Here is a 57671-nt window from a genome sequence, read left to right on the forward strand (position 1 = left end):
CTGCTGCGCTTTGTCATCCAACACGTGGGAGGCGGCGAAGGGCAGAATGTCGAGCGTACGCCCGCCGGAGTGCAGGTCCAGGACCACGTCACTCATGGGGACCAGCACGCGGGTAAAGTAGTCGGCAATTTGCGCGGTCACACTACCGTCCGGGTTGCCGGGAAAGCTTCGGTTCAGGTTGCCCTTGTCCATCGGCGAGGTGCGGGTGCCCGCCATCACCGCCGGGGTATTCATGCAGGGCACGATGATGACCCGGCCAGTTACGTCTTGCGCTTTCAGCGCGCTGGAAAGCTTGAGCAGCGAGGTAATGCCTTCGTATTCGTCGCCGTGGTTACCGCCGGTCAAAAGCGCGGTGGGGCCATCCCCGTTTTTCACCACGGTCACCGGGATCATCACCGCCCCCCAGGCCGAGACGTCCGTCGAGATCGGCAGCTTCAAGAAACCGTGCTGAACGCCGTCAGCCTCGAAATCGACGGTGGCGGAAACCGGGCTTGGCCGTTGCGTGTTCGTCTCAGAGCTCATCACTGTATCCTTGGTCGATTCGTTCATCGGCGGCATTACTTGACGAACAGCTGGCGCGGAAAGTTCGCCAGTGTCTCGCAGCCGGTTTCGGTAATCAGAATGCTTTCGGTGATCTCCAGGCCCCACTCGTCGACCCAGAGACCGGGCATGAAGTGGAACACCATGCCGGGCTTTAGAATCGTTTCATCCGACGGTCGCAGGCTCATGGTGCGCTCGCCCCAGTCCGGCGGGTAGGAGAGCCCGATCGAGTAGCCGCAGCGTGCACCGCCGCGGTCAAAGCCGTACTTGTCCATCGCCGCGCCCAGGGCCATGGCGATATCCGCGGTGCGGTTGCCGGGTTTGGCCACCGCCAGGCCGTTTTCGATTCCCTCCAAAAGCGCGGATTCGGCGCGGATGAAATCCGTCGGCGGCGTGCCTAGAAACACGGTGCGCGACATCGGCGCGTGGTAGCGCTTGAACACCCCGGCGATCTCGAAAAAGGTGCCCTCGCCTTTACGAAACGGCGTGTCGTCCCAGGTCAGGTGCGGGGCGGCGGCGTCCTTGCCGGTGGGCAGCATCGGCACGATGGCCGGGTAGTCGCCGCCGAAGACCTTGCCGGTTTCGTCCACAAACCCCTCGATACCTACCCGGTAGATTTCGGAGACCAGCTTGCTTTTGGGAAGCCCGGGCTCGACGACCTCGATGATCCGTGAATGCATGCCCTCGACGATTTTCCCCGCCACGCGCAGGTAGGCGATTTCCTGGGGGGACTTGATGGCCCGGCACCAATTGACCAGCGCGTTGGCGTCCATGAAACGCGCGTGAGGCAGCTCGCGCAAAAGGCTCTGGTACGCCTTGGCGGAGAAGTAGTAGTTGTCCATCTCCATACCCACCACGCCGGTGTGCCAGCCGCGCCCGGGCATCACCGACTGGGCCAGATACTCCATCGGGTGCATGTCCGGGTTTTGCACGTAGTAGTCGGGGTAATAGGTGATGTTGTCCGGGTCGATCCAGCAGGTGCGAAGCGCTCCGTTGGCGTCCATACGGCGGCCGAACCAGACCGGCTCCCCTTCCAGACCCACCAGCACACACTGATGCACGTAGAACGACCAGCCGTCATAGCCGGTTAGCCAGGCCATGTTGGAGGGGTCGCTGACGATCAGCACGTCGATGCCGCGGCCGGCCATTTCTGCGCGCACCTTCCAAAGGCGATTGGCATACTCTTCGCGAGTGAAAGGCAGGGAAACCTCATTCATCGAGTAACTCGCCCTTAAAAATCACTAAAAACCAGCTTGCTGGGCCAATGCAGCGACAGCTTTGGCGTGAGCGCCGCCAAAATGTCGTCTTCAACCGATACTAGCACCCACCCTTGGCTACCGGTCAAAGCCTTTATCAAAAACCCCTTTGGGGCGTGAATCGATGCCCACCAGGGGGTTAGAGAAGACGTCCACCGCTTGGCGCTACTTTTTACGCGCAAGGCGGCTCTTCAAAAGCTGGAGGACGGCGCGCTCGTCCGGGCCGGTCAGGTCGTCGTGTTCGAGCTCGACGTCGACCAGCTGACGAAAGTTTTCCAGCGTCTGGCCATCCAGGTAGCTCTCCACGATCCGCGGGTCGATATAGCTTGCCTTGGCGATACTCGGCGTATTGCCCAGCGACTTGGCGACCTTTTCGACCGCCTGGCGCACGTTCTTTTCGCTGATTTTTTCATCGTCGTCGATGCCCACCTCTTCAAGCGCCAGGGCGGCGATCGAGGTGCCCGCCCAGGTGCGAAAATCCTTGGCACTGAAGGCTTCGCCCATTACCTCGTGGATATAGTCGTTGAGATCGCTGCTATCCACGCGCACTTTGTTGCCGTCTTCGTCGAAGTATTTGAAGATTTCATAGCCTGGCGTGTCGTCGAGCTCGGCCACCACGCTTGCCAGGCGCGCGTCCTCGACCACCCGGTGCTGGTCCTGACCACTTTTACCCCGGTAGTCGAAGATCAGCTCGTCGCCGTCGATGGTCAAGTGCTTGGAGCGCATGGTGGTCAGCCCATAAGAGTCGTTTTGCTGGCGGTAACGCTCGCTCCCCGGACGAAAATAAGCGCTGTCGATCAGGCGCACCATGCAGGCCAACACTTTCTCCCGGGGAAGGCCCTCCTGGAGCAGGTGCTGACCGGTCACCCGGCGCATCGGCGTAAGCTTTTGGGCGAAGGCGATCATCCGATCGAACTTCTTCGCCTCGCGCTTCTCACGCCACTTGGGGTTGTAAACGTACTGCTTGCGCCCGGCGTCGTCGCGCCCGGTGGCGTAAATGTGATGGCGCTTGTCGAGCGTGATCTCGACGTCCCGCCAGGCCGGCGGAATGGCAAGCGATTTGATCCACTCGCGCCACTGGGTGTCCTTGAGCGTTTCACCGTCTTCGGTGCGGTAGGTAAAGCCCTTGCCACTGCGTTGGCGGGTGACTACCTGGGCGCTGGTCGTCATGCTGGATCTCCTTTCCCGATGGCGAAAGCGCGCCTTTGAGCGCGCGCCGGGGCACGGCCGCCTCCTTGCAGCCCTTACCCCACTTAACCCATGATAGCTGGTAACCCGCAACATGCGATTTCGAGGAGCGCTTCATGAAAATAGTGGTACATACCGACCAGGCCCAGGAGTGGCAAGCCGCCCTTTTAGAGGCGTTCCCGAAGGACACCGTGCTCACAAGCGACGCCCCCAAAGCGGATCGCCTCGGCGCCGACTATCTGGCGGTCTGGAAAGCACCGGGCTATTTACTGGCCGAGCAAACGGCGCTCAAGGGCATCATCAACCTGGGCGCCGGCGTGGATCATCTTTTGAACACCCCCGAGCGCCCCGCCAACGTGCCGATCGTCAAACTGCGCGATGCCGGCATGGGCGAGCTGATGGCCGACTACGTGCTTTATGGGGTGCTGCACTTTTACCGCAGCATGGACCGCTACGCGGCCCAGCAGCCCAGCGCGCAGTGGCAAACCCAGGAAGTCGTGGAGAAATCCCAGTGGCCGGTCGGCGTTTTGGGCCTGGGGGCGATCGGCCGTTCGGTGGCGGCGGCGCTTTATCAGTCGGGCTTTCCGGTGCTTGGCTGGAGCCGCTCGCCAAAAGAATTGAAAAACGTTCGCTGCCTGCACGGCGAGGCGGGCCTCGATGAGCTTTTAAGCCAGGTACGCAGCGTGGTGACCATTTTGCCGGACACCCCGGCGACCCGGCATATTTTAAACGCCGAGCGTCTTCATCGACTGCCAAAAGGCGCCAGCGTGATCAACCCGGGCCGGGGCAGCTTGATCGACGAAAATGCGCTGATCGAGGCGCTGGGCGATGGCCAGGCGCCGGGGCATCTACGCGGGGCGCTACTGGATGTGTTCGAGCAGGAGCCGCTGCCCGCCGAGCATGCCCTGTGGCAGCATCCGCGTGTTATTATTACGCCGCATATGGCGGCCCCCACGCCGCTTGTGGATGCCATCGACCAGGTCATCTCCTACCTTCACGCCTTCGAGGATGGAGAGTCACTCGCCACGGTCAACCCGGATGACGGCTACTAGCGCACGCCAGATGCCCATAATGAAAGGCCTGGGGTGAACGAAGTGCCTGGTTCGAGGCTCTTAAGGACGATTTGCACACAAAGGAGTGGAACCTGTGCCCCGTATTTTGAAAGCGATGTCCAACCCCCGGCGAATCGGCGCGTTGCTGCTCGCTGCCTTGGGTATGGGAAGTGCCCATACCGCCGTCTCCAGCGAAGAGACGGGCTTCAACGATCCGCGCCCTTTTGAAGCGCGCTACCGCCTCGAGGTTCGCAACTGGCCCAGCGCCACGGTGCGCCATACGCTAAGCCAGGAAGGAGGCCACTGGTTGAGCAGCATGCGCTTTTCCGTCGCCGTTGCCAAAGGCGAGGAGCGAAGCCGCTTTACCGCTGACGATGACACCACCCGTTCGCTTTTGTACTCGAGCAGCTACTCGCTGTTCGGCGTGGGCGACAGCTACCAACTGGGTGAAAGTGAACTCACGGCACTCGACCGCCAGGCCGCGCTGTTCGACCTTTCCCGCCGCGCCGGCTCTGAAGAGTGCACACAACGGGCGCCCTGCGAACTCGAGTTTCTCGATCATCGCGGCCGCGACGAACATTTTCAGTACTATACCAACGATACCGCCACCGTTGACCTGCCCGCCGGCAAGTTCGATACCCAGAGCGTGACGCTTACGGATGTCGAGAAACCCGACCGCCATATGGAAATCAGCTTCGCCCCCGAGTGGCCCGGGCTGATTCTCTCGGTGGAATATGTCAAGGACGGCCGCCGGGATACCACCATCACGTTGACCGAGTTCACCCCAAGCGATGGCGCCGCCCCCTAAATGCTCACGGGTTTATTGATCGTTCTACTGCCCCTGATCGGGGGCTACCTGGTGCGCGTTCGCTCACCCTACCTCCAGCATCTGATCAACCGGGGCGTTAGCGCTTCGGTGTATCTCATTTTGCTACTGATGGGCATAAGCCTGGCCGGGCTCGAAAACCTGACCGGCGAGCTTTCGCGCCTGGGCGCAAGTGCCCTGACACTTTTCAGCCTTACCACCGTGTTCAACCTGGCAGCCCTTGGGTGGCTGTCGCGCCGGATGGCACTCAAGGCTGGCACCTCCCCGGTGGTCAAGGATGCGCCGGCCAGCAAGCTTGCCGCCATTCAAGGGTCGCTGTTGCTGCTGGTCACGGTGGTGGCCGGGGTGGCCGCCGGGCTTTTGCTCGCCCCGGTTCTGGGCCGCGGCGTGTTCGCCACGGCGGATACGCTGGCCGAGTGGGCGCTTTACGCGCTGCTTGCGCTGATTGGCTGCCAACTGCGCAACTCCGGCATGGCGCTCAAACAAATTCTGCTCAACCGGCTGGGGCTTGCCATCGCGGTGACGCTGGCCGCAAGCTCGCTGCTGGCCGGGGTTGTCGCCGCGCCGCTTCTCTCGCTAAGCGTGAGCGAAGGCCTGGCCATGGCCTCGGGGTTTGGCTGGTATTCGCTGTCCGCCATTTTGATCGGCGACCAGCTGGGGCCACTGCTGGGCGGCGTTGCATTTTTCAACGACCTGGCCCGGGAGCTTCTGGCGTTTATCTTGATCCCGCTGATCATTCACCGCCACGCCGCACTGGCGATCGGGTTTGGCGGCGCCACTTCGATGGACTTCACTTTGCCGGTCATCCAGCAGCACGGCGGCGTGGCCTGCGTGCCGGTCGCGGTGGTCAGCGGATTCATTCTGTCGCTTCTGTCCCCTCCCCTGATACTCTTTTTTCTCTCGCTATCCCCTTAGGCTCTTTGCCCCACGGTGCCCCACCGCCGTGGGGCAAAGTCCCGATATCTTTCAAGCCGAAGGTTTTGCATCGAGTGTTTTGTATCGGAATTTTTGTATCGGACTTTTCACAGCGGACCTTGCAAATCATCGCCCTGCTTTATTCTTTCACTCCCTTCCTGCCCTCGAATTATTTTGTCTTCGATTTAAAAAAACAAAAACTTCAGCCCCTATCGAATGCTAACCGGTGTTAAAAAAAGTACTTTAACGTCATGCATTAAAAGCATTTATATTAATTCAACCAAAGAGATCGCTAAGTATAAATCAATAAAACAAGCAACATATTGGTTAACCAACGTTATGGATAGCCAAAAGCTTACAGCTTTATTATTTATTTCGACTAAAGTAATAGAGAAACCCGCCACAGAGCTTGGCGCGGGCGGCCGACAGGAACGTCGCCGAGATAATGAGTTATCTAATCCAACAGTATCTACCATGATAACCGGGGAGGTTGAGCATGGACGAGGGGGTATTGGGCAATAAAAACAGTCATAAAGTCGAGTCTAAAGCGAGTTTAAAAAGAAACTATCAAACGCCAACATCTTATAAAATAAACACTTCTTTGAATACTCACTTGAAGACGAAGCGTTATAACTCAGAAAAAAATGTCATCGGACGACATCGAACAACTTCAGATAACACTTCGATTACCCGCCGCCCACCGTTTGACGATTCGCCCTCCAAATCAATACTTTTCGTTACCACCGAGATGAGCGACTTCGTCAAGGTGGGTGGGCTGGGGGACGTTTCGTCGGCCCTGCCTCGGGCCCTATCGGCACACCACGATGTCCGAGTACTGATTCCGGGTTACCGCGATATCCTTACCGCCGATGTCGTGATCACGCCGGTCGGCGAGCTTGCCGCCTTCGCCGACTTGCCGGCGTGCAAGATCGGCCAGATCACCTGCCGCGACGGTCTGATCGTCTACGTCCTGCTCTGCCCGGAACTCTTCGATCGCGAAGGCACGCCCTACGGGCGCGGCTCCAGCGGCTACGGCGATGGCCAGGACACCGGCTGGGCGGATAACGACATCCGCTTCGCCCGGCTCTCCAAGGCGGCGGCGGATATCGCCCTGGGCCTGGCGGGGCTCGATTGGCAGCCCAAACTGTTGCACCTGAACGACTGGGCCTGCGGCCTCGCCCCGGCTTATCTGCATTGGCAGAACGCGCCGGTGCCTTGCATCTTTACGATTCACAACCTGGCCTATCAAGGGCTTTTCGATGGCTCCCGGCGGGCGGCGCTGGGCATTCCAGAGCACGCCTTCAATATCGATGGCGTCGAGTATTACGGCGATCTCTCCTTCATGAAAGCCGGTATCAACTATGCCTCCCGCGTCACCACGGTGAGCGCCACCTACGCCCAGGAGATCACCACGCCCCAATTCGGCTGCGGGCTGGACGGCCTTCTTCGCTGCAAGGCCGATCAGGGGCGCTTGAGCGGTATCCCCAACGGTATCGACGACTCCTGGGACCCGCGCACCGACAGCCATCTGATTCAGGCGTTCTCCTCCAACGATTGGCGTGGGAAACGCGCCAACGCCGATTACGTACGCCTGCGCTACGGGCTATTACCGGGTGCCGGGCCGCTGTTCGTGGTGATCTCGCGTTTGGTTCATCAAAAGGGGCTGGATCTTACCATCGAGGCCACCAAGGCCATCGTCGAGGCCGGGGGGCAGATCGTTTTCATGGGCTGCGGTGAGCATGACGTGGAGCAGGCGCTTCGCGCGCTGGCGCGGCGCTATCAAGGTGCTGTGGCCGCCTATATCGGCTTCGACGAGTACCAGGCGCGCTGTTTATTCGCTGGCAGCGATTTTCTGCTCATGCCCTCGCGCTTCGAACCCTGCGGGTTGAGCCAGATGTACGCCCAGCGCTTTGGCTCGCTGCCCATCGCCCACCGCACCGGTGGGCTTGCCGATACCATCGAGGACGGTGTGACCGGTTTTCTGTTCGACGACATGCAGTTCGGCAGCTACATGCGCGCCATCCAGCGCGCCTTCGCCGTACATAAATGCACGGACCTTTTTAACGCCATGCGCGGCGCCGCCATGACCGGACGCTATCACTGGCGCCAGTCCATCATTCCCTACACCAGGCTCTATCAGCAGGCCATCGAGGCCGAACGCATCACGACGCAGCGTCTTTGAAGGAGTCGAAGCGATGCATGAACGCAGTCAGCGCCCCGCCCTGGGGGCCAACGTGCTCGACGACGGTCGAACGCGATTCGTTCTGTGGGCACCGGATGCCGAACAGGTCGAACTCGAGGTACAAGGATTCGAGCGTGTCACCATGGCAAAAGAGGCCAATGGTTGCGTCAGCGCCGAGCTTGCCTGTGGCCACGGCGCGCGCTATGGCTACCGGGTCGTCACGCCGGCAGGCACGCTGAACGTACCCGACCCCGCCGCCCGCGCCCAAGCGGGGGATATTCATGGGCCGAGCGTGGTGATCGACCCGGCCCACTACGTCTGGCGCCACGCACAATGGCGGGGCCGGCCCTGGCGAGAAACCGTGCTTTACGAGCTTCATGCGGGCGCACTCGGTGGGTTCGACGGCGTGCGCGCGCACTTGAGCCACCTGCAGACGTTGGGCGTCACCGCCATCGAGCTGATGCCGGTGGCCGCTTACCCCGGCACGCGCAACTGGGGGTATGACGGCGTGCTGCCCTACGCGGTTCAGGGAAGCTACGGCACACCCGACGAGTTGAAAGCGCTGATCGACGAGGCCCACGGCCTGGGGCTCTCGGTCTTTCTCGACGTGGTGTACAACCACTTCGGCCCGGACGGCAACTACCTGGCCCACTACGCCGCCGGTTTCTTTCGCGACGACGTCGACACGCCCTGGGGCCCCGCCATCGACTTTCGCGAGCCCATGGTGCGCCGCTTTTTCATCGACAACGCCCTGATGTGGCTCACGGAGTACCGCCTGGACGGGCTGCGCTTCGACGCCGTGCACGCCATCGGCGAGCAGAACTTTCTGGTGGAACTCGCCGAGACGATTCGCCGCGTGATCCCCATTGACCGCCACGTGCACCTGGTGCTCGAAAACGAGGCCAACAGCGCCTCGCTGCTCGAAGCGCCGCTATTCACCGCGCAGTGGAACGACGACTGGCACAACGTGATGCACGTTCTGCTAACCGGCGAAAGCGAGGGCTATTACGGCGACTTCACCGAGGCGCCCACTCAGCGCCTTGCGCGTTGTCTTAACGAGGGGTTCATCTACCAGGGCGCGGCCTCGCGTCATGGGCGGCCCCGGGGCGAGCCCAGCGCTCACCTTGCCCCCACCGCGTTCGTGGCGTTTTTGCAAAACCACGACCAGACCGGCAACCGGGCGCTGGGCGAGCGCCTTAGCGTACTCGCCGACCCGGATGCGCTGGCCGCGGCCACCCTCTTGCTGCTGCTGTCGCCCATGGTGCCGCTTTTGTTCATGGGCGAAGAGTGGGGCTCGAAGCGCCCATTTCTATTTTTCACCGATCACAACGAAACCCTGGCCGAGGCGGTGCGCGAAGGGCGCCGGGCGGAGTTCGCCGACTTCGCCGCATTCAAGGAATCAAAGGCTCGCGAGCACATCCCCGACCCCAACGCCCCCGATACCTTCGATGCCTCGCTGCCGGATTTCCAGGCGCGAACGCTACCGCCCCACCACGCCATCCTCGAGCGCTACCGCACGCTTTTATCCCTGCGCCATCTCCAGATCGTGCCGCGCCTGGAAGGGGCAAGATCGCTGGGGGCCGATGTTCTGGGCGACAAAGCCGTACTCGCCCGCTGGCGTCTGGGCGACGGCGCACAGCTGGTGATCGCGATCAACCTGGGTGAGACCGACGTGGAGAGCACAATGCTTGAAAGCCAAGCGCTTTGCCTGGAAACGCATTTATGCGAAAGCCGCGACGGCGTGGCAAGCACCGCCGAGACGGGCCGGCTGCCACCGCGCTCGGCGGCGGCGTGGCTGATGACCGGCGAACACGGAGACACGCCATGAATACGCCCCTTCAGGATCTTGCTCAGGCGGCGGGGCTGCTGCTCGAGTGGGAGGACAGCGATGGCGCCGCCTGCCGACTCTCCCAGGATGCCCAGCACCGCCTGCTCGATAGTCTTGGCTTTGCCACCGACTCCGCCGCCGCGATCGCCGAAAGCCACCGGCGCCTGAATCAACTAAGCGCTGGGCAAAGCCCGAATGACTGGCCGCCACTGATTACCGCGGATGTCGACGCCCCCACCCCGCTCCCTTCGTCGCTTGCCCCGGGCACCCCATTCGCCCTCGTTCTGGAAAGTGGGGAGCGCCGTGAGGGGACACTCGATGAAACCTCTCGCGTGCCCGCCATCGACGCGCCGGGCTACCACCGGCTGACGATCGAGCGCGCCACGCTCACCCTGGCCGTAGCGCCGCCGCGCTGCTTCACCCCGGCGGATGCAGCCCAAAGCGCTGCGCCACGGCTTTGGGGCGCAGCGGTTCAGCTCTACGCACTGCGTCGGCCCGGCGACGGTGGTATCGGGGATCTCGAGACGCTCGTCCAAAGTGCTGCCCAGCTTAGGGAGCTGGGGGCGGACGCCCTGGCGATCAGCCCCACCCACGCCATGTTCAGCGCCAATGTGCATCACTACAGCCCCTACTCCCCCTCCAGCCGGCTACTGTACAACGTGCTTCACTGCGCCCCGGAGACGCTGCTGGGCGAGACCGCGGTCGCACGCGCCAAGGCGCATGGTCACACGCAGCAGAAACTTGCCGCCCTCGAAGCCGAGGCGTTCGTTAACTGGCCGGAGGCGGCCCGGGCCAAGCTTGGCTGGCTGCGCTTTCTGTACGATGACGTCATCAACGGCGATGACCCGCAAGCGCGGCAATGGCGCGACCAGTTGCAGGCGTTTCGCCAGGCCGGCGACGAGGCGCTCGAACACCACTGCCGCTTCGAGGCCCTTCAACAGATCAACGGCCCCGGCGACTGGCACGCCTGGACAGAGGCCTTACGCGATCCGCAAAGCGAAGCGGTCACGGCCTTCGCCCAACGCCATACCCTCGAGATCGGCTTTCACGCCTTTCTCCAGTGGCTCACCGCCGAAGGGCTCGAGCGCGCGCATCGAAGCGCCCGGCAAGCGGGTATGAGGGTCGGGCTGATCGCCGATCTGGCGGTCGGCGTCGACCCGGCGGGCAGCCAGACCTGGAGCCGCCCGGGGGAAATGCTCGACGGCCTTTCGATCGGCGCGCCGCCGGATCTGTTCAACGCCGACGGGCAGGACTGGGGCCTTGCGGCCTTCTCGCCCTGGGGGCTCGTGCACTCGGGCTTTCAAAGCTTCATCGACATGCTGCGCTGCGGTTTCGCCCACGCCGGCGGGCTTAGAATCGATCACGTTTTGGGCCTGCAGCGCCTGTGGCTAGTGCCCGCGGGCGCTTCACCAGGCGCCGGTGGCTATCTGCGCTACCCGCTAAAGGATCTGCTGCGCCTGGTCGCGCTGGAGTCCTTTCGCCACCAGGCGATCGTCATCGGCGAGGATTTGGGCACCGTGGCACCGGACTTTCGCGAGGCCCTCGCCGCCCGGGGCATTCTCGGCATGCAGGTGCTTTGGTTCGAGCAAGACGACCAGCAGCGCTTTTTGAGCGCTGACCGGTGGTCCGACGCCGCGCTTGCCACCACCACGACCCACGACCTGCCGACGGTAGCGGGCTGGTGGGCGGGCCGCGACATCCAGTGGCGAAGCAAGCTTGGGCTCTTGAAGCCCGACCAAAGCAGCGCAAGCGAAGAGGCTGCCCGCAAGTTCGAGCGAGGGCGCTTGGCGAGTACTATCGGGCTTCTCAGCGCCTCGTCCGCCCCTGACGCGCTTGCCGCCGCCGACATCCCCGCCACGCGGGTGATCGATGCCTGCCTTGACCACCTGGCCGCCACCTCGGCACCGCTGGTGCTGATTCCCGTCGAGGACATTCTGGGTCTGGAGGAGCAGCCGAACCTTCCCAACAGCGGCGAGCAGCACCCCAACTGGCGCCGCCGCCTGGCCGCCGACAGCCCGTCGCTTTTCTCAGGTCCGGAAACACGCCAGCGTCTCGAGCGTTTTGCCCGGGCCAGGCACCAGCACCCCATCGAATCGCTTTCGTCCGAAGCCGAGCCTAAAACCGCGCCCAACAAGGGGCCTTTCCATGAATGAGATTCGCGCAACGCTTCGGCTCCAGTTTCACAAGGGCTTCACGCTTTGGGAGGCCGAGCGTTTGGTGGCGCACTTCGCCGCGCTCGGGGTGAGCCACCTCTATGCCTCGCCGCTTCAGGCCTCGCGGGCGGGCTCGCCACACGGCTACGACGGCGTCGACCCCACGCGTATCGACGACGAAATCGGTGGTGAAGCCGCGCTCATAGCGCTGGTCGAGACGCTTCGCGCCCACCAGATGGGGCTGGTATTGGATATCGTGCCCAATCATCTCGCCGTGGGCGGCTCGGAAAACCCCTGGTGGCAGGACGTGCTGACCTGGGGTGAGCAGAGCGCCTATGCCGGGTTTTTCGATATCGACTGGGATTCCCCCGACCCGCTGTTGAAAGGCAAGCTGCTGGCGCCGTTTCTGGGCGCGCCCTACCAACAGACGCTGGCCGCCGGCGAGCTTTGCCTGCGCTTTGACCAGGGCGGCTTTCACGTTGCCTACCACGAGCACCGCTTTCCCATCGACCCGCGCCATTACGGCGATATCCTGCGCTTTGCCGAGCACAGCGCGCTTCATGAGCAGGCCGCGTTTTTCGACTCCCTGGCCCATAAAGCGCCCGCGGCCCTGCAGGCGGGCCAGGCCTATGCCCAGTTGAACCACGTGCTCGACGCGCCGGACGCCCGCGCCTGTCTCGAGGGCGTACTGGGGTTATTCAAGGCAAGCGGCCCGCATGGCATCACCCGGCTGCACGCGCTGCTTTCGCGCCAGCACTACCGGCTGGCCTACTGGCGCACCGCTAGTGACGAGATCAACTGGCGGCGCTTTTTCGATGTCACCGAGCTTGGCGGGCTACGCATCGAAAACCCCGGGGTCTTCGACGCCGTGCACGCCTTGCCGCTTCGCTTGGTAAAAGAAGGCTGGGTGGATGGCCTGCGCATCGACCACGTCGACGGGCTGGCCGACCCGCGGGGCTACTGCCTGCGCCTGCGCAGCCGCCTGGACGCGCTGGAGGCGAGCCGACCCACCGAGGCGCCGCGGCGGGTGGCGCTGTATGTCGAGAAAATTCTCGGCGACGCTGAAACGCTGCACACGGATTGGGGCGTGGACGGCACCAGCGGCTATGAGTTCATGAACGAGGTGTCAGGGCTCATGCACGACCCGGCGGGGGAGCAGCCCTTTCGCGCACTGTGGCGCGACGTGAGCGGCCGCGCGCTTACGTTCATGGAGGAAGTACGCCGCGCCCGGGGCGAAATCCTCACCTCGTTGCTGGCAAGCGAATACGCCGCCTGCGCCCGGGCGCTTCACGCTGTGGCCCGCGCCGGTCTTTCGCATCGCGACATTACGCTGGGTTCTATTCGCCGGGCGCTGTACGCCCTGGTGGTGCACTTTCCCATCTACCGCAGCTACGCCGACGACAGCGGCCGCCCCCCGGCGGACGAGGCGTTTTTTCAAGAGGCGATGGCCGGGGCCAGACGCGCGCTGAGCCTGCCGGATCGCGACACCCTCGAGGCGCTGACGCGCTGGCTGGGGGGCGAAGCACCCCGGGACTGCGCCGACAAGGCCGAGCGCGCGCTCAGAAACCGCGCCATCGTGCGCTTTCAACAGCTCACCTCGCCGGTGGCCGCCAAGGCGGTGGAGGATACGGCGGGGTATCGCAGCGCCGCGCTGCTATCGCGAAACGACGTGGGTTTCGACGGCGAACACTTCCACCATACGCCGGCGCGCTTTCACGCCGCCAACGCCCTGCGTGCCCAGGCGTTTCCATCTGCCATGGTGACCACCGCCACCCACGACCACAAGCGCGGCGAGGACGTTCGCGCCCGGCTTGCCGCATTGAGCGAACACGCCCCGCGCTTCACGCGTCTTGTGGGCGAATGGCGCGCCCTGGCCGCGCCCTTGCGCCAGACGTTAGAGGACGGTGTGGCGCCTTCGCCTGGCGATGAACTGCTGCTTTACCAGATCATTGTCGCCGCCTGGCCGCCCACCCTCGCCCCCCGGGATACCCAAGCCATGGCAACGTTTATCCAGCGGCTGGGCGAGTGGCAACAAAAGGCGCTGCGCGAGGCAAAGCTTAAAAGCCACTGGCTTTGGCCCAACGATGCTTACGAGCAGGTGTGCCGGCGCTTTCTAGAGGGGCTTCTCACCACGTCTGCACTACGCGACGGCCTTCACCACGCGGCGCGAATGCTCGATCTGCCCGGCGCGGTCAACGGCCTGGCACAAACGACGCTGCGCCTGAGCGTACCCGGCGTCGCCGACCTTTATCAGGGCAACGATTTCTGGGATTACAGCCTGGTCGACCCGGACAACCGCCGCCCGGTGGACTACGCCGCGCGACAGGCCGCGCTTTCAAGCGCCCCGGCTCTAGAGCAGGCGCTAAAAAGCTGGCCGGACGGGCACATCAAGCAATTGGTGACGGCCAGGCTCTTGGCCCTTCGAGGCCGCTATCCGGCGCTTTTTTTAAAGGGCAGCTATCAGCCCCTTTTGGCCAGCGGCGAACACGCCGAGCGCGTGGTGGCATTTCTTCGCCGCTATAACGGGCAAACGCTGCTGGTGGTGGTCCCGCGCCTGAGCGCGGCGCTGCTGGATTCAAGCGAACAGCCCCTGCCGCACTGGGGCGACACGCGCCTTGAGGGCGTGCCGGGGCGCTGGCGTAGCGTACTGACCCAATCGAGTGTGGCATCCCAGGGCGAGAAGATCGCGCTTGGCGAGCTGCTGTCCACGCTGCCGGTGGGGGTATTTCTAAATGAAGATAGTTCGGCGGGTGACGGCGACGCGAACGCTTTCACCCCCGATGAGCAATGACAGCGCGCGAGGCGCAGGGAGAGTTGAAATGATCGATGAAGAACGTGTCCGGCAACTGGCCTACAGCATCTGGGAAGCCGAAGGGCGCCCGGAGGGCCAGCAACAACAGCACTGGGAGCGGGCGCGAAAGATCGTCGCCGCCGAACAACACGCCGAAAGCGATGCCCAGGACGAGCTGCTCGCCCCCCTGGACGAGCCCCCGATCATGGAAGAGGACCTGCCCCTGGAGGAAGACGAGCGCGGCATCGAAGAAAGTCGTTTGCCCCTCGATGAGCCGGAAGACGACCTCGATGCAAGCCCCTCCCAGGACGAGGCCCGCTTAACGGAGGTCACCGACGACCTGCCGGTTCAGGATCGTGGTCACGCCCCGGGCGTCGAGCCAGTGCCCGCCCCGGAACGCGCGCGCGTGAGTGCCGGGGCCCAAAAGAGTGACCAGGCCAGAGCGACACCGCCGGCCAAAAAGGCGGCGCCGCGTAAGCGCTCGCACAAAACTGAAAAATAGCCACTTTCCCCCGTGTTGGGCCGGGGTGGCCTATACCGCCCCCTGCGAGCCACCAGGGCTCAAGGAATGAAGACGATGACGATAAGCCAGACGCCGCGGGATGGCGACAGCACCGTAGCCGCCGATGAATCGCCTAGCGTGATGCGCCGCTCCCGCGTGCACGAAGGGTGGTCTTTTCCGTTGGGTGCGACTTGGGATGGGCTAGGGGTGAATTTCGCGCTTTTCTCCGCCCATGCCACCCGGGTAGAGCTTTGTCTGTTCGACGCCACCGGCGAGCACGAGATCGAGCGCATCGAGCTTCCCGAGTACACCGACGAGGTATGGCACGGCTATCTACCGGACGCGCGCCCGGGTCTGCTTTACGGCTATCGGGTGTATGGCCCCTACGCGCCGCAACAGGGCCACCGCTTCAACCATCACAAGCTCTTGCTCGACCCCTACGCCAAGCAGATCGTTGGCGAAATCCAGTGGGACGACGCGCTATTTGGCTACACCATCGGCCACGAAGACGCGGATCTGAGCTTCGACGAGCGCGACAGCGCCCCGTTCATGCCCCGCTGTAAGGTGGTCGACCCGGCCTTCACCTGGGGGCGCTCGCGCGAGGTACAGCTGCCTTGGGATCACACCATCGTCTATGAGACCCACGTGCGGGGCTACACCATGCGCCACCCCGCCGTGCCCGAGGCCCTGCGCGGTACCTTCGCCGGGTTGATGGTCAATGACGTGGTGGGCTACATCCGCTCACTAGGCGTCTCATCGATCGAGCTTTTGCCCATTCACGCCTTCGTCGACGACCAGCGCCTGCAGGAGCAGGGGCTGCACAACTTCTGGGGTTACAACACCCTGGGGTTCTTCGCCCCCCACTCGCGCTATCTCTCCGGCGAGAGTGTCAACGAGTTCAAGGAGATGGTGGCCCGTTTCCACGCCGCGGACATGGAAGTGATCCTCGATGTGGTCTACAACCACACCGCCGAAGGCAACCAGCTCGGCCCGACGCTCTCGCTCAAGGGGATCGATAACGCCTCTTATTACCGGCTGGTGCCGGAAGAGCCGCGCTACTACATCGACGACACCGGCACCGGCAACACTCTGAATCTGAGCCATCAGCGCGTGCTGCAAATGGTCACCGACTCGCTGCGCTACTGGGCCACCGAAATGCGCGTGGACGGTTTTCGCTTCGACCTTGCAACGATTTTGGGCCGCGAGCCCCATGGCTTCGACGAAGGCGGCGGCTTTCTCGACGCCTGCCGCCAGGACCCGGTGCTCGGCCGGGTGAAGCTGATCGCCGAGCCCTGGGACTGCGGCCCCGGCGGCTATCAGGTAGGCGGCTTCCCCCCGGGCTGGGCGGAGTGGAACGACCGTTACCGGGACTGCGTGCGCGCCTTCTGGCGCGGCGACGAAGGCCAGCTTCAAGAGCTTGCCGCCCGGCTGATGGGCTCGGCGGATATCTTCAAGCGCCGGGGGCGGCGCCCGTTCGCCTCGGTGAATTTCGTTACCGCTCACGATGGCTACACCCTGTATGACCTGGTGGCCTACAACGACAAGCACAACGACGCCAACGGCGAAAACAATCAGGATGGCCACGGCCACAACATCTCCTTCAACCACGGCGAGGAAGGCCCCACCGAGGATAGCGAGATCAAGGCGCTGCGCCTGCGCCAAATCCGCAACCTGATCGCCACGACGCTGTTTTCCCAGGGCACGCCGATGCTGCTGGCCGGCGACGAACTGCTGCGCACCCAGCAGGGCAACAATAACGCCTACTGTCAGGACAATGAGATCAGCTGGCTCGACTGGAACCTCGAAGGCGACGCCCACGCCATGATCGAGTACGTCCGTCGGGTGAGTGCCCTTCGCCTTCGCTACCCGATTCTGCGCCGCGGCCGCTTTCTCAGCGGCGAGTACAACGAGGAGCTGGGCCTCAAGGAAGTGACCTGGCTTGCCGCGGACGGTGAAGAGATGAGCGTGGAGCGCTGGGAAGACCCGAGCCTGCACGTGCTGGGGCTGTTGCTCGACGGCCGCGCCCAGCCAAGCGGTATCCGCCGGGCCGGGGCCGATGACACTCTTTTGCTGCTGTTCAACGCCGGCGATGAGGACGTGCGTTTCACCCTGCCCGAGCCAGCCCAGGGCCGCTGGCACTGCCGCCTGGACAACGCCCGACCGGATGATCTGGAACTCGACGCCCCCGGCGAGGCGTTTGCCCTGGCCAGCCATTCGCTGGCGCTTCTGGAACTCGTCAGTGCCGCCGGTCCCCGCGCGCCTGGCCGTTAGGTTCATTCGACATGCCTTTGAGCAAGGAGAGCTACGCTATGGCTTCGATACATCATGACGTCCCCCGCGAAAGCGATGCGCTGTCCCGGGCCGTTCAAGCACCGCGCATCGCCATCGAGGCCGTCGCCCCGGCCCTGGAGGATGGGCGCTTCGCCGCCAAGGCCACCGTCGATGAGCCGGTGCGCGTCTCGGCGACCATTTTCGCCGACGGCCACGACGTGCTGGCCGCCGAAATCGGCTGGGTCGACGATCAGGGCCAGGAGCAGCGTGCCCCGATGCAGCTCGCCAAGCCCCTGGGGCTCGACCGCTGGGAGGGCCACTTCACCCCCACTCGGGTAGGCCGCCACGTCTTTTATATCGAAGCCTGGTGGGACGTTTTCGCCACCTACCGCTACGAGCTTTCCAAAAAGCACGCTGCCGGCGTGCCCATCGCCCTGGAGCTTGCGGAGGGCCGCCTGCTGCTCGAGCGCGCCGCCGCCCGGGCAAGCGCCCCGCTACGCCAAGCCCTAGAGGAGCGCCTGGACGCCCAGGCCCAGGCGGCGGACGAAGGCGCCCAGGTGGCGCTGCTGCTCGAACGCGATACCGCGCGGCTGATGAGCGATGCCGACCCACGCCCCCACCTGACCCGCACCCATGCCGACTACCCTCTGGAGGTGGAGCGCCTGCAGGCGAGCTTTGCCAGCTGGTACGAGCTTTTTCCACGCTCGGAGACCCAGGACGCCAGCCGCCACGGCACGTTCAGGGACGTGCACCGGCGCTTGCCGCTGATCCGCGACATGGGCTTCGATGTGCTCTACTTCCCGCCCATCCATCCTATCGGGCGAAAGCACCGCAAAGGGCCCAACAACAGCCTCGAGGCCGGCCCAACGGATCCGGGCAGCCCCTACGCAATCGGAAGCGACGAGGGCGGCCACGAGGCCATTCATCCGGAGCTTGGCAGCCGTGAGGATTTTCGCGACCTGGTACGCACCGCCTTCGATCACGGCCTCGAGCTTGCGCTGGATTTCGCCATTCAGTGCTCGCCGGATCACCCCTGGCTTGCCGAGCATCCGGGTTGGTTTTCCTGGCGGCCCGACGGCACGATTCGCTACGCCGAAAATCCGCCCAAGAAGTATCAGGACATCGTCAACGTCGACTTCTACGCCGAGGACGCGGTGCCCGGGCTTTGGCGCGAGCTGCGTGACGTGGTCCAGGCGTGGGTCGATGAAGGGGTGAAGATCTTTCGCGTCGATAACCCGCACACCAAACCGCTGCCCTTCTGGGAGTGGTTGATCGCCGATATCCGCGCCCGCGACCCCGCCGTGATGTTCCTGGCGGAAGCCTTTACTCGCCCGACCATGATGCTGCGCCTAGGCAAGCTTGGTTTCACTCAGAGCTATACCTACTTCACCTGGCGCCATACCAAGGCCGAACTGACCGAATACTTCACAGAGCTCAATGAAGCACCGCTGCGTGACGGTTACCGCCCCAACTTCTTCGTCAATACGCCGGACATCAACCCTTATTTTCTACAGACCAGCGGGCGCAGTGGCTTCTTGCAGCGCGCGGCGCTTGCCGCGCTAGGCTCCGGGCTCTGGGGCATGTACTCGGGGTTCGAGCTTTGCGAAAGCGCCCCGGTACCCGGCAAGGAGGAGTATCTGGATTCGGAGAAGTACGAGATTCGCCCGCGCGACTACCAGGCGCCGGGCAATATCAGCTACGAGATCGCCCAGCTCAACCGTATCCGCCGCGAAAATCCGGCGCTGCAAACGCATCTGGGCATCACCTTTCACCCAATCGACAACGACCGCCTGCTGCTCTTTTCCAAGGCCACGCCTAGCCGCGACAACGTCGTGCTGGTGGCGGTGAATCTCGACCCCTTCGACGCCCAGGAGGGCACCTTCGAGCTGCCCTTCGCGCTTTTCGACCAACCTGATGACGGGGCGCTTTTCGGTGAGGAGTTGATGAGCGGCAAGCGCGTTCACTGGCACGGGCGCTGGCAGTCGCTGCGCCTGGAGCAGGCGCTGCCCTTCACCGTCTGGCGGGTTAGCGCGGGGCTTGCAAGCCCGGACAGCGATCGAACCGGGCGCTAGCGGCGCCGAAACCATAAACGACCGGTGAATGGTTCACCGGTTGGAAAGATTCGTTTACATCGATGAATGCAGGGAGGGTACGCCCCATGATGGATGCCAGCAGCGAACGACACGCCGTCGAGACGATCGACTTTCTCGACGACCCCCTCTGGTACAAGGACGCCGTGATCTATCAGGTGCACGTCAAGTCGTTCTTTGACGCCAACGACGACGGCATCGGCGATTTTGAAGGTCTGATCCAGAAGCTCGACTATATCGTAAGCCTGGGCGTCAACACGATCTGGATACTGCCGTTCTACCCGTCGCCTCGGCGCGACGACGGCTACGATATCGCCGAATACACCGGCGTCAGCCCCGACTACGGCACGCTCGACGATGCCAAGCGCTTCATCGAACAGGCGCACCAGCGCGGGCTGCGCGTGATTACCGAGCTGGTCATCAACCATACTTCCGACCAGCACGAGTGGTTCCAGCGTGCGCGTCAAGCCCCTGCCGGCTCGCCAGAGCGCGACTTCTACGTCTGGTCGGACACGGATCAAGCCTACCAAGGCACGCGCATCATCTTTCTGGACACCGAATCCTCCAACTGGACCTGGGACCCGGTGGCCGGCGCCTACTTCTGGCACCGTTTCTACTCCCACCAGCCGGATCTCAACTTCGACAACCCCGTAGTACTCGACGAGATTCTCAAGGTCATGGCGTACTGGCTGGACCTGGGGGTCGACGGCCTGCGCCTCGATGCCATTCCTTATCTGGTCGAGCGTGAAGGCACCAATAACGAAAATCTCCCGGAAACCCACGTGGTGCTCAAGAAGATCCGTGCGGTGCTCGACGAGCGCTACCCGGACCGTATGCTGCTCGCCGAGGCCAATCAGTGGCCCGAGGACACCCGCCCTTACTTTGGCGATGGCGACGAGTGCCACATGGCCTTCCACTTCCCGCTGATGCCGCGCATGTACATGGCGCTGGCCCAGGAGGATCGCTTCCCGATCACCGACATCCTGCGCCAGACGCCGGACATTCCGGTCAACTGTCAGTGGGCGATTTTCTTGCGCAACCACGACGAGCTGACGCTTGAAATGGTCACCGACAAGGAGCGTGACTACCTGTGGAACCACTACGCCTCTGACCGCCGGGCGCGTATCAACCTGGGGATTCGCCGGCGTCTGGCACCGCTTTTACAACGTGACCGGCGGCGCATTGAGCTGCTCAACAGCTTGCTGCTTTCAATGCCGGGTACGCCGGTGTTGTATTACGGCGACGAGATCGGCATGGGTGACAATATCTACCTGGGCGATCGTGACGGCGTACGCACACCGATGCAGTGGTCGGTAGACCGCAACGGCGGCTTCTCCCGCGCCGACCCGGCCCAACTGGTACTTCCCCCGGTCATGGACCCGCTCTACGGCTATCAGACCGTCAATGTCGAGGCCCAGACCCGCGACGCGCACTCGCTGCTCAACAACCAGCGCCGCCTGCTGGCGGTGCGCAGCCAGCACCGGGCTTTCAGCCGCGGCACCCTGCGCCCGCTCTATCCGGCCAACCGGCATATTCTCGCCTACCTGCGCGAGATGACCTTGGATAACGGCGAGTCCGAAACCCTGCTGTGCGTGGCCAACGTGGCCAGCACTGCCCAAGCGGTCGAGCTCGATCTTTCCGCTTTTGCAGGGCAAGTGCCGGTAGAGATGGTCGGCGGCAGTGCGTTCCCGCCGGTGGGCAGCCTGCCTTATCTGCTCACACTTCCACCCTACGGTTTCTTCTGGTTCCTGCTGGCCCCGGCAACCGCCATGCCCGAGTGGCATACGCCAGTACCCGCGCCGATGCCGGATTTCGTCACCCTGATCATCAAAAAGCGTCTCGAGGAGATTTTCGAAGGCGCCTCAAGGCAGCTGCTCGAGCGCGAAACCTTGCCGCACTACCTGACCAAGCGGCGCTGGTTTGCGGCCAAGCAGGCGCGCGTCGAGGCGATTCATCTGCACTCGCTTGCAAGCCTTGAGCACAGCGGCCATGCCCTGCTGCTCAGCGAGCTTGAGATCACCCACGCCCAGGGCAGCGAGCGCTATCAGCTACCGCTGGCGTTTCTGGCCGAGGATGAGCAGAGCAGCCCTCTTGCCCAACAGCTTGCCATGGCGAGGGTACGCCGCTTCCATGAAGTAGGCCTGCTCACCGACGCGCTGACGCTGGATGCCTTTACCCTGGCCGTTCTGGATGCCCTGCGTCAGTCAGTGGTATTGCCAAGCGCGAGAGGCGCTATCCATTTTCTGCCAACGCCGGCGCTTATCGAGCTTTCGCTGCCGGAGCACCCGGAGATTGCCCAGCAGGGCGCCGAGCAGTCCAATAGCTCAGTGGTGATCAACCATCAACTAGTGCTCAAGCTGTTTCGTCGCCTGGAATCCGGCGTTCACCCGGAAGCCGAGATCGGCCGTTACCTGACCGAGCGGGGCTTTATCAACACCGCCCCGCTACTGGGGGAAGTGACCCAGGTCGATGAACAGGGCACGCCGCAGACCCTGATGATTGTGCAAGGGTTTATCGATAACCAGGGCGATGCGTGGTCATGGACCCGCTCGACCCTCGAGCGCGCGATTCGCGAGGCCCTGGCGGACGAGCAGTCCCATGAACTCGTGAAGGATAAGGCGCGTTACGGCGCGTTCGACGAGCTGGAAGCCTTTGCCGCTACCCTGGGTCAGCGCTTGGGCGAGCTGCATAGGGTGCTGGCGCTGCCTACCGATGACCCGGCGTTTGCCAGCGAAGTAGCCGGGCCCGCGCAGGTTACACACTGGAAAGAGCGCGTGACGCAGCGCGTTGAAGAAGCGCTGGCGCTGCTTCAACGGCACATGGGCGCCGCCGATGACGCCGACCAGCAGATTGCCGCAAGCGTTCTGGCAAAGCGTGACGAACTCCTCTCCTCCATCGACAACATGGCCGCGCTTGCCGAGGGAAGCCTCATCACCCGGATCCATGGCGACCTGCATCTTGGCCAGGTACTGGTGGCCCACGACGATGCCTATATCATCGATTTCGAGGGTGAGCCGGCAAGGCCGCTTGAAGAGCGCCGCGCCAAGGACAGCCCGCTGCGCGATGTGGCCGGTATGCTGCGCTCCTTCGATTACGCCTACGCCAGGATCGAAGAGGCCCAAGGGGGCCACAGTGAAGCCGACAGCGCCGGCAAGGGCCATCAGGTGGTGGAGCAGTATCTGCTTAAAGGGCGTCAGGTGTTCTTGAATGCCTACTGGCAGGCCACGCTGGATCTTCCCCACGCGTGGCAGAAAGCCAACGGCGCCGCGGCGGCCGTTGACCTGTTCGTGCTCGAAAAGACCGCCTACGAAATCGCCTACGAAGCCGCTAACCGCCCGACCTGGCTTGGCGTGCCGCTGCGCGGCCTAGCGGCCATTGTTGACCAGCTAAGCCCAGGAGAGCCCAATGAATGATGTTACGACTACCCGGCCCGTGCTGGATGACACACTGCGGCTGAGCGAAGACGATGCCACTGCCCTGGTTGAAGGCACCCACCGCGATCCCTTTTCGGTATTGGGTATGCATACCGACGAACAGGGCGAATACCTGCGGGTCTACCTGCCCGGCGCTGTCGGGGTGGATGTGCTGGACCGGGATGGCGGCGTGCGCTGCTACCTGACGGGCCTGCAGATCCCCGGCCTGTTCGCCGCGCGGCTGCCCCACGCCGCACCCTATCAGTTGCACATCCGCTGGCCCCAGGGCGAGCAGATCACCGAGGACCCGTACAGCTTCGACCTGCTCCTGGGTGAGACGGATCTTTACCTGCTGGGCGAAGGCAACCATCGCAACCTGGGGCACTGCCTGGGCGCCCAGCCCATGACGGTAGAGGACATCCAGGGCGTGCGCTTTGCCGTCTGGGCGCCGAATGCCCGGCGGGTCTCGGTGGTGGGTAACTTCAACAGCTGGGATGGCCGGCGCCACGCAATGCGCCTGCGCCACCCGGCCGGGGTGTGGGAGCTATTCATTCCACGCCTTGGCCCGGGGCAAGCGTACAAATACGAGATTCTGGAGGCCCATGGCGCGCTTGGGCTGCGCGCAGACCCGGTGGCGCTGGCCACCGAAGCACCACCCTCAACCGCCTCGGTGGTCGCCGACACCACGCCGTTTACCTGGCATGACGATGAGTGGATCGAAAAGCGGGAAAAGGCTCACGCGCCCTCTGCCCCCATGAGTATTTATGAGGTGCATGCCGCCTCCTGGCGCAAGCACGGTGGCGACAACGGCGAGCTTTACAGCTGGCGGGACCTGGCCGAGCACCTGATTCCCTATGTGCTCGAGCTGGGTTTCACTCACGTGGAGCTGCTGCCCATCATGGAGCATCCCTTCGGCGGCTCCTGGGGTTACCAGCCGCTCGGCCAGTTTGCTCCCAGCGCCCGCTTTGGCACACCCGCCGACTTCGCCTACTTCGTCGATGCGTGCCACCGTGCCGGGCTCGGTGTGATTCTTGATTGGGTGCCAGCGCACTTCCCTACCGACCCCCATGGCTTGGCACGCTTTGACGGTACCGCCCTGTATGAGTATGAACACCCCTTTGAAGGGTTTCATCAGGACTGGAACACCTACATCTACAACCTGGGTCGGCGGGAAGTGCACGGTTTCATGTTGGCCTCGGCGCTTCATTGGCTGAAGCACTTTCATATCGATGCGCTGCGCGTGGATGCAGTGGCCTCCATGCTTTACCGCAACTACTCGCGCAACGAAGGCGAGTGGATTCCCAACCGCCACGGCGGCCAGGAGAATCTCGAGACCATCGATTTCCTGCGCCATCTCAACGATGTGGTCAGCGAAGAAGCGCCCGGCACCATCGTGATCGCCGAGGAGTCCACCGCCTGGCCGGGGGTGACCCAACCGACGGCGGAAGGCGGGCTGGGGTTTGCCTACAAGTGGAACATGGGTTGGATGCACGACACCTTGACCTATATCGCCAAGGATCCGATCTATCGCTCTCACGCCCATCATGAGATGACCTTTCCCATGGTGTATGCGTTCTCCGAGCACTACGTGCTGCCGATTTCCCACGACGAAGTGGTGCACGGCAAGGGCTCGCTGATCGGCAAGATGCCCGGCGACGAGTGGCAACAGTTCGCCAACCTGCGTGCCTATCTATCACTCATGTGGTCACAGCCGGGCAAGAAACTTCTGTTCATGGGCTGCGAGTTCGGCCAGTGGCGCGAGTGGAGCCACGACCGTGAGCTGGATTGGGCACTGCTGGATGAGCCACGACACGCCGGCATCCATCGACTGGTGGGCGATCTCAACCGCCTCTACGCGACGCTCCCCGCCCTTCACGAGCAGGACAGCGAGCCGCGGGGCTTCACCTGGGTGATGAGCAACGACGAGACCCATAGCGTCTTCGCCTGGCTTCGCACCAGCGCCGGCGGCGAGCCGGTGCTGGTGGTGGCCAACATGACCCCGGTCCCGCACCACGGCTATCGTTTGGGCGTGCCGGTCGCCGGTCGCTGGGAAGAGCGGCTCAACAGCGACGCCGAGTGCTACGGCGGCTCCAACCTGGGCAACCTGGGCCATATCGTTGCCGATGATGCGCCGCTGCACGGCCAGAGCGCGAGCCTTGCGCTCACCCTGCCGCCGCTTTCGGTGCTGGTGCTGAGCCCGGCAAGGTCTGAGCGCGTGCTCACTTAAAGTATCGTATTTGGCCCGACGAAGGCCCCGTTCGGCGAATAAAGCCAGCTCGGGGCCGACTCATTACGCCGGCGCGAAGTGCGCCAGCTTGCTTTCGAGATGGCTGCGCACCGCCGGCCACTCGGCGGCGATGATCGAGTAGACCACGGTGTCGCGCAGCGAGCCATCCGGCATGATCTGGTGGGATCTCAAAATGCCGTCCTGCTTGGCACCCAGGCGCTCGATGGCCGCGCGGGAGGCGTGGTTGAAAAAGTGGGTGCGAAACTCCGCGGCCACCGCATTCGATGCCTCGAACAGGTTGGCCAGCATCAACAACTTGCATTCGGTATTCACTGGCGTGCGCCGCACGCTTTGGGCGTACCAGGTGTAGCCCAGCATCGCCCGGCGGTTGGCGGCATCGACCCCGTAGAACCGCGTGGTGCCGACGATGTCACCGCTGGCGTTATGGCGCACGGCGTAAGCGAGGTTGCCCGCCGCCGCCGCGTCCATCCCGCGCTCCACAAAGGCGGCCATATCGTCCGGGTGGGGCACACTTGCGTACCAGAGCTTCCAGGCCTCGCCGTCGTTGACCGCGCGCGCAAGCCCTTCGATATGACCGGCATTGAGTGGCTCGAGCACGATGTGCTGGCCTTCCAACTGCTGTTCCTTGATGAACACGAGCGCCTCCTTGGGGTGAACGGGAGCGTTAAACCATCTATCCTGCGCCTCGCCCAGCGGGCCAGGCGTTGCAACCGGATTACTCTACTCGCCGGCCAGGTGATCGCTCAGCGCGTGGAAGAATTCGGTGATCGGTACGATCTCCATGGCTTCCGCCTTGGGCTGGGCGCTGGTCATACTGATCACCATGTCGTTGTCCGGGTCGATGAAGATCCACTGGCCAAATATCCCCACCGCTGAAAACGCGCCCTCGCCTTCCGGCCACCAGGAGTAGCCGTACTCGATCTCTTCACCGCCGATCTCATGGGGCCTTGCCGACTCCGCGACCCAGCCTTCGGGCAGCACGTTGGGCGCGTTATATTCATCCAGCACGAACTGGCCAAAGCGAGCGTAGTCGGCAAGCGTAATCAAAAGCCCACTGCCGCCAATTTCCTGGCCGTCTTCGCTATCGAGCCACCACTTGGCATCCGTCTCCATGCCGTAATCGGCCCAGATTTTCTCGGACAGGTATTCGGAGGCGCTCGTACCCACCGCGCCGTTGATGATCGCCGAGAGCAGTTGGGTTTCGCCGGTGCTGTAATTCCACACCTCGCCCGGTGCCCCCGCCCGCTCTAAACCGCCCATGAACTCCAGCAGTGCACCGGGCTCTTGGGAGAGTTGGAGTTCGAGCATGTGACGCCGCTCCGAGTTCGGGTCGGCGTAGGTTTCATCCCAGGCCACCCCGGAAGCCATGAGCAGAATCTGCTCGACGCTGACATCGTCGTAGACACTACCGACGAGTTCGGGCACGTAGGTACTGACGGCGTCATCGAGGCTCTCGATATGGCCATCCTTGAGTGCGGCGCCGATCAGCGTCGAGGAGATCGACTTGGCGATCGACATCGACATCCAGGGTGTGCTGGCCGTGTTGCCGAGGGCGTACTGCTCGAACACCACGTCGTTGTCGTGCACCGCCATCAGCCCGCTCACCCGGTTGAGCGCCATGAAGTCATAAATATCGTAGGTGACGCCTTCATGGGTCAGCGAGAAGTTCTCTAATGAAGCGTCGCGCTGGCCGAACTGATGCGGGGAACTTGCCGCCTTCACCGTACGGGTCGGGAACAGCCGGTCGATATGGCGCGAAAGCTCCACCTGCTCGTCGGGCATCATTTGGCCGCTGTAGAGCTTGCGCACCTCGCTTTGGCTCTGCTCGGCGCTTTGGGCAAGGCTCGCGCCGGAGACGAGCGTCAGGGCGGCAGCGATTGAAGTCAGGCTCATCGGTGTCATGGCATTTCCGGTCAGTGAGTAATGGTTCAAGAGGCCCGACGCGCGCGGGCGGCGTGAAGTTTCTTGTAACTTTCGATCAGGCGCTGGTGGCGCTCGAGGCCGTCGAGCTGCAGGTTGGTCGGCGTGAGGCCATAAAAGCGTACATCGCCGGTTATCGACCCAACCACCGCCGCCATGGTCTGTTCGCCGAACATGCGGGTCAGATTGGGCAGGTAGTTGTCGCGTTCCAGCTCGTCGTCGAGCTCGATTTCCAGCACGGCGTTGAGGGCCTGATAGAAGAGTCCGCGCTCGACGGTGTTGTCGTTGTACTGCTGGAACATCTCCACGCAGTCCAGCGCCTCTTCCAGGCGGCTCAGCGCCAAAAAGATCAAAAGTTTGAGCTCTAAAATAGTGAGCTGGCCCCAGACCGTGTTCTCGTCGAACTCGATGCCGATCAGCGTGATGATATCGGCATGATCGTCCATCTGGCTCTCTTCCAGGCGCTCGACCAGATCCGTCAACTGCGCGTCATCCAGGCGGTGCAGGTTGAGGATGTCCTCGCGGTAGTCCAGCGCCTTGTTGGTGTTGTCCCAAATCAGATCTTCGATGGGGTACACCTCGGAGTAGCCCGGCACCAGAATACGACACACCGGCGCGCCCAAATCTTCGTGCACCGCCATGTAGACTTCGGCGTCGAGCTCGGCAAAGATCGAGAAGAGCGTGTCGGCCTCCTGTTGCGAGGTCCTGGTGCCGCCCTCGGAAAAGTCCCACTCGACGAAATCGAAGTTCGACTGGGCGCTGAAAAAGCGCCAGGAAACCACGCCCACGGAGTCGATGAAGTGCTCGACGAAGTTGTTGGGCTCGGCCACGGTCTGGGAGTTGAAGGTCGGCAGCGGCAGATCGTTGAGGCCTTCGAAACTACGGCCCTGCAGAAGTTCGGTGAGGCTTCGCTCCAGCGCCACCTCGAAACGCGGGTGAGCGCCGAAGGAGGCGAACACGCCGCCGGTGCGCGGGTTCATCAATGTGACGCACATCACCGGGAACTGGCCGCCCATCGAGGCGTCCTTGACCAGCACCGGGAACCCCTGGGCCTCCAGCGCCTCGATGCCCTCTTTAATGCCCGGGTACTTCGCGATCACCTCTTGCGGCACGTCCGGCAGTGCCAGTTCCTGCTCCAGAATGTCGCGCTTGACCGCTCGCTCGAAAATCTCGGAAAGACACTGCACCTGGGCTTCTGCCAGAGTGTTGCCCGCGCTCATGCCGTTGCTTAAAAACAGGTTCTCGATCAAGTTCGACGGGAAGTAGACCGTCTCGCCATCCGAGTGACGCACAAAGGGCAAGGAAACGATGCCGCGATCCACGCGTCCGGAGTTGGTGTCATAAAGGTTCGAGCCGGCAAGCTCGCCTTCCGGGTTGTAGATCGCCTGGGTATGCGCGTCGAGGATCTCCTCGGGTAGCGCGTCATCCGGGCCCGGCTGGAACCACTTTTCATTGGGGTAGTGGACGAAATCGGCGTTGGCGATCTCTTCGCCGAAAAACTGGTCGTTGTAGAAAAAGTTGCACGACAAACGCTCGATGAACTCACCAAGCGCCGAGCAGAGCGCGCTCTCTTTGGTGGCGCCCTTGCCGTTGGTGAAGCACATGGGCGCGGCGGCGTCACGAATGTGCAGCGACCAGACGTGGGGCACGATGTTGCGCCAAGAGGCGATCTCGATTTTCATGCCGAGATCACTGAGAATGCCGCTCATGCGGGCGATGGTCTGCTCCAGCGGCGCATCCTTGCCTTCGATGAACGTCTCGCTGCTTTCAGGCGCGCCCATCAGCAGGGCCTGGGCGTCCTCGTCGATGTTCTCGACCACCTCGATTTGAAACTCCGGTCCGGTCTGCACGACCTTTTTCACCGTGCAGCGGTCGATGGAGCGCAGCATGCCCTCGCGGTCTTTTTCGGAGATATCCTCGGGAAGCTCGACCTGGATCTTGAAAATCTGCTTGTAGCGGTTCTCCGGGTCGACGATGTTGTTCTGGGACAGGCGAATGTTGTCCGTGGGGATATTGCGCGCGTTGCAGTACACCTTCACGAAATACGCCGCGCACATGGCGGACGAGGCCAGAAAGTAATCGAACGGCCCCGGGGCGGAGCCGTCGCCCTTGTAGCGAATGGGCTGGTCGGAGACGACGCTGAAGTCGTCGAACTTCGCCTCGAGGCGCAGGTTATCGAGGTAGTTAACTTTGATTTCCATGGGGGGACGTCCGAATCAATGAGTGTGCCCTACTCGTTTTACGAGGCTGAGCGATGGCGCCCATTATCCAGTTTTTCGCCCGCCCCGTCTTGCCTGCGTTAAGTGAGTGTTTTGATCAGCACCTTGGATTTGCGGGCGTGGTTGTAGGCGTCGCGCTTGAGCGGCGGCAGGTCCTCGAGGCTTGCACCCTGAAAGCCGCGCTCGACGAACCAGTGGGCGGTATGCGTGGTGAGCACGAAAATCGAGGCCAGCAGACGCCGGCGCGCGCGCTGCTCGGCGGCTTCGACCAGCCGCTCGCCGCGCTCGCCGCCGCGGTAGTTTTCGTGCACCGCCACGCAGGCCAGCTCGCCAATCGCCGCATCGGCAAAGACGTGCAGCGCCGCGCAGCCGATCACCATGCCGTCGCGCTCGATCACCTGGTAGTCGTCGATCTCGTGCTCGAGGCGCTCGCGGGAGCGCGCCACCAGCATGCCGCGCCGCTCAAGCGGTTCCAAAAGCTCTAAAAGCCCCCCCACGTCGTTAAGCGTCGCCGGGCGCAGTTGCTCGTAGTGCTGTTCGGTAATCATCGTGCCCACGCCATCCCGGGTGAAGAGCTCGCCCAGCAGCGCGTCCTGGTCGTGCCAGCAGAGCAGGTGGGTGCGCGCCACGCCCTTGCGCGCCGCGCTGCACGCCGCGCTCAAATGGCGGGCCAGTTCGCTTCCCGGCGCGGCGCTCTCGAAGCGCGGCGCGGCCTCGTCCGGGCTTAACTGGCGCAAAAGGCCGCCTTGCTCGTCCTTGAGCCCTTCGGAGTCGCCCAATAAAATCAGTTTGTCGGCATTGAGCGCGACCGCGGCGTGCTGGGCGATTTCCGAGGCGTCCAGGTCGAACACCTCGCCGGTGCTGGAAAACCCCAGCGGCGGCAACAACACGAGCGACCCCTGGGCCAAAAGCTCCTCGATGGCGCCGCCGCGCACCCGGCGCACCTCACCGCTGTGATCGAAATCCACGCCTTCGCGCACGCCCAAGGGCTTGGCGGTGACCAGGTTGCCGGACACCACGCTCAGTTCCACGCCGTGCAGCGGCGAGCTTGGCAAACCAAGCGACAAGCGCGCCTCCAGCCAAAGCCGCTGGTGCGACGCCACCTGCTCCACCTGAGCCATCACCGCGCGGTCGGCGACCCAGCGCCCGCCCACGTGCACCGGCTCGATGCCGCTCTCACTCAGCGCCTTTTGCACCTGGGGGCGCACGCCGAACACCACCACCAGTCGAACGCCAAGAGTATGCAAAAGCGCCAGGTCCTGGATTAGCTGCTCGCCGCGACTGGAGGCCATGGCATCGCCTTCGACCAGGATAACGAAGGTTCGCCCTCGGTGAGCGTTGATGTAGGGCGAGGCGTTGCGGAACCAGTCGACAAAGGGGAAGCGTGTATCCAAGGGGCCGCTCTCCGGCAGCAGGTGAATGGGAAGCTTGCGTCACGACAAAGGACTTACTTTACCAGAGCCCAAAAAGCGCGGCACCGTTTTGCCAATCTTGCCGCAGGGCAAGGAGCAAAACGGTGCCGCGCTAGAGGGTGGGGCGTGGGGCGCTTTTTAGCCGAACATGCCCTTGAACATGAAGAAGAACACGATGGCCAGACACGCGCCGGCGGGCAGCGTGATCAGCCAGGACATCACGATGGTGCCGATGACCCGCAGGTTCAGTGCCGCCATACCGCGGGCCAGGCCCACGCCGAGCACCGCGCCCACCAGCGTATGGGTGGTCGAGATGGGAAGACCGGTGGCGGAGGCCAGTACCACGGTGCTCGCCGCGGCAAGTGTTGCGGCAAAGCCGCGGCTCGGGGTGAGCTCGGTAATGCCGGTACCCACGGTTGCGATCACGCGATGCCCGTAGGTCACCAGGCCAAACACGATGCCGCCGCCGCCGAGTACCAGCACCCACCAGGGCACCAGCGCGGCGCTGTCGATCACGCCTTGGCTTCTGACCACGCTGATCACCGCGGCAAGCGGGCCCACCGCGTTGGCCACGTCGTTGGAGCCGTGGGCAAAAGCCATGGCGCAGGCGGTGAAGATCATCAAGACGCCGAACACCCGCTCGACGTTGGCGTAGCCGAAGTGGTCGTTGGCACTTTGCTCGAACTTGATGCGCCGCTGCATCAAGACCCCCAGACCCATGATCAGCGCGCCGATCAGAATCGAAAGCAGCAGGCTCTGGCTAAAGCTCAAATCGAGCCCCACGTGGGAAAGCCCCTTGGTGAGCGTCACCATGGCGACGATAAAGCCAACCAAAAACACGTAGCCCGGCACGTAGCGCTTGGCCGCGGTGAAGGGGTCGCTGTTTTCAAAAATCAGGTGATGAACGGACTTGAACAGCACGTAGCCGATGGTACCGGCCAAAAGCGGCGAGACCACCCAGCTCGAGGCGATCTGGCCCACCTTGCCCCAGGCCACTGCGTCCACCCCCAGGCCCACCGCGGCGAAGCCGACGATCGCGCCGACGATCGAGTGGGTGGTGGAGACCGGCCAGCCCCGGGCCGAGGCGACCATCAGCCAGATACCCGCGGCCAAGAGCGCCGAGAGCATGCCGTAAACCAAAAACTGCGGATTCGCCTCCAAAAGGTTCGGGTCGATGATGCCGCCCCGAATGGTGGAGGTCACCTCACCACCAGCAAGCCAGGCGCCCAAAAACTCGAAAATTACGGCGATGATGATGGCCTGCTTGATGGTGATCGCCTTGGACCCCACCGAGGTTCCCATGGCATTGGCGACATCGTTGGCACCGACCCCCCAAGCCATGAAAAAGCCAAAAACACAGGCGAGAATGATAAATACATCGCCATATTGGGCAATAATCTGCATGCGGTCCCCTTAACGCGCGGTCAAAATCTGCAGTCGGCTACCCACGCGTTCTGCGCGGTCCGATACTTCGCCCACCCACTCGATGATCTTGTAGAGAAAGATCACGTCGACCGGGGGAAGCTGGCTTTCGAGCTCGAAAAGCTGGCGACGGATCGCCACCTGCTGATCGTCCGCCTGGTGTTCCAGGGTATGCAGCTCACGAATCATGGTGTGCATTACATCCGACACGTTGCGCCCAAAGCCGGACTCCAAAAGCTCCTTGAGCTCTTCGAGGGCCTGGCGCGCCTGGGCCACGCAGGCAACGCTGGTACGCATATAGTCGCGCATGGGTGTGGCCAGCTCGTCGGGCACCCGCATTTTACGTCCCAGCATAATGCCGGTAATGTCACGCACCTTGTTGGCGATCTTATCCTGCACGCTGATCAGATCGAGTAGATCCGAGCGCGAGACCGGTAGGAACATGGTGTTGGGCAGGTTGAGCCGCAGCTCGGTTTTCAACGTATCCGCGTCGTGCTCGAGGCAGGTAACCTTTTCGCGAAGGGTGGCGGCCGTATCCCAGTCACCGGCAAGCGAGGCCTCGAAAAAGGGCAGCAGCTGGTCGGCGCACTCGTTGGCTTTAACGATATGGGCCAAAAGCGGCTGGAATGGCGAGCGGCCAAACATGGCGGAAAAAGGATTGGAGGTAACCATAGTGCCTTTCATCCTGAGTGTGGAAAGCCTGAAAATGGCGGCGCCAGTATAAAGAGTGCGCCCGCCCCCGTCATGAAAAGTTCATAAAAGACGTCAAAATTTAACGCAATGTTCACAAAAGCAAGGTAGCTATTGTCATGGAAAATCACGCCCCGCTTGAAGTCGAGCTTAAGTTAGCGCTGCCTGCGGCGTCCATCGATGCCCTTCTAAGCTTTCCGGCCCTTTCCCAGGAGCCGGTGAAAAAAAAGCTCAAAAATACCTATTTCGACACCCCCAAAGGGGATTTGGCTGGCGCCGGGATCGCGTTGCGGCTTCGCCAGAGTGATACCCAGACCCTTCAAACGGTGAAAACCAAAGGCCACGGCGGCGGCGGGCTCTCGACGCGCAACGAGTGGGAGATGGCCGTGGAAAACGGGCTGGATACCCAGGCGCTTGCGGCCCTGCCCCCTTTCGAAGGCCCATTGGGCGGCGCGCTTTCTGCGCTGACACCGAGTTTGAGTACCGACTTCGACCGGCGCAGCTGGCTGATCGACTGGAGCGATAGCCGCATCGAGCTGGTGCTCGATGAAGGCCAAATCGAGTGCAACGGCGCCGGCGCCACCATTTGCGAAGTCGAGCTCGAACTCAAGGCGGGCTCGCCCTCAGCGCTTTGGTCGCTGGCGCTGTCGCTTTCGGCTCAAACCGCGCTTCGCCCGAGCGATTCGAGCAAGGCCGCCCGGGGCAATGCGTTGGGCCACGGGCAGTGGTCGCTCCCCGAAGCCGAAACGCCCGGCGAGTGGCTTCACCGCGCCACCGTTGCCCTGGACGCCTACAAGGACAGCGGGCAAAGCCAGCATTTCGAAAGCGCCGCGCACGCCTACAAAACCCTGGCCGATCACAAGGATCTGGACGAGACGCTTCGCCCAACCGCCGCGGCGCTTTACCGGGCGCTCGATTCCAACGTGCCCAGCATTACGTTTGGCTATAACGCGTTGAGCTTGGCGCATCGCCTGGCCCTTGAAAGCGCGCTAAGCTAAGCGGGCTCGTTACTTAAGGATATCGCCATGAGTTTTCATCTCGCGCCGGGACCGGAAGGCATCCGCTCGCAGCTTTTCCACATCATTTTCGAATCCGACACGCCCGCCGCCAAGGCCTTTGACCTGGTGCTGATCGTCATGATCTTGATGAGCGTCTCGGTGATTTTGCTGGGTAGCGTCGAGGGTTACGCCCAGCGCTATGGCGATATCTTCCTCTACATGGAGTGGTGCTTCACCGCCGCCTTTAGTATCGAGCTTTTGGTGCGCCTTTACTGTCTGGAACGCCCAACGGTCTATATCAAGAGCTTTTACGGCATCGTGGATTTGGTCGCCATTCTGCCTACCTGGCTTGTGCTGTTGGTGCCCGGCGCCCACGCGCTGGTCATCGTGCGGCTTTTACGGGTGCTGCGGATTTTCCGTATTCTGCGACTGATGGAGTTCGTCGGCGAGGGGCGTATGCTCTTGGAGGCGCTGCACCGCAGCCTGCGCCAGATCCTTTTGTTTTTCAGCAGCATCCTGATGGTGGTCACGCTCTTCGCCGCGCTGATGTACACCATCGAATCCGAAGAGGCGGGTTTTACCAGCATCCCGATCGCGATGTACTGGGCCATCGTGAGCATGACCACGGTGGGCTACGGCGACATCGTGCCGGTCACGCCAGTGGGTAAGACGATCACCATGATTTTGATGCTGATCGGCTACTCGGTGATCGCCGTGCCCACCGGGGTGTTCTCCGCCCAGGTGATCCGCTCGATTCGCGAGGACCGCTACTCGGAAGAGGCCTGCCCGGGTTGCGGCCACGACCGTCACGAAAAGCGCGCCCGTTATTGTCTACGCTGCGGCACCTGGCTCGACGAATTCAGCGAGGACCCGCGCGAGGAAAAAGAGGAGAAAAAGCGCAAAAAGGAGAAGGCGCAGCAGGACGCTGACCGAGAGGGCGATGAGCCAGCAAAGGATAAAGATGGAGACGAGGACGGCGCCGGGACCTAACGCTCGGCGCCCCTCGTCAGGGCGGACCGACGCTAGCTTTCAAAGGGGGTCGTGTCGCCACGCCCTTGCCGCACGATCTTCGGTGGCAGCTCACGCAGGTCGATCACGCTGGTCGGGTCCAGGTGGCAGGGCCCGCCATCGATGATCAAATCCAGATGCGCACTGTAGCGCTCACGAATCTCCTCGGGCTCGTTCAGCGGGAGCGTTTCGTCCACCGGAATGAGCGTAACGCTCATCATGGGCTCGCCCAGCGCCTCGAGCAGCGCGTGGGTGATCTGGTGATCCGGCACGCGCACGCCGATCGAGCGCCGTTTGGGATGCAGTAAAAGCCTGGGCACCTCGGTGGTGGCTTCCAGAATATAGGTGTAGGGGCCGGGCGTGTGCGCCTTTAGAAGGCGAAACACCGCGTTATCCACCTTGGCGTAGGTGCCTATCTCGGAGAGATCCGAGCACATCAGCGTAAAGTTATGCTTGTCATCGAGCGAGCGCAGCCACTTGATCTTCTCGATCGCTTTTTTCTCGCCCAGGTGACAGCCCAGCGCATACCCGGAGTCCGTCGGGTAGGCAACCACGCCGCCTTTACGGATGATCTCGACCGCCTGGTCGATCAAGCGCTTTTGCGGATTTTCCGGATGTATCTGAAAATACTGGCTCATTACTCGCTCCTTGCCTGTTGAAACGCCCGGATGGGCCTACCTCAAGCATAGCGGTTAGTGAGGCCTTACGCTTCGGATGACGCTACTGGCTTGCGCCGAGCAGCCCGCCGGGTGCCTGGTGCATGTGGACAAGCCGTGGGTGCTGCCAGATGGGTAACGCCGCGGTACGCGGAATTTCGCTCATGCTGCCGGGGGCAGAGTGGCTGCCGGGAAAGTGAAAATCGCTGCCGAGCGAGGCGTAAAGTCCGCGCTCGTCGAGTTGGCGGGCCAAATCCCGGGTGCTGTCCGGGTTCTGTTGGCCGCTGACCAGCTCCACGGCCTGCCCGCCGGCGGCGGTAAACGCATCCATCAACTGGCCGCGCTTGCGCCGGGTCAGCCCGTAACGCAGCGGGTGGGCGATCGCCGCCACGCCACCGGAGGCCACGACCCACTCCACCGCTTCACCAATCTCTGGCCAGTGCGCTTTGACGTCGCCCTTTTTGCCGCTGCCCAGGTAGCGCTTGAACGCTCCGGCCCAGTCCGGCGCCAGGCCCTCGGCCACCAGCGCCCGGGCAAAGTCCGGCCGTCCCAGCGGCCGGTCGCTTCCGGCCTGGGCCTGCGCCTTGGCCAGGGCGTCACGCAGGCCAAGCTTTTCGAGGCGCTCGGCGATCACCTCGGCGCGCTTGATGCGCGCCCGGCGCTGAAATTCGAGCCCCTCGACCAGCGGCCCCTGAACGCCGCCGGGCATCAGCGCTACCACGTGAATATTGATGCCCTGCCAGCGGGTAGAGAGCTCGCAACCTGCAACCAGACAGAGGCCTTCACGCTCGGCGGCGCGGGCGGCCTCGTCGACCCCGTCCATGGTGTCGTGGTCGGTCAGCGACATGAAGGAGAGCCCACGACTTGCGCACAGCGCCACCAGCTCGGAGGGCGATAGCGCCCCGTCGGAGGCGGTGGAGTGCATGTGCAAATCGACCGGGTAGCGGTGATCGGCATCGAAGGTAGTGGGCAGCACGGTGACGGGCAGTCGAGGCATAGGCATGACGTCGTAAGGGGAGTTTGTCAGAATAGGGGCGCTTCACGTATAAGTACGTGTGCAGCGTTCACACAGCGCATGTTACACGGCGCGCAGCGGTCATACGACCCGCCGCCGTGCCCCGTTCGCGGCTTGCAAGCACGCTATAGTGAGCGCTTGGCCCCGCCCGGTCAACGGGCCTATCCATCAATGCCTGGTCGACGACCAGCCCATTCGCTTACGTCCAAGGAAGCCTCATGCTATATGCCATTATCAGTGAAGATGTGTCCGAGAGTCTGGAAAAGCGCCTGACGGCGCGCCCGGACCACCTTGCGCGCCTGGAAGCGCTGCGCGACGAGGGTCGCCTGGTACTGGCCGGGCCCCACCCGTCCATCGACAGCGAAACCCCGGGGGATACCGGCTTTAGCGGAAGTCTGGTCGTTGCCGAGTTCGAAAGCCTCGACGATGCCCAAAACTGGGCGGATCAGGACCCCTACGTGGATGCCGGCGTCTACGCTACCGTAACGGTGAAGCCTTTCAAAAAAGTATTGCCTTGATTTTCAAAGGCAGCTATGCGGCACCGCCGGGTTTTGCACAGAGGCTGTGGAAAACTCTGTGAAAACATGGCGGACGCTTTTCTTAAAGCGAGAGATAACGCCCGTATTAACAAATTGGTCATTTTTTAATCGCTTTTCCCTACGCCCCGACAACGGATACCCGTGTGACCCAGCGCCACCCTGCTCTACCACCCCTAAAAGCGTTAACCGCCCCCCAGCTCACCTGGGATGACGCCGCCCCGCACTCCACGCGCTATGACGACGTCTACTTCTCTCGCGAGGATGGCCGCGCCGAGACCGAGCATGTCTTTTTGAACGCCAACCGCCTGCCGGAGCGCTTCGCCGGCTGGGCGCCGGGTCGTCCCTTCGTGATCGGCGAGACCGGCTTTGGCACCGGGCTCAACATGCTCTGCGCCTGGGCCTGCTTTGAAGAACACGCCGCCTCTAATGCTCGGCTTCATCTGTTATCCACAGAAATGTACCCGCTCGAGCGCGAGGCGCTCGAGCGGGCGCTAAGCGCCTGGCCCTCGCTTGCGCGCCACGCAAAGGTGCTATGCGCCCAGTGGCCCGAGCCGGTCAGCGGTATCCACCGGCTGCACCTGTCCGAGCGCGTCACCCTCGACCTGCACTTTGGCGACACCACCGAGCGGCTGGCGCTGCTGGATGGTCAGGTCGACGCCTGGTTTCTCGACGGCTTCGCCCCATCGAAAAACGAGGCCATGTGGCAACCCGCGCTTTTCGAGGCCATGGCGGCGCGCTCGCGCCCCAACGCCACCTTTGCCACCTTTACCTGCGCCGGCATCGTCAAGCGCGGGCTGAAGGCCGCCGGGTTTACGATCAAAAAGGTGCCGGGCTTTGGGCGTAAGCGCGAGATGCTGGCCGGTGAGATCGAATCTCCCCCGGTGGATAACCGCCGCGACGCGACGCCCTGGTTCACCCCGCCCGCGGTACAAAAAGCCGAGCGGGTCGCGGTGATTGGCGCAGGGCTTGCCGGAACGAGCGTCGCGGCAGCACTTGCCCGGCGCGGTGTGGAGGTGACGGTGTACGAGGCCGAGGCGCCCGGCGCTGGCGGCTCGGGTAACCGCCAGGGCGCGCTTTACGTCAAACTCGCCGCCGAGACCAACGACCAGAGCCGTTTTTATTTAGCCGGACTTCTGTACAGCGCGCGCTGGCTGGGCGAGGTGCCCAAAAACGATGCGTTTTGGGCGCCCTGCGGCGTGGTGCAGATTGCGCAAAGCGATAAGGAAGCGGACCGCCAGCGGCGCTTTTTAAAGCGCCATCCGCTCGGCGAGGCGGTGGTGAAAGCGCAGGAAGGCTCACTCGCTCCCCTTACGGGCGTGCCGGGCAGCGTCGAGCACGCCCTGGTTTACCCGCAGGCGGGCTGGGTGCGCCCTGCGCTACTCTGCCAGACACTACTGGCGCACCCGGGTATCGAGTACCGCCAGGCCCAGGTCACGGCGCTGACCCCGACCCCCGGCGGCTGGCAGCTTACCCTCGATCACGCCACGAGCGCCGAGGCCGACCAGGTGGTCATCGCCAACGCCCACCAGGCCAATGCATTGGAACAGACCCGCACACTCCCCTTTCAGCAGGTGCGCGGCCAGGTGAGTTCGCTGGCGCTGCCCGACGGCGTCAACGCGCCGACGCGGGTGGTGTGCGCCGGCGGCTATCTCTGCCCACCGGCGGACGGCGTGCTCACCTTCGGGGCGAGTTTCATCCCCAACGACGGCGAGCGCGACATACGCCTAGAGGATCACCAGCGCAATATCGATGAGCTAAGCGCGGCCCTGCCCGAGTGGCTCGATGAACTCGAACGAATGAGCGGACCACTTACGCCGGAACGCCTTACCGGGCGCGCGGCGGTACGCGCGGCGAGCCCGGACAAAACGCCCTACGCGGGCCCCGTGCCGGTATTCGAGCAGTGGCGAAGCGATTATGCTGCGCTCCAGAAGGATGCCTCTCGGGTGGCGCCGGTTTCTGGCGCCCATCACGAAGGGCTCTGGATATCCGCTGCCCACGGTAGCCGCGGGCTTGCCAGCACGCCGCTGTGCGCCGAGGTGATCGCCTCGCGCATGTGCGATGAGCCGCGGCCGCTGGAGTATACGCTCGTCGATCACCTGCACCCGGGAAGGCGACTGATCAGCGAGCTGATCCGCGCTCAGTCCGCATGATTTAGTAGTCGCCCTCTTCTTCGTCATCGGCGATATCGCGCCCGAAGGCGCGCCACTGGGCAAGCGTCATGACCTCGGTCTGCTCGAGTTCGATATCGTGGGCGATCAAAAGCTCGCCGCGCTCGAGCTGGCGCTTGAGCTCGATGACCCAGCCGTGCATGCCTTCACCGCTGGTGTCGGTGGTGTCGTAGCCCTGGCGGGTCACGAACGCCTGGAGCAGCGCGTCGAGGGTCTCCGGCGGTAGCATCCGTGCGGGTACTTCGATAAATCGGCTCATGACGTTTGCTCCCACTCGGCAAGTCGTTGAATAAAGGCGTCCTCACTGAGTACGTCCACCTCCAGCTCCTGGGCTTTGGCAAGCTTGCTGCCCGCCGCCTCGCCGGCGACCACGCCGGTGGTCTTTTTGGACACGCTACCCGCGACCTTGGCGCCCAGCGCTTGAAGGCGTGCCTTGCCCTCGTCGCGGGTCATGGTTTCCAAACTGCCGGTCAATACCCAGGTCTGGCCTTCGAGCGGCCTGGGGCCCTGGGTGACTTCCACCTCTTGCCAGGTAACGCCCACCCGGATCAAATCGGCGATGGTGTTCTGGTTATGCGGCTGCTTGAAAAACGTATGTACGTGGGCGGCGACGATCGGGCCGATATCGTTGACCGCCTCGAGCGCGGCCTGCTCGGCGCCCTGCAGCGCCTGTAGAGTGCCGAAGTGGCTCGCCAGGTTGGCGGCGGTGGCCTCGCCCACCTCGCGAATACCGAGGGCATAGATAAAGCGCGCAAAGGTGGTGCTTTTAGCCTTTTCGAGCGACTCCACCAGGTTTTCCGAGGACTTTTGCGCCATGCGCGGCAGCGTTGCCAGCCGCTCGACGCCGATTTCGAAAAGGTTCGCGGGGGTCTGCACCCAGTCGCGCTCGACCAGTTGGTCGATGATTTTCACGCCCAGGCCGTCGATATCCAGCGCCTTGCGGCTGGCGAAGTGCTTGAGCGCCTCCTTGCGCTGGGCGGGGCAAAAGAGCCCGCCGGAGCAGCGCGCGACCGCCTCGCCCTCGACGCGCTCGATTTGTGAGCTGCATACCGGGCAGGCGTCGGGAAACACGATCGCTTTCGCCGAGGTCGGGCGCTTGTCGGTATCCACCCGAACCACTTGGGGGATGACATCGCCGGCCCGGCGAATCGCCACGGTGTCGCCGATCATGACGCCCAGCCGAGTGATTTCATCGGCGTTGTGAAGCGTCGCGTTGGAGACCGTCACGCCGGCCACCGTGACCGGCTCGAGCCGCGCAACCGGCGTAATGGCGCCGGTGCGCCCGACCTGGAACTCGACGTCGTTGAGGGTCGTGATCTCCTCCTGGGCCGGAAACTTGAACGCCACCGCCCAGCGCGGGGCGCGGGCCACGAAGCCAAGCTCACGCTGGGCGCGCAGATCGTTGACCTTGATCACGACGCCGTCGATATCAAACCCCAGGGCCAGGCGCTTCTCGCCGAGCCGTTCGCAGTAGTCGGCGACCGCTTGGGGCCCCTTGAGCGTGGCAAGCTCCGCGCTCGAGCGAAACCCGAGCGTTTTCAGCCGCTCCATCAGCGCGCTGTGGGTGGTATCGCCGCTATCCGGCTCCAACCTGGCCACCTGATAGCCGTGAAACTCCAGCGGGCGCTTGGCGGTAATCCGTGGGTCGAGCTGACGAAGACTACCGGCAGCGGCGTTGCGCGGGTTGGCGAATACGCGGCTCTCTTCTTCCCGGGCGCGCTCGTTGAGCGCCTCGAAGCCTTTGTGTTGCATGATGACTTCGCCACGTACTTCCAAAAGCTCGGGCACATTATCGCCGCGCAGTCTGAGCGGCACCGAGCGCAGCGTGCGCAAATTCGACGTTATACCTTCGCCGGTGCGCCCGTCGCCCCGGGTGGCGCCGCTTACCAATACGCCCTGCTCATAGACCAGCGACACCGCCGCGCCGTCGAGCTTGGGCTCGCAACTGAACTCGAGCTCGTCAGGGGTTCGCTCCAAACGCTCGGCCACGCGCTCGGCGAAAGCAACGACGTCGTCGCGATTGAACGCGTTGTCCAGCGAGAGCATCGGTAGCGCGTGGGTCACCGCGGGAAAGCCCTCCGCCGGGGCAGCGCCAACGCGCTGGGTGGGCGAATCGACCGTCACCAGTTCCGGGTAGTCCGCTTCGATGTTTTTGAGCGCCTGGAGCTTGCGGTCGTAGTCGGCATCGGTCAGTGCGGGCTCGTCAAGCACGTAGTAGCGGTGGTTGGCATCGTCGAGCTCGGCGCGCAGCGCGGCGATTTCCTCACGCACCTGGGGGGAAGGCTGGCTCATGCAATAGGGTTCCGTAAAACAGTACGTAGTGGCGCTATCCTAAAGCCTGGCGGCGTTAGGCTCTAGTAACAAAAACACCCGCCTGGCGAGGCGGGTGTTTTGAGACACTTAAAAAGCCGATTAGCGGGCGGTGTGGCGCTGCAGGCGGTGGCGGCGCTCGAACTCATGCACGCGCTGGCGAGCAAACTCGATGGTCTGCGCCGTCATGACGCTGTGGTTTTCGTCCTTGAGCTCGCCGCCCATGTGACGTACGACCACCATGGCGGTCTCGACCATCGCTTCGAACGCAGCGGAGCTATCGAGCGCCCCGGGTAGCGGCATCAAAAACGAGATACCGGGGGTGGCGAACTCGTCCATCTCTTCGATGGGGAAGGTGCCGGGTTTGACCACGTTCACCATGGAGAACTGCAGCTCGCTGTCCGGGCTTTCGGTTTCGAAGCGGTGGAAAACGCCCATTTCGCGGCTAAACCGCAATCCGCAGGCCATCATCAGTTCCAAAAGCTTGCCGCCGTCAAAGCCCTCTTCGTCCCGCGAGAGCACGCTGATCACCACCATTTCCGAGGCGTCGGTCAGGGTCTCCCTGGCGCGCGCGCCCGATACGTCGTGGCGCAGCGCTTTTTCGAGCGCCGGATGGGGGCGTACGACGTTTTCGTCAAAAGCCGGTGCGTCGTAGGCCTCATCGAACGCCGCCTCGTCTTCGTCGAAGCGCGCGTCTCTTGCGCTTTGGCCGCGCAGCGCGCCCATCGAAGGCTCGGCGCTGTAAAGCTCGTCGTCATTGTACTGCGCCGTTGCGTGAGCGGCCTCGGTTTCGCGGGCCCGGGCGTGCTCCTGGGCAATACGCGCCTTTTCGGCTTCGGCGGCTTCCCGGGCCTCGCGGCGCTGCTCGGCTTCCAGCGCCTTACGCTCGGCTTTCTGCTTGGCAAGCGCCTTGACGCGTTCGGCTTTTTCCGCCTTTTTACGGGCGCGCTCCTGACGACGCTCGATCAGGCGACGCTTGAAGGAGCGGCCCATGCCCTCGAAATCGACCAGACGGTACTCGTCTATGGCGTCGTCATCGAGTTCACCGGCGGTGTTGGAGCGCAGCTGGCGCCGCTGACGCGACTCGCTGGTTTTGGCAAAGGCGGCGTCTTCGGGCTCGGCGCGCAGCACGGGCTCGTCGGTCGCGGTATCGGCTTTTTCGCTCTCATTAGGCGCTGCGGCTTCCACCGGCTCAGTGCCAACCGCCTGAGTAGAAAAAGCAGGTTCGGTGGGCGCCACACCAGGCGAGTGCGGCGTATCGAGGGGTGTTTGCGATGTGGAGGCTGCGCCGCTGGTGGGCTCGGCCGCCGAGGGCGCTTCACTTAAAGGCGCTTCATCGGCAAAAAGGCTCGGCTCGCGACGCTCTTCAACGGGGGCGTGTTTAACAGGGCTTTGATCAGCGGAGCGCTCGCTCGGGCTCGCCGCGCGGGTTGGTTCGGCGGTACTGGCCGGGGCGCTCGCTTTAGAGGCAGCGCGGGAAGCGTCGGGGCTTTCTTCATCACGCTCGCTGAAACCGCCCTGATAGGCGAAGCGCTGGCTAGTTGCCGCGCTTTTAGAGCGGGACGCCACTTTGGAAAACGAACGCTTGAAATCGGAGAGTACCCTGGAGGGCCCGGGATGGTCCTGACGCTCGAGCTTGGGCTTTTTACCCAAACCGCTGTAATCGGCGGGCTTGACGACCCGGGCGCCGCCGTTGGGCAGCTCCCAGCTTAGCTCGGCCTCTTTAGCCTCGTCATCGAGTTCATTCACCGATGCCTTGGGCAGGTTGTCGACCGCCTGGTCAAGACGCGGTACCCGACGCTGACGCTGGAGCCTTCGCACTCCATCGACCACGATAAGCGACACCAACGCCAATCCTAGAATGATTAACCACTCTCTTAATTCCATGTCGAGCATTCCACGGGTCATTTTAACCGATTTAAGGCGCTACCCCTGATGATAGCCGCGTCCATCCAAACGCTATATTTACCACCAGGCATAGTGCGTCTGCTACAAAAAAGGGCAACCTGCTGCTCTATCTAATAAAGCTTACCCCGCTACTCGCCAGCCATCGACGTAGCAAGCCCCGCTTTTCGACAAGCCCAACGGCCAAAAGTGCCATCCTGGCGCTTGATTGGGTCGGCCACCTTCGTGCAACAACGCCCTTTTACTTTTACTTCAGCGCTTCTTTATTCATGGCTAACGCCCTGGGCTAGCAATGAAGTAAAGTTCGCCGAAAAGCTTACCAATGCGACAATTGTAGAAGCATTAACGCTAGATGACAAAATCTTACAACCATATTCGATCATTAAACAAGCACAACTAAGCATAATCGCAACAAGTGTTCGTTAGTTCTTGCGAGTTTGAACACACAACACTCTTCGTTTTCTACTGTGGCCATTAATGCTTTAACTATATGTATTTCCAGTAGTAGAGCGCTCACCTTAATCGTAACGGGACCCAATAACCCGTTTGCAATCCCCTGTTATCAAAGCCTTTCGGCTGCGCCTTCGCGACTTTGACGGCTGAACCTGGCCGGCTCGAAGCCCGCCAGTCAGCCGCTTATGAAGTGTCGCGCTCAAACGAATAGCGAGAGGCGGCGATTAATCGATCATCGGCAAGCGTTGCAGCCCCTTTTGCGCCGGACTGCTGACAAAAGAGCGCCCATTCCACGCTTGGCTAACACTTATTCAAGCCCAGGGATGAATAGAGCACTTATCATCGCCGGGCTAAAATCATGAACAAAGCGTAATAGCCGCCAACGGTCGATCTCGTATTAACGGGTCAGTCGACTAGCGCGGTGGCCTCTTCGATACCCACGGATACCAGCCGCGAAACGCCAGGCTCCTGCATGGTCACGCCCATCAGGCGCTCGGCGGCCTCCATGGCGATCTTGTTGTGGGTGATGTAGATAAACTGCACGCTCTCGGACATTTCCTTGACGAGCTTTGCGTAGCGGCCGACGTTGGCGTCGTCCAGCGGCGCGTCGACTTCGTCGAGCATACAAAACGGCGCCGGGTTGAGCTGGAAGATCGCGAACACCAGCGACAGCGCCGTTAGCGCCTTTTCGCCCCCGGAAAGCAGGTGAATGGTGCTGTTTTTCTTGCCCGGCGGGCGCGCCATGATGGCAACGCCGGTTTCCAGCAGGTCGTCGCCGGTCAGCGTTAGCCACGCCGCGCCGCCGCCGAATACCCGCGGGAAAAGCGCCTGCAGCCCGGCGTTGACCTGATCGAAGGTTTCGCGAAAACGCACCCGTGTCTCCTGATCGATACGCTTGATCGCCCGCTCCAGGGTTTCCAGCGCCTCGGTAAGCTCAGCATGCTGCGCCTCTAAATAGTCGCGCCGCTCGGCCTGCTGGTCGTACTCCTCGATCGCGGCGAGGTTGATCGCGCCAAGACGGCGTATCTTCTCGGTCGTGCCTTCCAACAGCGACTGCCAGCGCGACTCCTCGGCATCATCGGCAAGCCCGGCGGCCAGCGCCTCGGCGTCGTGGCCAAGCTCGGCCAGTGCCTCGTCCTGGGTGGTGGCCTTGAGCGCCAGCGCTTGAACCTCCATACGCAGGGTTTGCAGCTGCTCCCGGCTTTGCTCGAGGGTGCGCTCGTGATTTTGCCGAGCGAGCTCGTCGTTTTTGAGCTGCTCAGAGATCACCTGGGCTTGCTCTCGGGTTTCGCTCAGCCGTGCCTGGCGCTGTTCGCGCTCGTGGAGAAGCTCCTCGAGCTCTTCGGCGGCCAGCTCGTCGGGCTCCAAAAGCGTTTCACGCGCCTCTTCGAGCTCTTCGATGCGTAGCTTCAAGCGCTCTTCGCTTTCGCTCGAGCGGCTCTGCTGGGCGCGCAGGCTATCGCGCTCGGTATTGAGCCGCTCGCGCTCCAACGCCAGCGCCTGCTGGCTCGCCTTGAGCGGCGCTTGCTCCCGGGTCAGGCGATCAGACTCTTCGCGGGCGCGGGTACGCTGCTCGACGCTCTCTTCCCGGGCGGTGGCCGTCTCTTCCAGGCGCGTCATCGCTTCACCCCAGCGCTCGCGCTGCTCCTCGAGGGTCAAGGCAAGGCTCTCCTCGTCCTCTCTTAGCGTGGCAAGCTCTTCGTCGATCTCCGCGGCGCGGCCCTGCAGGTGCTCCAGACGCTGGGCCAGGCGCTGCTCCTTCACCGCCAGTTGCTGGCGAAGGCTGCCGTGCTCGCGCTCCTCTTCACCACGCTGCTCGCGCTCGCTCTCGAGCGCTTCAAGCGTTCGAGCCAGCGTCTCGCAACGCTCGTCGAGTTCCGCCAGCGCCTGCTCGACGCCCTCGCGCTGCTGGCTTAGCTCGTCAAAGCGCCGCCGTGTCATCAACAGCGCATCGACGCCTTCACCGCTAGCCTTTTGATGCAGCCAGCCGCGCCCGCACCAAAGGCCCGAACGGCTAACCACGCTCTCGCCCGGGGCGAGGTGCGCCACTTGTGCCTGAGCCTGGTCGTCGCTCTCGACAAAGTGAATGCGCGAGAGCCACTCCCCAAGCGCTCCGGCGCCGCTGACCAGGCAGTCGAGCCGGGCGTCGCTCGCCGCGGCGCTCGCCTCGCTTTGAATCAAACACCAGTCGGTAGCCAGCGCCTCGGGCAGCGCCTTGAGCGTAGCGCCACTGACCATGCGGGCATTGAGCCAGGGCGCGAGCAGCCAGGACACCACCGGCTCCCAACCAGGCGAGGCGCTGAGCGTCTCGCCAAGGCGCGGGGCGTTTTCGAGCCCCAGGGCTTCGAGGTGGGTGTGCAGATCCGGGTCGTGGTCGGCAAGCGCTGCGTCGATCAACGCCTTGAGCGAGGCGAGCTCGCCCTGGCACTGGCTGAGCTCGCCGCGCTTCTCTTCGCGCACGCTCAGAGCACTTTGATGGGCGGTGCGCGCCTCGCTGTAGCGGGCCTGGCGCTGTTCGCGTTCGGTTTGAAAGTGTTCGGCGCGGCGCTCGGCCTCCTGCAGCTCGGCCAGGCTCTGGGCATGTTCTTTTTGCAGCGAAGCGGTGTCGTCGAGCTCACCGCGCTGCTGCTCGCGGCGGGCCCGTTCGGCCTGCTGGCGCTTGATACGCTGTTCCAGATCGACAATCTGGTCCTGGCAGCGCTCGGCGTCGCGGCTGACATCGCGCCAGCGCGCATCGATATCGGCGAAGCGCTGCTCGGCGGCCTCGAGCGCCGGGGCGGCTTGCGCCAGCGTCTCTTCGAGCACTTCGAGCTGCTCCTGTTGAGCTTCGAGCTCGGGCAGTAGTGTCTCCCAGCGCGCCTCGATCTCGGCCAAACGGGTCTGGTCGCCTTCACTGACCCGGCGCTGCTCGTCAAGGTCGCGCCGGGCGGTGTCGATGTCGTTTGCCAGCTGGCTTTCGCGGCTCTTGCGGTGGGCCTGATCCTGCTCGAGGCGCGCAATGCGCGTGGTGGTTTCGAAAAACTGCTGCTGATGACGCTCGAGTACCTCAGAGAGCTCATCGTGCTGAGCGCGGGCCTGCTCGAGGCGGGTTTCGCAGGCGCGCACGCCGAAAACGTCTTTTTCGACGCTGATTTCGAGCTCGCGCACCCGGCTCTCCTGGCGGGTCTGCTCAGCGCGCAAGGCGCGGCCGCGAATCAGCGCAAGCTCGCCCTTGAGCTGGTACTCCTGGGCTTTCAAGGTCTGGTAGCGCTTGGCGGACTCGGCCTGGCGCTTCAAGCGTTCGAGCTGCTTGTCGAGCTCTTCGCGGATATCGTCGAGGCGCTCCAGGTTCTCTTGGGTGCGGCGCATACGGTTTTCGGTCTCGCGGCGGCGCTCCTTGTATTTGGAGATCCCCGCCGCTTCTTCCAGGGTCGCGCGCAGGTCGTCCGGGCGCGCCTCGATCAGCCGCGAAATCATGCCCTGGCCGATCAGCGCGTAGGAGCGCGGGCCAAGCCCGGTGCCCATGAAGAGATCCGCGATATCCCGACGGCGACACTTTTGGCCGTTGAAAAAGTAGTTGGACTGACCGTCTCGGGTGACCAAACGCTTGACGACGATTTCCGCGTACTGGGCGTAGGCGCCGCCCATACCGCCGTCGCGGTTATCGAACTTCAGCTCGATCGCCGCCTGACCGACCGGCTTGCGACCGGTAGAGCCGTTGAAGATGACGTCCGCCATCGACTCGCCGCGCAGCGTCTTGGCCGAGGACTCGCCCATCACCCAGCGTACCGCGTCGATGATATTGGATTTGCCGCAGCCGTTGGGCCCGACGATCGCGGTCATGTTGCCATCGAAGGGCACCGTAATGGGGTCGACGAAGGACTTGAACCCGGTAAGGCGTATGGACGTTAAGCGCATTGCGGCTCTTTATAAAGCAGATAAAAATCGAGCGGGCTATTCAAACACACCGTCGGTCGAAACGTTAGCGCTATCGGCGTCCTCCAGCCGGGCGCTTGCCGTGCGAATCCCCTCGCGCAGCGCCTCCACCGTGTCGCTGTCCTCCAGACTCGCCAGCGCCCGGCGCCAGCGGTCGATGGCGAGCGCGTAGTCGCCTTCGTCGAAGGCGTGAACGCCGAGAAGACTCAGCACCTTGGGCTGGCGCGGGTCAGCTTCCAGGGCTTCGTCGGCCAGCGCCCGAACGTCCGGGGTGAGCCTGCGCCCGGCCATGAAAAAGCGAAGCTCGGCGAGCTCGCCCAAAAGCGCCGGGGCGCGTCCGTCGACCTCGATGAGCCGGGTCAGTGCCTCATCCGCTTTTTCGAGCTCGCCGCTTTGCCGGTAAAAGCTAAACAGCATGCCCCACACGTTGGCGTTTTCAGGCTGGCGCTCGGCCTCGCCCTTCAAACGCTCGAGGTAGCGCTCCATGGAGGGGTTGGGGTCGTTTTCCACCGACTGTTGCAGCGCGTAGAGGGCAAGGTCGCCCTCGGCGCCGTTTTGTTGATAGATAAAAACGCCCGCCGCCAGTGCCGCTACCACCACCACAGGAATGGCCAAGCGCCCCGCCCCCGGGGCCTTGAGCGCGCGCCGGGGCGTAGCAGCGGTGTCGTCGAGCAGGCTGCGCTCGAGCTCGAGTTTGGCCTCGTCAAAGCGCGCCTGATCGATGTCGCCATTCGCCTGCGCATTTTCGAGCGAGGCGAGGCGGCGTTTGAAAATGGCCACGTTCTGCTGGTTGGCGCCGTCGGCTTCCTCGAAGCGGCGCTGGGCCTCATGGAGCGCCTGGGCTCGCCAAAGCGGGGCGAGTAGCAGCCAAAGCGCGGGGAGTCCGGCGAGCGCAATCGCAATCCAAAGCGGCGTCATGGTGACCTCTCGCGGTTGATCAAGGTGTCCAGGCGTTCGCGCTCCGCCGCGCTCAGCGCTTGGCTCGAGGCTTGGCGCCGGGCGCGCACGATCAACGCCAGAATCACCATCGCCAGCAGCACCAGCGCAATGGGCACGCCCCAAAGCAAATAGGTGCGGTTTTCCAGACGCGGGTTATAAAGAATGTACTCGCCGAAGCGGGCCACCATATGGTTGACGATTTCGCTGTCCGACTGGCCCTGGTGGAGAAGCTCGAACACGCGCTGGCGCATGTCCGCGGCAATCGGCGCGTTGGAGTCGTCGATCGCCTGGTTTTCGCAAAGTGGGCAGCGCATGGAGGCGGTCAGGTCGGCATAACGCTGCGCGAGCACCGGGTCGTCGAACTCGCGCACCTCGATAGCGGCCAGCACTAAAGGGCTCACCAGTAACAACATCAGAACGAAAAGAGACCTCAACGCCATTTCTCGACCTCCGGTAGAATGCGCGCATCGACATCGTCGGGGCCGATGTAGCCCTTGTGGTGATAGCGGATCACGCCGTCGCGATCGACCAGAAAGGTTTCCGGGGCACCGTAAACGCCAAGGTCGAATCCCAAACGGCCCTCCGGGTCGAAAATGTTCACCTCGAAAGGGTCGCCGTACTCGCTCAAAAACTGCCCACCCTTTTCCCGGGTGTCGCGGTAGTTCACGCCGACCATGCGAATGCCATGCTCGGCGAGCGTCAAGAGCTGCGGCATCTCCTGTTTACAGGCCGGACACCACTCCCCCCAGACGTTCACCAGCGTGAGCTTGCCGCGCAAAAGCGATTCATCCACTTGGGACTCTGGGTCGCGCAGCGTGCTCGCTTCAAACGCGGGGAACGCCCGGGCCATCAGCGCCGAGTCGCGCTGGGAGGGGTCGCGGGAAAGGCCCTGGTAGAAGAACAGCGCAATGCCGACAAAACCAAGCGGTAACAGCAGCAACAGCCAGCGTCTCATGATAGCGCCTCCACAGGAGTTTCGAGGGCGTGGGGGCGCGCTTTAGAGCGCCGGTAACGCTTGTCGATCACCGCCAGCACCGCCCCCGCCGCCATCAACAGCGCCCCCAGCCAAAGCCAACGTACGAAGGGCTTGTACTGAATGCGCATGGCGTAGCTGCCGTCCTCCAGGTCCTCGCCCATCGCCACGTAAAGGTCGCGAAAGAGCCCCGGGCGCAGCGCGACCTGGGTCATCGGCATGCGGGTGGCCAGGTAAAGGCGCTTCTCCGGTTGCATCATGAACGCCCGGCCGTCGTCCCCCTTGCGCACCTCGATCACCGCGGTATCGGCCAGAAAATTCGCCCCGCGCCGGCTGATCAGTTCCTGCATGGTGAACTGATAACCCGCCACCTCGACCGTGGTGTCCGGCGCCATGCGCACGTTACGCTCGATGTTGTAGTTCGAGACCACCGTGACGCCGACGATCGTGACCGCCATGCCGACGTGGCCCAGCACCATGCCCCAGTAGGCGAGCGAGAGCTTGCCAAGCCCGCGGGTGACCGAACTTGCCCGGCGGCAGGTATCGAAGACATCACGGACCAGCGGCAGCACGATCCAGAGCGCGGCCAAAAGCCCCAGGCTCACCCACAGATTCCACTCGCCCGCGTACAAAAGCGGCGCCACCGCGCTGATGACCAGTGCGGCCAGCCCCGACAGCCAAAGCTTCGCCTTGAGCTCCCCCGCGCCCATGTGCTTCCAGCGCGCCAGCGGGCCAAGGCCCATGAACAGACACAGCAAAACGGTCAGCGGCACGAACAGCGCGTTGAAATACGGCGGGCCCACGCTGATTTTACCCAAATTCAGCGAGTCGAGAATCAAGGGGTAAACGGTCCCGAGCAGCACGGTGACGGTCATGATCACCAGCAGCAAATTGTTGACCAGCAACAGCGAATCCCGGGATAGCCAGCCAAAGCCGACCTGGTGGCTGACCCGCGGGGCGCGCAGCGCAAACAGTAAAAGCGACAGCGTCACCGTCACGCTCAGAAGCACCAGGATGAAAAATCCGCGGGCCGGGTCGTTGGCGAAGGCGTGCACCGAGGTCAGCACGCCGGAGCGCACCAAAAACGTGCCCATCAGCGAGAGCGAAAAAGTGGTGATGGCCAAAAGCACCGTCCAGCTTTTGAACGATCCCCGCTTTTCGGTCACGGCCAGGGAGTGCAAAAGCGCGGTGCCGGTCAGCCAGGGCAAAAGCGAGGCGTTCTCGACCGGGTCCCAGAACCACCAGCCGCCCCAGCCAAGCTCGTAGTAAGCCCACCAGCTGCCCAGCGCAATGCCGACCGTCAAAAACGCCCAGGCGATATTCGCCCAGGGCCGCGCCCAACGGGTCCAGGCCGCGTCCAGCCGCCCGCCGATCAGCGCGGCGATGGCGAAGGCGAAGACCACCGAAAAGCCGACGTAGCCCATGTAGAGCATGGGCGGGTGGATCACCAGGCCGAAATCCTGCAAGAGCGGGTTCAGATCGGCGCCGTCGCTTGGCATATTGAGCAACAGCCGCTCGAAAGGGTTGGAGGTGAGCAGGATAAAGGCCAAAAAGCCGACGCTGATCATGCCCATCACGCTCTGCACCCGGGCGGCCATATCCCGGGGCAGCGGCTTCGAAAAGTGGGAAGCGGCAAAGCCCCAGCCGGCCAGCATCAAGCTCCAAAGCAGCACCGAGCCTTCGTGATTACCCCAAACGGCGCTGGCCTTGTAGTACCAGGGCAGCATCGAGTTGGAGTTGTTGGCCACGTTGGCCACGCTGAAGTCGTCGAGCAGGTAGCTTGCGCTCAGGCAGGCGTAGGCAAGACCCACGAACAGAAACTGCCCCGCCGCCATGGGGCCACCATAGGCCATCCAGAGCGGGCGGCGGGTTAGCGTGCCCGCCAGTGGCAGGGTGGCCTGAACCAGCGCCAGCATCAGCGCCAGAATCAGCGCGAAATGGCCCACTTCGGGAATCATCTTTACCCACATACGTTAATTCCCGTCCGTTTGAGGGCGGCCCGGCCCTTCCAACTGTTTGACGACCCGTTCGGCCTTTTGCTGATAGTCCGCCGGTGAGTAGCCCGCCTCCTCAAGCGCCTGGGCGACCTCCGGCGGCATGTAGTTTTCGTCGTGACGCGCCAGCACCTTGTCCGCTCTCAGGCGTCCGTCGGCCTGCAACTCGCCGACCACCACCACGCCTTGGCCTTCGCGAAACAAATCCGGGAGGATACCGCTGTAGTAAACGCTCACCTCGTCCACGTAGTCGGTGACCACGAAGGCGACGTCCAGACTTTGCGGGTCGCGTGCGACGGAACCCGCCTTGACCAGCCCGCCGGCGCGGATCTGGCGCTCCAGTGGCGCCTGGCCCTGGGCGATTTGCACCGGACTGAAGAACAAATTGATGTTGGCGCGCAGCGCAAAGAGGGTCAGCCCCACGGCCACGCCCGCCAGCGCCACCACGCCGATGAGCGCGAAAAGCCGCTGCTTGCGTTTAGGCGTCATCATTACCCCCAGGGTGTGAAGAAGAGCGTGGGCCGTTTTGCGCGCGGGCCCGCTCGCGGCGGGCGCGACGCCTCACCGCTTTGACCAGCCCGCGGCGCTCCAGGCGCGCCTGCAAAAGGCACAGTAATAGCAGCAAGGCAGTGACGCCCCAAGCCGACCAAACGTAAACGCCGTGGCCGCCCATCGCGAAAAATTCCGTCAGCGAGGTGAACGCCATCATGTATCTCCGCTTAGGAGCGCGCGAACCCAGCGCTTGTCGCCTTCCCGGCGCAGAATTTCGCTGCGCGTGCGCGCAAGCGTAATCGCGGCGAAAAAGCTATAAAACCCGACCAGCATGACGAGCAGCGGCAGCCACATGGCCGCCGGCATCGCCGGGCGCGAGGTCAGCGTAAAGGTGGCGGACTGGTGCAGGGTGTACCACCACTCGACCGAGTACTTGATGATCGGGATATTGATCACTCCGACCATGGCGAGAAGCGCCGCGGCCCGGGCGCCGCTGTCCCGGCGATTGAACGCACCGCGCAGGGCGATCACGCCCAGGTACAAAAAAAGCAGAATCAGCATCGAGGTCAGCCGCGCGTCCCACTCCCACCAAGTCCCCCAGGTGGGCACGCCCCACACCGCGCCGGAAAACAGCGCCGTAAACGTCATGGCCGCGCCGAACGGTGCCATCACCTTGGCGGCCATGTCGGCCACCTTGATCTTCCACACCATGAACACCAGGCTTGCCAGCGCCATGGAAACGAACACCGACTGGGCCAGCAGCGCAGCGGGCACGTGAACATAAATGATGCGAAAGCTCTCGCCCTGCTGGTAGTCCGCTGGCGCCACCGCCAACCCCCATACGGTCCCGACCATCAGGCAGGCGGCGGCCAGCGCCCAGCACCAGGGCTCGAGCCGGGTGCTCAAGCTATAAAACCACTTGGGTGAACCAAACTTATGAATGAAAGCCCACATGGCGCGCATCCTTAGCCGTTGATACTGATACGAAGCGAGGCGGCAATCGCCGGCGGCGCCAGCAAAAGCGCCACCGCCAGCAGCGCCCCTAACATGGCAAGCTGTGGCGCGGCGCTTTCGAGCGCGATGGCGGTCTGCACCGCGCCTGCCCCAAACACCAGCACCGGAATATAAAGCGGCAGAATCAAAAGCGAGGTCAGCACGCCGCCCCGTGCCAGGCCCACCGTTAGCGCGGCGCCAATCGCGCCCACAAGGCTCAACGTAGCGCTGCCCAGCAGTAGTGAAAGCGCCAGCACCGCATAGCTTCCCGCCGGAAGTGCCAGCATCGCGCCCAGCACCGGCGCCATGAGTGCAAGCGGCAGCCCCGTTAAAAGCCAGTGTACGGCCACCTTGGCCACCACCTGCGCCAGTAGCGGCTGCGGGGCAATCAGCAGTTGCTCGAGGCTGCCATCCTCGAAATCGCTGCGAAAAAGCGTATCAAGCGAGAGTAACGCCGCCAACAGCGCCGCTACCCACAAAAGCCCGGGGGCTATCACCGATAAAAGCGCGGGGTCCGGCGAAATACCGATTGGGAACAGCGTGATCACCAGCGCGTAAAACACCAGTGGATTGAGCGCCTCGCCGCGACGGCGAAAGGCCAGGGTGAGATCCCGGGTAAGCGTCGCCTTGAACGCCCGAAAAGCGCCGCCGGGGGCGGTTCGAAGTAACGTCTTTTGATCAGCCGGCGTCACTGTCCACCCTCTCGCCAAGCGTCATACGCCGCACCCGGGTCTGTTCCCCCAGGGCGTGGTGGGTCGTGATCACCACGCTGCCGCCTTCGTCCGCGTGGGCCCAAAGTGTTTGCTCCAGCGCCTTTACCCCTTCCCGGTCGATCGCGGTGAACGGCTCATCGAGTATCCAAAGCGCCCGGGGTGTCAGATTCAGTCGGGCAAGCGCTACGCGCCGCCCTTGGCCTGCGGACAGCTGCCCCACCGGCACGTCTTCGAATCCGGCCAGGCCGATGTCTCCCAACGCGCGCTCGCAGGCCGCCTCGCTTACCGGCCCGCCATCCAACGCCTGGTACCAGGCAAGGTTTTCCAACGGCGTCAGCCCCGCTTTGACGCCCGGCGCGTGGCCCAGATACACCAGATTGGCGAGAAAATCATCGCGGCATTGGCCCAGCGGCTTTCCGTTGAAATAGAGCGCGCCCTCGTAATCGTTGAGCTGGCCCGCCAGTATCTTTAAAAGCGTGGTTTTGCCGCTGCCGTTGGGGCCTTCGACACGCAGAAGCTCACCTGCGTTGATCTCGACATCGAGCCCCTTAAATAGAAAGCGGTCATCGCGCTCGCAGGCAAGCTTTCGGGCTTGAAGGCGCAGGCTCAAAGCGGTCTCCCAAGGCGTGGATATCGCGCGCACTCTACACAAAAAGGCATTTTTGCGCCAGCGTAGCGCCGCCTCGAGCATCACGCCCCTTTACTAAAGCCCACAGCCACGGGGCCCTGCCAAAAAGAAGAGCGTGTTACGACACAGAAGTCTGCATACAGGGCTAGCACTGTATGCAAAAACAGGTTTATACTCCAACCACTGTATGAAAAGACATGCACCCGCGTCGCTTTTCACTTGTTCACGCCCAGGGAGCGGGCGATTGCTGGAGAGAAACAAATGATCGCATCACGACCGCTTGAGACCTCGAACGCTCTGCGCCCCAAAGCCCCGAGCACCAGAGAGTACGCTACGCCCCGCGCCGCCAGCGCCGAGCGCGACGTGACCCGGCGCAACACCTATGCGCTGCGCGTTCGCGGTAATCGCATGCAGCAGTACAACCTGTTCGACGGCGACGTGATCGTGATCCACCGCCACCAGCGCGGCCCGCACCGGGAAACCGCCACGGCCACCATCAACCAGCACGAAGTGGTGCTCAAGGAACTCTCGATCAACAGGCTTGGCGTGCATCTGTGCCCCGAGGACCAGGCGATGCCGGCGGTTTTCCTGCATAATGGCGATATCCAGGTGCTGGGCATGGTAATGGGCAAAAGCCCCGCCGCTGCCGAGAAGCGCCACTAATCGCCTTCAGGAGCCCCGTTTGCGCTACCGAGCCCCGAATCTTTCCTTGGACACGCACTTCGAGGCCGAGATCGTCGTCGAAAAAAGCCAGTTCATCACCTGGCTTTGCCACGCCCCGACGCCGGATGCGTTCGAAGCGCTTCTAAAAACCGCCCGCGCCGCCCACCCTGGTGCCAGCCACCACTGCACTGCCTTCATTGCCGGCCCGCCCGGCGAGCAAACCGCGATTGGTTTCTCTGATGACGGCGAACCCGGCGGCACCGCAGGCCGGCCGATGTACCAGGCGCTTCTGGGCAGTGCTCTGGGCGAAGTCGGTTGCGTGGTGACTCGCTACTTTGGCGGCACCAAGCTTGGCACCGGCGGGCTCGCCCGCGCCTACGCCCAGGCCGTGAACAAGGCGCTCGAAACCCTACCCACCCGGGAAATCGTCGAGCGTGAACACTACCTTTTGAAAGTAGCGTTCGCCCAGGAAGCCCAAGCCCGCGCCTATTTCGAAGAGCAGCGCGCGCCGATTGCCGCCGACTACGACAGCCAGGGCGTCACGCTCACCGTGGCCTGGCCCAAAGACGAGGCCGCAGACTTCACCGCATTGGAAAACCGCTTGAAGAGCACGCTGGATATTCAGCCTGCCAAAACCGACAGCGCCCCACGTTAATGTGAGGCGCTGTCAGGGCGATACTCAAGGTGCCATCCAGCTATCGTGTCGAGTAGCTCGTAGCGAGGGTCTTTCGCCAGGGCCGGAAGACAGCTCCTTTCGCTTCCGGCATTCCCGCCATCCATGGCGGTCAGATGGCGAAAGTAGCGCCCAGGGAGGGGTTCACAGCGCCCTCGCGTAGAGCTACTCGACACAGCACGCATACCCGTATACGTCCACCTGTCTTACCCCAAATACTTGATCATCACCCCGGCGGCCACCGCCGAGCCGATCACACCGGCCACGTTCGGCCCCATGGCGTGCATCAAGAGGAAGTTGTGCGGATTGGACTCAAGCCCCACCCGGTTGGCCACCCGCGCCGCCATCGGCACCGCGGAGACCCCGGCGGCGCCAATCAGCGGGTTGATCGGCATTTTGCTGACCAGGTTCATCAGCTTGGCCATCAACACGCCAGCGGCGGTGCCGATCCCGAAGGCCACGATGCCAAGGCCCAGAATCCCCAGCGTCTCGAAGGCCAGAAAGCTTTCGGCCATCAGCTTGGAGCCCACCGAGAGCCCTAGCACGATGGTGACGATATTGATCAAGGCGTTCTGGGCGGTATCCGCCAGGCGCTCGACCACGCCGCACTCGCGCATCAGGTTACCAAAGCAGAACATGCCCAAAAGCGGCGCGGCGTCCGGTAGGAACAGCGCCACCAAAATCAACAGCATGAGCGGAAACACGATCTTCTCGAGTTTCGACACCGGGCGCAGCTGCGTCATGGTGATCTTGCGCTCTTTATCGGTGGTCAGAAGACGCATGATCGGCGGCTGAATCAACGGTACCAGCGCCATGTAGGCGTAGGCCGCCACGGCAATCGCGCCCAATAATTCGGGTGCCAGCACACTCGAGACGTAGATCGAGGTCGGCCCGTCCGCACCGCCGATGATCCCGATCGCCGCCGCCTGATTGAGCGAGAAGTCCATCACCCCCATCGAGGTGAGCAGAACCGCCCCAAAGAGCGTGGCGAAAATACCGAACTGCGCCGCCGCGCCCAGAAACAACGTGCGCGGGTTGGCAAGCAAAGGGCCGAAATCGGTCATCGCGCCCACGCCCATGAAGATGACCAGCGGCGCGATGCCCGAGCCAATGGCCACGCTGTAGAAATTATACAGCACGCCGTTGCTGTAACCCGCCCCCACGGCGATATCGCGGGCGGCACGCATCTGCTCTGGCGCGGCGTTATGCGCAACCGCTTTGAGCGCTTCCCGCCAGGCCTCCGCCCCGGCAACCGGGTCGAGCGCCACGCCAAGTGCCGCACCGATTTGCTGCAAAATCGCCGGGCGCGCTACTTCGATCGCCTGGTCGAGCGCAGAGATCGCAAGGCCCGCCTCGGGGATATTGGCCAAAATGCCGCCAAAGCCGATTGGCACCAGCAAAAGCGGCTCGAACTTCTTGTAGATGGCGAGATACAACAGCACCAGCGCCACCAGGATCATGACGGCCTGGCCGAGCGCGAGGTTATAAAGCCCCGAGCCCTCCCATAGGGTGATTAATTTATCCATTACCGTATGCCCTTAAAGCTCGACCAGGGAGTCACCAACGGCGACGCTATCGCCCTCGCTCACGTTGACACTGGACACCGTGCCGGCGCTTTGGGCGCGCACTTCGGTCTCCATCTTCATGGCTTCGAGAATCACCACCACGTCGCCTTCCGCGACCTGGTCGCCCACCTTCACGTTGACCTTGAAGATGTT

The 57671-nt window shown here is 63.1% G+C and carries 44 protein-coding genes (2 of these 44 cut by a window edge); 18 read left to right on the forward strand and 26 right to left on the reverse strand.

What is annotated here, in order from left to right; genetic code table 11:
- The 3 genes from doeB to ACWFVE_RS12525 form a co-directional block, all read right to left on the reverse strand.
- Positions 1 to 522 carry the 5' portion of a N(2)-acetyl-L-2,4-diaminobutanoate deacetylase DoeB gene (gene doeB / locus ACWFVE_RS12515; protein ID WP_447529598.1) on the reverse strand. Its footprint begins 510 nt before the window's first position, so only the first 522 of its 1032 coding nucleotides appear in the window; it begins with the start codon at positions 520 to 522; its stop codon lies off the left edge, out of view.
- A 35-nt stretch (positions 523 to 557) separates the two neighbouring features.
- On the reverse strand, positions 558 to 1757 hold the full coding sequence (gene doeA, locus ACWFVE_RS12520; RefSeq protein ID WP_447529599.1) for an ectoine hydrolase DoeA: 1200 nt from the start codon (positions 1755 to 1757) through the stop codon (positions 558 to 560).
- A 204-nt stretch (positions 1758 to 1961) separates the two neighbouring features.
- Positions 1962 to 2966: a DNA topoisomerase IB gene (locus tag ACWFVE_RS12525; protein ID WP_447529600.1), complete on the reverse strand. Its 1005-nt coding sequence runs from the start codon at positions 2964 to 2966 to the stop codon at positions 1962 to 1964.
- Positions 2967 to 3100: 134 nt separating this feature from the next.
- Here ACWFVE_RS12525 and ACWFVE_RS12530 point away from each other — a divergent pair, with 134 nt between their 5' ends.
- The 12 genes from ACWFVE_RS12530 (at position 3101) to glgB (ending at position 25234) form a co-directional block, all read left to right on the forward strand.
- Positions 3101 to 4036: a 2-hydroxyacid dehydrogenase gene (locus tag ACWFVE_RS12530; RefSeq protein ID WP_447529601.1), complete on the forward strand. Its 936-nt coding sequence runs from the start codon at positions 3101 to 3103 to the stop codon at positions 4034 to 4036.
- A 94-nt stretch (positions 4037 to 4130) separates the two neighbouring features.
- Complete coding sequence (locus ACWFVE_RS12535; RefSeq protein ID WP_447529602.1) at positions 4131 to 4844, forward strand: hypothetical protein; 714 nt, start codon at positions 4131 to 4133, stop codon at positions 4842 to 4844.
- Positions 4845 to 5777 (forward strand): lysine exporter LysO family protein, encoded by a 933-nt coding sequence (locus ACWFVE_RS12540; RefSeq protein WP_447529603.1) that lies wholly within the window; start codon positions 4845 to 4847, stop codon positions 5775 to 5777.
- 496 nt (positions 5778 to 6273) lie between these two features.
- Positions 6274 to 7959 (forward strand): glycogen synthase GlgA, encoded by a 1686-nt coding sequence (gene glgA, locus ACWFVE_RS12545; protein WP_447529604.1) that lies wholly within the window; start codon positions 6274 to 6276, stop codon positions 7957 to 7959.
- A 13-nt stretch (positions 7960 to 7972) separates the two neighbouring features.
- Positions 7973 to 9787 carry a malto-oligosyltrehalose trehalohydrolase gene (treZ, locus tag ACWFVE_RS12550; protein WP_447529605.1) on the forward strand — a complete coding sequence of 605 codons (1815 nt, stop codon included), beginning with the start codon at positions 7973 to 7975 and terminating at the stop codon, positions 9785 to 9787.
- Positions 9784 to 11940: a 4-alpha-glucanotransferase gene (gene malQ / locus ACWFVE_RS12555; protein ID WP_447529606.1), complete on the forward strand. Its 2157-nt coding sequence runs from the start codon at positions 9784 to 9786 to the stop codon at positions 11938 to 11940. The genes treZ and malQ overlap by 4 nt, the downstream gene beginning before the upstream one ends.
- On the forward strand, positions 11933 to 14731 hold the full coding sequence (gene treY, locus ACWFVE_RS12560) for a malto-oligosyltrehalose synthase (RefSeq protein ID WP_447529607.1): 2799 nt from the start codon (positions 11933 to 11935) through the stop codon (positions 14729 to 14731). The genes malQ and treY overlap by 8 nt, the downstream gene beginning before the upstream one ends.
- 28 nt (positions 14732 to 14759) lie before the next feature.
- Positions 14760 to 15233 (forward strand): DUF2934 domain-containing protein, encoded by a 474-nt coding sequence (locus ACWFVE_RS12565; protein ID WP_447529608.1) that lies wholly within the window; start codon positions 14760 to 14762, stop codon positions 15231 to 15233.
- A gap of 75 nt (positions 15234 to 15308) precedes the next feature.
- Positions 15309 to 17504 carry a glycogen debranching protein GlgX gene (gene glgX, locus ACWFVE_RS12570; protein ID WP_447529609.1) on the forward strand — a complete coding sequence of 732 codons (2196 nt, stop codon included), beginning with the start codon at positions 15309 to 15311 and terminating at the stop codon, positions 17502 to 17504.
- Between the two features lie 38 nt (positions 17505 to 17542).
- The gene (locus ACWFVE_RS12575) at positions 17543 to 19576 is read left to right on the forward strand and encodes an alpha-1,4-glucan--maltose-1-phosphate maltosyltransferase (protein WP_447529610.1); all 2034 of its coding nucleotides are present in this window, start codon (positions 17543 to 17545) and stop codon (positions 19574 to 19576) included.
- 86 nt (positions 19577 to 19662) lie between these two features.
- The gene (gene treS / locus ACWFVE_RS12580; protein ID WP_447529611.1) at positions 19663 to 23007 is read left to right on the forward strand and encodes a maltose alpha-D-glucosyltransferase; all 3345 of its coding nucleotides are present in this window, start codon (positions 19663 to 19665) and stop codon (positions 23005 to 23007) included.
- Entirely contained in the window at positions 23000 to 25234 is a 2235-nt protein-coding gene (gene glgB / locus ACWFVE_RS12585; RefSeq protein ID WP_447529612.1) for a 1,4-alpha-glucan branching protein GlgB, read from the forward strand. The genes treS and glgB overlap by 8 nt, the downstream gene beginning before the upstream one ends.
- A gap of 63 nt (positions 25235 to 25297) precedes the next feature.
- Here glgB and ACWFVE_RS12590 read toward each other — a convergent pair whose 3' ends face one another.
- The 6 genes from ACWFVE_RS12590 to ACWFVE_RS12615 form a co-directional block, all read right to left on the reverse strand.
- Positions 25298 to 25891, reverse strand: a complete 594-nt coding sequence (locus ACWFVE_RS12590; protein WP_447529613.1) for a GNAT family N-acetyltransferase — start codon at positions 25889 to 25891, stop codon at positions 25298 to 25300.
- 84 nt (positions 25892 to 25975) lie between these two features.
- Positions 25976 to 27148, reverse strand: a complete 1173-nt coding sequence (locus tag ACWFVE_RS12595; protein ID WP_447529614.1) for a serine hydrolase domain-containing protein — start codon at positions 27146 to 27148, stop codon at positions 25976 to 25978.
- A gap of 35 nt (positions 27149 to 27183) precedes the next feature.
- Positions 27184 to 29376, reverse strand: coding sequence for an OsmC domain/YcaO domain-containing protein (locus ACWFVE_RS12600; RefSeq protein ID WP_447529615.1), 2193 nt, complete (start codon positions 29374 to 29376; stop codon positions 27184 to 27186).
- A gap of 98 nt (positions 29377 to 29474) precedes the next feature.
- A complete protein-coding gene (gene argA / locus ACWFVE_RS12605) occupies positions 29475 to 30788 on the reverse strand; it encodes an amino-acid N-acetyltransferase (protein WP_447529616.1) in 1314 nt (437 codons plus the stop codon).
- Between the two features lie 156 nt (positions 30789 to 30944).
- Complete coding sequence (locus tag ACWFVE_RS12610) at positions 30945 to 32210, reverse strand: inorganic phosphate transporter (RefSeq protein ID WP_447529617.1); 1266 nt, start codon at positions 32208 to 32210, stop codon at positions 30945 to 30947.
- 9 nt (positions 32211 to 32219) lie between these two features.
- Complete coding sequence (locus tag ACWFVE_RS12615; RefSeq protein WP_447529618.1) at positions 32220 to 32900, reverse strand: TIGR00153 family protein; 681 nt, start codon at positions 32898 to 32900, stop codon at positions 32220 to 32222.
- 137 nt (positions 32901 to 33037) lie between these two features.
- On the opposite strand from ACWFVE_RS12615, the gene ACWFVE_RS12620 reads away from it, so the two are divergent.
- Positions 33038 to 33916: a CYTH domain-containing protein gene (locus ACWFVE_RS12620; RefSeq protein ID WP_447529619.1), complete on the forward strand. Its 879-nt coding sequence runs from the start codon at positions 33038 to 33040 to the stop codon at positions 33914 to 33916.
- 27 nt (positions 33917 to 33943) lie between these two features.
- Positions 33944 to 34906 (forward strand): ion transporter, encoded by a 963-nt coding sequence (locus ACWFVE_RS12625; RefSeq protein WP_447529620.1) that lies wholly within the window; start codon positions 33944 to 33946, stop codon positions 34904 to 34906.
- Between the two features lie 32 nt (positions 34907 to 34938).
- Here ACWFVE_RS12625 and ACWFVE_RS12630 read toward each other — a convergent pair whose 3' ends face one another.
- Positions 34939 to 35562, reverse strand: coding sequence for an L-threonylcarbamoyladenylate synthase (locus tag ACWFVE_RS12630; protein WP_447529621.1), 624 nt, complete (start codon positions 35560 to 35562; stop codon positions 34939 to 34941).
- Positions 35563 to 35644: 82 nt separating this feature from the next.
- Complete coding sequence (locus ACWFVE_RS12635; RefSeq protein ID WP_447529622.1) at positions 35645 to 36577, reverse strand: PHP domain-containing protein; 933 nt, start codon at positions 36575 to 36577, stop codon at positions 35645 to 35647.
- Positions 36578 to 36813: 236 nt separating this feature from the next.
- Here ACWFVE_RS12635 and ACWFVE_RS12640 point away from each other — a divergent pair, with 236 nt between their 5' ends.
- Positions 36814 to 37113: a YciI family protein gene (locus ACWFVE_RS12640; protein ID WP_447529623.1), complete on the forward strand. Its 300-nt coding sequence runs from the start codon at positions 36814 to 36816 to the stop codon at positions 37111 to 37113.
- Positions 37114 to 37277: 164 nt separating this feature from the next.
- Positions 37278 to 39284, forward strand: a complete 2007-nt coding sequence (mnmC, locus tag ACWFVE_RS12645) for a bifunctional tRNA (5-methylaminomethyl-2-thiouridine)(34)-methyltransferase MnmD/FAD-dependent 5-carboxymethylaminomethyl-2-thiouridine(34) oxidoreductase MnmC (protein WP_447529624.1) — start codon at positions 37278 to 37280, stop codon at positions 39282 to 39284.
- Between the two features lies 1 nt (position 39285).
- On the opposite strand, the gene ACWFVE_RS12650 is transcribed toward mnmC, so the two are convergent.
- The 13 genes from ACWFVE_RS12650 to ccmA all read right to left on the reverse strand — a co-directional run bounded on the left by ACWFVE_RS12650 (position 39286) and on the right by ccmA (position 54599).
- Entirely contained in the window at positions 39286 to 39561 is a 276-nt protein-coding gene (locus ACWFVE_RS12650; RefSeq protein WP_447529625.1) for a YheU family protein, read from the reverse strand.
- Entirely contained in the window at positions 39558 to 41594 is a 2037-nt protein-coding gene (gene ligA / locus ACWFVE_RS12655; RefSeq protein ID WP_447529626.1) for an NAD-dependent DNA ligase LigA, read from the reverse strand. The genes ACWFVE_RS12650 and ligA overlap by 4 nt, the downstream gene beginning before the upstream one ends.
- A gap of 120 nt (positions 41595 to 41714) precedes the next feature.
- Positions 41715 to 43499 (reverse strand): cell division protein ZipA, encoded by a 1785-nt coding sequence (zipA, locus tag ACWFVE_RS12660; protein ID WP_447530539.1) that lies wholly within the window; start codon positions 43497 to 43499, stop codon positions 41715 to 41717.
- 876 nt (positions 43500 to 44375) lie between these two features.
- A complete protein-coding gene (gene smc, locus ACWFVE_RS12665) occupies positions 44376 to 47867 on the reverse strand; it encodes a chromosome segregation protein SMC (protein ID WP_447529627.1) in 3492 nt (1163 codons plus the stop codon).
- A gap of 36 nt (positions 47868 to 47903) precedes the next feature.
- Positions 47904 to 48803, reverse strand: coding sequence for a c-type cytochrome biogenesis protein CcmI (ccmI, locus tag ACWFVE_RS12670; RefSeq protein ID WP_447529628.1), 900 nt, complete (start codon positions 48801 to 48803; stop codon positions 47904 to 47906).
- Positions 48800 to 49264 (reverse strand): cytochrome c-type biogenesis protein, encoded by a 465-nt coding sequence (locus tag ACWFVE_RS12675; protein WP_447529629.1) that lies wholly within the window; start codon positions 49262 to 49264, stop codon positions 48800 to 48802. The genes ccmI and ACWFVE_RS12675 overlap by 4 nt, the downstream gene beginning before the upstream one ends.
- Positions 49255 to 49782: a DsbE family thiol:disulfide interchange protein gene (locus ACWFVE_RS12680; RefSeq protein ID WP_447530540.1), complete on the reverse strand. Its 528-nt coding sequence runs from the start codon at positions 49780 to 49782 to the stop codon at positions 49255 to 49257. The genes ACWFVE_RS12675 and ACWFVE_RS12680 overlap by 10 nt, the downstream gene beginning before the upstream one ends.
- Complete coding sequence (locus ACWFVE_RS12685; protein WP_447529630.1) at positions 49776 to 51767, reverse strand: heme lyase CcmF/NrfE family subunit; 1992 nt, start codon at positions 51765 to 51767, stop codon at positions 49776 to 49778. Before ACWFVE_RS12685 ends, ACWFVE_RS12680 begins: the two co-directional genes overlap by 7 nt.
- A 3-nt stretch (positions 51768 to 51770) precedes the next feature.
- Positions 51771 to 52280, reverse strand: coding sequence for a cytochrome c maturation protein CcmE (ccmE, locus tag ACWFVE_RS12690; protein ID WP_447529631.1), 510 nt, complete (start codon positions 52278 to 52280; stop codon positions 51771 to 51773).
- Positions 52270 to 52500 carry a heme exporter protein CcmD gene (gene ccmD, locus ACWFVE_RS12695; RefSeq protein WP_447529632.1) on the reverse strand — a complete coding sequence of 77 codons (231 nt, stop codon included), beginning with the start codon at positions 52498 to 52500 and terminating at the stop codon, positions 52270 to 52272. The genes ccmE and ccmD overlap by 11 nt, the downstream gene beginning before the upstream one ends.
- On the reverse strand, positions 52497 to 53237 hold the full coding sequence (locus ACWFVE_RS12700) for a heme ABC transporter permease (RefSeq protein WP_447529633.1): 741 nt from the start codon (positions 53235 to 53237) through the stop codon (positions 52497 to 52499). The genes ccmD and ACWFVE_RS12700 overlap by 4 nt, the downstream gene beginning before the upstream one ends.
- An 11-nt stretch (positions 53238 to 53248) precedes the next feature.
- Complete coding sequence (gene ccmB, locus ACWFVE_RS12705; protein ID WP_447529634.1) at positions 53249 to 53968, reverse strand: heme exporter protein CcmB; 720 nt, start codon at positions 53966 to 53968, stop codon at positions 53249 to 53251.
- Positions 53955 to 54599 carry a cytochrome c biogenesis heme-transporting ATPase CcmA gene (gene ccmA, locus ACWFVE_RS12710; protein WP_447530541.1) on the reverse strand — a complete coding sequence of 215 codons (645 nt, stop codon included), beginning with the start codon at positions 54597 to 54599 and terminating at the stop codon, positions 53955 to 53957. Before ccmA ends, ccmB begins: the two co-directional genes overlap by 14 nt.
- A 279-nt stretch (positions 54600 to 54878) precedes the next feature.
- On the opposite strand from ccmA, the gene ACWFVE_RS12715 reads away from it, so the two are divergent.
- Together ACWFVE_RS12715 and ACWFVE_RS12720 are read left to right on the forward strand one after the other, a co-directional pair.
- A complete protein-coding gene (locus ACWFVE_RS12715) occupies positions 54879 to 55280 on the forward strand; it encodes a LexA family protein (RefSeq protein WP_447529635.1) in 402 nt (133 codons plus the stop codon).
- A 19-nt stretch (positions 55281 to 55299) separates the two neighbouring features.
- Positions 55300 to 55935 (forward strand): IMPACT family protein, encoded by a 636-nt coding sequence (locus ACWFVE_RS12720; protein WP_447529636.1) that lies wholly within the window; start codon positions 55300 to 55302, stop codon positions 55933 to 55935.
- 224 nt (positions 55936 to 56159) lie between these two features.
- Here ACWFVE_RS12720 and ACWFVE_RS12725 read toward each other — a convergent pair whose 3' ends face one another.
- The gene (locus ACWFVE_RS12725) at positions 56160 to 57479 is read right to left on the reverse strand and encodes a sodium ion-translocating decarboxylase subunit beta (RefSeq protein ID WP_447529637.1); all 1320 of its coding nucleotides are present in this window, start codon (positions 57477 to 57479) and stop codon (positions 56160 to 56162) included.
- 12 nt (positions 57480 to 57491) lie between these two features.
- On the reverse strand, positions 57492 to 57671 hold the 3' portion of the coding sequence (gene oadA, locus ACWFVE_RS12730; RefSeq protein ID WP_447529638.1) for a sodium-extruding oxaloacetate decarboxylase subunit alpha. The gene runs 1644 nt beyond the window's last position; the window shows 180 of its 1824 coding nt (coding positions 1645-1824); its start codon lies beyond the right edge, outside the window; it ends in the stop codon at positions 57492 to 57494.

This window comes from Vreelandella mediterranea (genome assembly GCF_970647075.1).

Bases quoted from the DNA above. Each gene is read 5' to 3' on its own strand.
- ACWFVE_RS12565 (WP_447529608.1), top strand. From the start codon at position 14,760: ATGATCGATGAAGAACGTGTCCGGCAACTGGCCTACAGCATCTGGGAA.
- glgX (WP_447529609.1), top strand. From the start codon at position 15,309: ATGACGATAAGCCAGACGCCGCGGGATGGCGACAGCACCGTAGCCGCC.
- ACWFVE_RS12530 (WP_447529601.1), top strand. From the start codon at position 3,101: ATGAAAATAGTGGTACATACCGACCAGGCCCAGGAGTGGCAAGCCGCC.
- doeA (WP_447529599.1), bottom strand. From the start codon at position 1,757: ATGAATGAGGTTTCCCTGCCTTTCACTCGCGAAGAGTATGCCAATCGC.
- ACWFVE_RS12650 (WP_447529625.1), bottom strand. From the start codon at position 39,561: ATGAGCCGATTTATCGAAGTACCCGCACGGATGCTACCGCCGGAGACC.
- ACWFVE_RS12625 (WP_447529620.1), top strand. From the start codon at position 33,944: ATGAGTTTTCATCTCGCGCCGGGACCGGAAGGCATCCGCTCGCAGCTT.
- zipA (WP_447530539.1), bottom strand. From the start codon at position 43,499: ATGGAATTAAGAGAGTGGTTAATCATTCTAGGATTGGCGTTGGTGTCG.
- ACWFVE_RS12615 (WP_447529618.1), bottom strand. From the start codon at position 32,900: ATGGTTACCTCCAATCCTTTTTCCGCCATGTTTGGCCGCTCGCCATTC.
- ccmI (WP_447529628.1), bottom strand. From the start codon at position 48,803: ATGACGCCGCTTTGGATTGCGATTGCGCTCGCCGGACTCCCCGCGCTT.
- ACWFVE_RS12715 (WP_447529635.1), top strand. From the start codon at position 54,879: ATGATCGCATCACGACCGCTTGAGACCTCGAACGCTCTGCGCCCCAAA.
- treS (WP_447529611.1), top strand. From the start codon at position 19,663: ATGATGGATGCCAGCAGCGAACGACACGCCGTCGAGACGATCGACTTT.
- treY (WP_447529607.1), top strand. From the start codon at position 11,933: ATGAATGAGATTCGCGCAACGCTTCGGCTCCAGTTTCACAAGGGCTTC.
- treZ (WP_447529605.1), top strand. From the start codon at position 7,973: ATGCATGAACGCAGTCAGCGCCCCGCCCTGGGGGCCAACGTGCTCGAC.
- ACWFVE_RS12685 (WP_447529630.1), bottom strand. From the start codon at position 51,767: ATGTGGGTAAAGATGATTCCCGAAGTGGGCCATTTCGCGCTGATTCTG.
- smc (WP_447529627.1), bottom strand. From the start codon at position 47,867: ATGCGCTTAACGTCCATACGCCTTACCGGGTTCAAGTCCTTCGTCGAC.
- malQ (WP_447529606.1), top strand. From the start codon at position 9,784: ATGAATACGCCCCTTCAGGATCTTGCTCAGGCGGCGGGGCTGCTGCTC.
- ACWFVE_RS12630 (WP_447529621.1), bottom strand. From the start codon at position 35,562: ATGAGCCAGTATTTTCAGATACATCCGGAAAATCCGCAAAAGCGCTTG.
- ACWFVE_RS12725 (WP_447529637.1), bottom strand. From the start codon at position 57,479: ATGGATAAATTAATCACCCTATGGGAGGGCTCGGGGCTTTATAACCTC.
- ACWFVE_RS12540 (WP_447529603.1), top strand. From the start codon at position 4,845: ATGCTCACGGGTTTATTGATCGTTCTACTGCCCCTGATCGGGGGCTAC.
- ACWFVE_RS12525 (WP_447529600.1), bottom strand. From the start codon at position 2,966: ATGACGACCAGCGCCCAGGTAGTCACCCGCCAACGCAGTGGCAAGGGC.
- ACWFVE_RS12620 (WP_447529619.1), top strand. From the start codon at position 33,038: ATGGAAAATCACGCCCCGCTTGAAGTCGAGCTTAAGTTAGCGCTGCCT.
- ACWFVE_RS12700 (WP_447529633.1), bottom strand. From the start codon at position 53,237: ATGTGGGCTTTCATTCATAAGTTTGGTTCACCCAAGTGGTTTTATAGC.
- ACWFVE_RS12595 (WP_447529614.1), bottom strand. From the start codon at position 27,148: ATGAGCCTGACTTCAATCGCTGCCGCCCTGACGCTCGTCTCCGGCGCG.
- glgA (WP_447529604.1), top strand. From the start codon at position 6,274: ATGGACGAGGGGGTATTGGGCAATAAAAACAGTCATAAAGTCGAGTCT.
- ACWFVE_RS12610 (WP_447529617.1), bottom strand. From the start codon at position 32,210: ATGCAGATTATTGCCCAATATGGCGATGTATTTATCATTCTCGCCTGT.
- glgB (WP_447529612.1), top strand. From the start codon at position 23,000: ATGAATGATGTTACGACTACCCGGCCCGTGCTGGATGACACACTGCGG.
- ccmE (WP_447529631.1), bottom strand. From the start codon at position 52,280: ATGACGCCTAAACGCAAGCAGCGGCTTTTCGCGCTCATCGGCGTGGTG.
- ACWFVE_RS12600 (WP_447529615.1), bottom strand. From the start codon at position 29,376: ATGGAAATCAAAGTTAACTACCTCGATAACCTGCGCCTCGAGGCGAAG.
- ACWFVE_RS12675 (WP_447529629.1), bottom strand. From the start codon at position 49,264: ATGGCGTTGAGGTCTCTTTTCGTTCTGATGTTGTTACTGGTGAGCCCT.
- ACWFVE_RS12635 (WP_447529622.1), bottom strand. From the start codon at position 36,577: ATGCCTCGACTGCCCGTCACCGTGCTGCCCACTACCTTCGATGCCGAT.
- ACWFVE_RS12575 (WP_447529610.1), top strand. From the start codon at position 17,543: ATGGCTTCGATACATCATGACGTCCCCCGCGAAAGCGATGCGCTGTCC.
- ACWFVE_RS12640 (WP_447529623.1), top strand. From the start codon at position 36,814: ATGCTATATGCCATTATCAGTGAAGATGTGTCCGAGAGTCTGGAAAAG.
- ligA (WP_447529626.1), bottom strand. From the start codon at position 41,594: ATGAGCCAGCCTTCCCCCCAGGTGCGTGAGGAAATCGCCGCGCTGCGC.
- ccmD (WP_447529632.1), bottom strand. From the start codon at position 52,500: ATGATGGCGTTCACCTCGCTGACGGAATTTTTCGCGATGGGCGGCCAC.